This window comes from Acidaminococcales bacterium (genome assembly GCA_031290885.1).
Taxonomy (GTDB): Bacteria; Bacillota; Negativicutes; order Acidaminococcales; family JAISLQ01; genus JAISLQ01.
On sequence record JAISLQ010000059.1, the window covers coordinates 1 to 57,671 of the forward strand.

Below are 57,671 nucleotides of genomic sequence, written 5' to 3' on the forward strand. Positions count from 1 at the left end.
GTACAGGATCGCGTTGATAAAATCTCGGTTCTCGGCCCTGACATTCCCGCGCTGAATCGGAAAGTGGCCGGCTATCCGTTCAAACTGCGCTTCTGTTATATTCATGTGTTGTATTATACATGTTCATAGATTAGTGTCAACAGTCTCTAAAGAAATCTATGCTTTTTAGATTTTTCAGGCCAAAAAGCGGCGCAAGGTCGCTGATGTTGTCGCCGCGGATATAAAGCTCCTTTAGATTCGTAAGCCCCGACAGCGGCGCGAGGTCGCTGATGTTGTCGCCGCCAAAAGAAATCCTCTTCAGTTTTGTCATATGGCCCAATGCCACGATGTCGGCATCGGTCAGGCCGTACAAATCAAGCTCCGTCCGTCCGGCGCAAAACCGCTCGCCGCCTATGTTTACGAACTCCGGTTCCGTGCCGGGTGGTCGCATCGACCCAACATTTTCTTTCATGATCATTCACGCACTCCTCCATTCTATCGTCGCTCTATGGCTTTATGGATAAATTATACCACGCTTACATGTGCAATAATATGTACCGGCACGTCACGCAAATGAGCAACTAAAAATGCCGCCCCGCAACAATGATACGGGGCGGCAATACATATGCGGCATGTTGGAAGGGAAAGCCAAACTGCCAATTGCGGCAATGGCTGCCGCTGTCCGTTCCCGGCTATATTCTCACTCTTTTGCGTTGGGGGCTTTTTGAAGCGAGGAACAAAGGTCTATTGAACAATTCTTTTATTTCACAAGATAAACCCAACACCCGGACATCATTTGTTTTGTCCACAAAGACTTTATTCTTAATATTTTCGATAAAGTCTTTCAAATTCCAAACAACCAGCTTTTTTTCTATTTCGGGAGACAACTGATACTTTGGGGATTTGCGAGAACCCTTGTTCAAATACAGTGCTGCCACAACATTTGTCCCTTCTTTGCCCAGGCCATTAACGTAGTTATTGATTGGCATGGGTTGGTCGGCCGCGTTGTTTGACTTTTTTTCGATGAAAATCGCTTTTCCCCGTCCTTGCTTTTAAGCAGAACATCAATATGCTTTGTCTCGCGCTCTACAGCGCCGCCTTGAAAATCAGCATACTGGATGCTGCCAGCGCCTTTTTTTGCAAGTCAGCGTTTAACGCCTCAATAAACACTTTTTTTACGGGTTCGTCCTGCAAATAATAACCCAAAATATCCGAATGATAATTTTCCCGGTAATGAGTATCGCTTATAGCGCTGAAAACATTCCGTTGCTGGGTACGCTGCTTGCGACATGCCTCGACGTATGGATAAAGAGCGTCTAAAAAACCAAGTCAAGCATAATAATACATATCCATCCTATGATTGTTGTCCCATTGAAATAGATTTGTTCTTTCCCGATTTAGTTGAAATCCCCGTTGCCTGACGCTCGAGCGCGACCGCAATTCAGAATCGGAGCACTTAATGATACTGTTATTGACGAGCTGCGCGCAATAGCCGAAAAGGAAAATGGCGCAATCGCACTTTCACTGTATATGCTTGGGTTTGGCTCATACATCGGTTTTAGAAAGCAATAAAATCCCCCGCGTATGCGGGGGAATCCGAAAAGCTGTCATAGAGGCAGACAGCAAGCGGCTAAAATTTCCCGCATATGCAGGGGCGTCCTTGTTTTATGGCATTTTTGCGCCCTATGCTAAAGCATAAGGCGCAGGGCAAGGCGCGAAAAAGGAAAACTATAAGGGCAAAACAAAACCGCACTATTAAAAAAGTGCGGTTTTATCATTTTTTTGGTGGAGATAAGCGGGATCGAACCGCTGACCTCTTGAATGCCATTCAAGCGCTCTCCCAGCTGAGCTATACCCCCAAAGTCATCGTGAACCTTGACATTGTTAATTATAATGTATTTTTCTTGTTTTTGTCAACGCCCTTGTTTTTGCCGATTATAACTTGTAATATATAATTGCGGTTTGTATTGTCCCGAGATTAAAACACGGCGTAGATTTGCGAAATGATTTGCCGCCCCGCGCGGCGCAAAGCGCCGGCGTATCCTTATTGGGCGAGGCTTCAGGGCAAAGCAAGGCGGCAAATTGGCCGCAAAGTAAAGATAATATGATTTTAATTCGGGAGCAGCATTAAAAAAAGGAGAGATGTTATGTCTGGCGGGACTGTATTGGTGGACAGAGAGGAAGTTTTAGGCATTATAACCATAAACAGGCCGGAAGCTTTGAACGCGCTCAACGGTGAAGTCATAAGCGGCATCAAGCGCGCTGTTCTGGAAATAGAAAGCGACCCTGCGATAAAAGTGATTATTATTACCGGCGCCGGCGAAAAAGCGTTTGCAGCCGGCGCGGACATCGCGGAAATGGCAAAAAAAGGGGCGCAGGAAGCTAAGGAGTTTTCTTTGCGGGGACATGAATTGATGGATAAAATTGAAACAAGCGAAAAACCGGTGATTGCCGCCATAAACGGCTTTGCTTTGGGCGGCGGTTGTGAATTGGCCATGGCTTGCGATATGCGCGTGGCGTCAGATAAAGCCAAGTTTGGGCAACCGGAAGTCAATTTGGGGATTATTCCGGCATTTGGCGGCACGCAGCGCTTGCTGCGCTTAGTGGGGAAGGGCATGACAAAAATGCTCATCATGTCGGCGCGCATGATTGACGCGGCAACGGCTTTGCGCATAGGGCTTGTTGACATGGTAACGACGGAAAGCGAATTGATACCAAAGGTCAGGAAATTGGCTTTGGAGATAGCGGGCAAAAGCCAGAATGCCGTGAGGTTGGCCAAGCTGTCCATCAACGCGGGGCATGAAATGGGACTTAAGGCCGGCAACGATTTTGAGGCGGAGAATTTCAGCGAATGTTTCCGCAGCGCCGAGCAAAAAGAAGGCATGGCCGCTTTTTTGGAAAAGCGGCCGGCGAAGTTTTGATGCCGACGTTGTTCCCCGGCTAAAGTCCGGACAAGGTTTGCGTGTCGGCTTGCCGCCTTGCGAAGCGCAAAAACAGGCGGAAGGGTTGCGGTCAAGAGCATGGCAAATAAACCGCAAATATGCCGCAGTTTTGGCCGGGGAACAGTATAATGGGGATTTGTAAGCGCGCCTTTGTTCCAATATGAATATATTCGTGCTATAATAATTTAAGAAAATCGTTCAGATACTTCCCTCGCGCCACGAGCGGGCGGACGGCGGTGTTCCGCCGTTCTTTCAAAAGCCCTCCGGGTTCGCGTTGCGGCGACAACAAGCGTTTGCAGGCGGTGATTTTTGTGAAGCCCCCTTATTTTATGCTGAACGCCTGGGATATCTGGCAAAAATGCGGCAACCTTCATGATCGCCAAGCTTGGAAGAATTTTTGGGCCGATATAGCGCTTTACGTCAAAACCAATCCCGGACAGGCAATTTTTTTTGAAGAACTCTTCAAAGAGGCGGGACTGAAAAAACAGGCGGCCGACTGTTTGAAAATTCCGTTGCCGATAGCTGCAAAAAAACTGCTCAGAGCGTCCGGCGCTTTTGGCCGGGAGCGCTGGGCTGAAGTCATAAATGAATGGGCCAAAATAAAGGCCGACCTGAAAACAAGAACCCAAGCGGCAATTTTGCAAAGCAACCGCCTCATCAAAGACTTTCTCCTCGCGGCGCTGGAGAAGGCGGACAATCCCCGGCTGCTTGCCGATAGCGCGGCGGGCGGGAGCGGGCTGCCCAAACGCTACCCCAAAAGCGACGTCATCCTGATGCTTTGCTTTATAGTGGCGGAATCGCTTTCCGCCGAGATAATAAAAGAGGGGTTTGATGGCCACATGGACAAAAGCATTTTTCAACTTGCCGACGATACCATGCCGGATGAAGCAGGCGGCACGCCCGTGGAAAGCGGCCGCTTCACGGCTGAAATTTTGCCGGACGCAAAAAATCCGCCGTCTTTTGCAAAGCTTTGCGAGGAATTTTTGCGCAGCATAGACAGCCTTGACCCTTTGTCCTCCGATTGGTCTGAAACAGAAAGATATTTAAGCGAAGCGGCCTTGATCGCCAGCCAAAAAAGCGAGGAACAGGCGGCTATTTTGCGCCGGCGCGCGTTAATTGACGATTTTACCGGCAAGACAAGCCATATTTTAAATACCTTCTCCGAGCAGTTGCGCTATATAGGTTTTAACCTGCCGGCGGCGGAAACGGCGGGCAAGCTGCCGGACAGCGCCTTGGAAGCTTGCATAGATGCTTTGTCCGGCCTTACCGAAGCCCTCCATAGTTACAACGACCTTTCGTCCGGGCGAAAAGGCGGTTTCAGCGAAGACAAAAAACGCGTAGGCCTTTTGTTATCGACCATGACCGATATCGAAAATGGCATGGAAGTGATCAGGCAAATCTTAAAGGTGGAGCTGTCCGCCGAAAACCAGGAAGCCGCCGGCGAACAGGATGAATGCACAGAGGCGAGAAAAATGCTGACAGCGCCGGTTCCGGATGGCCAAGACGCTTGCGGCGCTATTTTGCGGCAGCCGGACGCGGCGCGGGAGGAACCGGCTTTGTTGGCGCAGTCGGATGACAAAGACGCGCAAATGGAACTTTTCTCGGAAAAGAACGCTTGATGCGGGACGTAATTATCCCCTGCGCCATTCGCAGCATACATGGTTTCTTGCATCCGGCGCGCGCGGCCGCAGGGCGGGACGCGTCATTGATTGTCAGCCACGGGTTCCGGGGGTCGCCGGACGGCGGCGGGCGGGCGCTGATACTGGCGCAAGCGGCGTCGGAACATCTTAACGTGCTTAGATTCCCTTTCACGCCGCTCAGCGGCCTTTCCCGGCAAATAGAGGAACTCCTGGCGGTCATTGCTTACGCGCGCGGCGCGCTCGGCCCTGATGTAATATTGCTCGGCCGCAGCATGGGCGGCGCCGCTTCTTTGCTTGCCGCCGCGAAAGCGCGCGATGTGCGCGGCCTGATCCTCTGGTCGGTTCCTTTTGACCTCGTCGGCGCGCTTGCTGCCGCACTGGGCAGAGAAAACATGGACAAACTGCGTTTGGGCCAACCGGCCGAACTGGACGACGAATGGGGGAAAGGCGTCCTGACGCCGGATTTTTATACGGATTTACTGTCTTACGACCTTTTCGGCGTATTCGCCGTTTTGCCGGACATGCCGCTTTTGTTCGTGCACGGCGAAAGGGATGAACTCGCGCCGGCCGAAGATGCGCGGGATGCGTTTGCGCTGGCGCGCGGCGGCAAGAGGTTTCACCTTGTCAAGGGCGGCGACCATAGATTCATCGAGGGCTTCCCTGACTGCTTGGACGCGGTCATGGCCTGGCTTAAAGATAATTACGGGAGGGACGGCATTTGCTAAAAAAAGCTTCCATCGCGATTTTTTTCCTGTCGGCTTTACTTTTCGGCACAGGCTGCGCGGCCGTAAAACCGGCGAACGAAGCGGCGGCAAGCCGCCCGGAACAGACCGGCGGCAACTTGGCGGTATTCGATACATCCAAAGGTGTTTTTAAAATTGAGCTTTTCACGCAGGAGGCACCGCTGACTGCCGGCAACTTCGCCGCTTTGGCCAAACGCGGGTTTTATGACGGGCTTATTTTTCATCGGGTCATAGACGGCTTCATGATCCAAGGCGGCGACCCCAACGGCAACGGGACGGGCGGCCCCGGCTATGCGATCAAAGACGAATTCTCGCCCCGCCTGAAACATGATAAACCGGGGACACTGTCCATGGCCAACGCCGGCCCTAATACCGGCGGTTCGCAGTTTTTCATCACCTTGGCCCCCGCCCCTTGGCTTGACGGCAAACACAGCGTTTTTGGGCAGGTAGTCGAGGGCATGGAAGTGGTGGCGGCGATTGGCAAGGTAAAAACAGGCTCGCAGGACAAACCGCTGGAGGCCGTAGTCATTAAAAAAGTTACGATCGAGGAAGGAACGAAGTAAGTTTTGAGCGATGCGGACAACGCACTCAAAGTGCTTTTGCGCGACCAGGCGGAAGCTCTCGGCATTTTTGGCCATAACGATGAATTTTTGCGGCTGATCGGGCAAGCCTTTTCCTGCCGGATACTCACCCGCGGCGAAGAAATACTCCTTGCCGGCGACGCCGGGGAAACCGCCAGCTTGAAAAGGTTGTTTGAGGAGCTTCTGTTTCTTTGCCGGCAGGGACATCCCCTGACGGCGCATGACGTGCGCTACGGCATCCGAATGGTCAAAGAAGGCTGCGCCGACAACCTGCACAAGATGTTTTCCGATACGGTAATCGTTACAAACAGAGGGCGGCACATCAAAGCGAAAACGCTCGGGCAGTGGATATATCTTGAGGCCATCAAGCGCAATTTTATAACGATCGGCATCGGCCCGGCCGGCACCGGCAAAACCTACCTGGCGGTCGCCATGGCGCTCGGAGCGCTGAAAAACAAAGACGCGGAACGGATCATCCTGACCAGGCCTGCGGTTGAGGCGGGAGAAAAACTCGGCTTTTTGCCGGGAGACATGCAGGAGAAAGTAGATCCCTATCTGCGCCCCCTGTACGATGCGCTTTATGAAATATCGGGCAGCGAATTGTTCCAAAAATACATGGGCAAGGGACTGATCGAAGTAGCTCCGCTCGCTTATATGCGCGGGCGGACCTTAAACGACTCCTTCATCATATTGGACGAAGCGCAGAACGCCACGCCCGAGCAGATGAAGATGTTCCTCACCCGCCTGGGGTTCGGTTCCAAGATGGTGGTCGCCGGCGATGCCACTCAGACGGATTTGCCGCAAGGCAAGCAGTCTGGGCTGGCGCACGCGGAAAAAGTATTGCAAGGGATAGACGGCATACAAATAGTGCGCTTTTCCAAAAAAGACGTGGTGCGGCACGAGATCGTCGGCATGATGATCAAAGCTTACGAAAATTTTGACCAGCGCTGCAAGAATAAATAAAATGCGTATTTTTTTGAGCAGCGACATGGACGCCTGCCCGCCTGGCGGCGCAAAGACGCGTTTGATCAAACGGGCGCTCGGCGCGGCCGCCGATTTGGAAAAGCTGAAAAAACGCGTCCAGGTGAGCGTAACTTTGGTGGACGATGCGAAAATGCGTTCAATCAACCGGGAATTTCGCGGCGCCGACAAGGTAACCGATGTCATTTCCTTTGCCCTGAACGAAGGGGAAGAAACATGCGCCGCAGGCGGGCCGGAAAAAGACTTGTTGGGGGAGATTGTCATCTGCCTGCCGCAGGCCGCCCGCCAGGCGGAAGAATATGGGCACAGCTTGGAGCGCGAATTGAGCTATCTGGCGGCGCACGGCTTTTTGCATCTTTTGGGCTACGATCATATAACCGCGCAAGACAGGAAAGCCATGCGCGCGCAAGAGGAGAACATTATGGCGAAAATCGGGCTTGTAAGGCCGTGAAAACAGACGGCAAGGATATGGCGGGGGCAACCTTTAAATCCGGCTTTGTCGCGGTAGTCGGCCGGCCGAACGTTGGCAAGTCCACCTTGGTCAACCGGTTGGTCGGCGGGAAGGTATCCATTGTTTCCGACAAGCCTCAGACTACGCGCAACCGCATCATGTGCGTCCTGACGCAGGAATCCGCGCAAATGGTTTTCCTCGACACGCCGGGCATTCACAAGCCGCGGGGCAAATTGGGCGCGTTCATGCTCAAGGCGGCCGAAAGCGCCTTGGCCGAAGTGAACGTTATAATTTTCGTTGTGGACGCGTCCCGGAAAAAGGGCGGCGGCGACGAATACATCATGGCAAAACTCGCCCAAGCGGACGCGCCGGTAATACTGGCGGCCAACAAAATTGACCTTTTGCCCGACAGTCGGGCCATCCTGCCGGCCATAAAAAGCTATGCGGACGATCTGCCGCTCAGCGCGGCCGTTCCGGTTTGCGCCCTGAAACAAACAGACTTTGCGCCGCTTTTGACGGAAATAGGCAAACACCTGACTTGCGGGCCGAAATATTTCCCCGACGGCATGGTTACCGACCAGCCGGAACAAATGCTTGCGGCGGAGATGATCAGGGAGAAAATTCTCCGGGCGACGGCAGGCGAGGTGCCACATTCCATCGCCGTGAAAACAGACGAGATGAAACTGCGCGAAAATCAGGACATGTACATCAGGGCGACCATTTACGTTGAGCGCGCCTCACAAAAAGGAATAATCATCGGCGCGGGCGGGCGGCTCATAAAAGAGATCGGCCAGGCGGCGCGCGCCGATATACAGGCGCTGTTGGGCAACAGGGTGTATCTTGACCTGTGGGTAAAAGTGAAAGAAGGTTGGCGCGACCGCGATGGCGCGCTGCGCGAATTCGGCTTCGGACGGACATGCTGACAAGGCCGGCCCGCCGTTTGTCCCCGGCGGGCGGCGTCCTCCTTTTGCTGGCGCGCGGGGGGCGCAACGGTTACATTGGTATCGTTACGGCGGCAAGCCGTGCGGGAAAAATCGTCGGCGATTTACGGGACGGATACAACCGGGAAGAAGGAACTATGCTGAAAAAACCTGACGGCAGCTTTGAGTTTGGCGGCACAATGCTGCCGGGCGCCGCAGAGAGAATGTTGGGCGCCGCCCTGCCCGGACAAGGGGCCGCCTTGGGCGGATGCATATTCGGCCTGCCGGGGCGGCATCCGCAAACCGGCGGACGAGCCGGCGGCGGCCATGGTTTTGCAGCCGCAAGGTCAAAAGGCTTCCGTGTCGGGCGGGCAAAACTGGCAAAGAAACGCGGCGCGGAAAACGGCAATGACGGACAATAACCTTTATCAGGACGATATTATCATTCTCAGGGCGAGGGACTGGCAAACTTATGACAAGATCGCGGACGCCTTTTCCCGCAGCCACGGCCGCATCTTATTTATCGCCTACGGCGCGCGGCATATAAAGAACCGCAACAGCGCCCTGATGCAAAGCCTTGCCCACGCCAGCGCGCAATTGGCGCCCGGGCAGAAATTCGACACATTGCGGCAATGCGAACTGCTCGAACCCTTGCTGGCTTCGCCGGAAATCGCGAAATTCGCCTATGCTTCTTTCGCCGCCGAGCTTACCATAGAGGCGACGCCGGAGCGCGAGCCGCAGGAAGAAATATACCATCTCTTGCGCGGCGCCCTGCAAGCCATGAACAAGCGCAATCCGCGCCTGGTCATACTGGCTTTTGTCATGAAACTCTTTTCCCTGTGCGGCATATCGCCCAGTTTCGACAACTGCGTGTGCTGCGGCAAAGCGATCGAGGGCAGCGCATGGGCCAGCGCCGTGCAAGGCGGCTGCGTCTGCGGCGATTGCCGGACGGGGGCGGAAGCCGATTTTTCGCAAAGCGCCCGCGCGCTGAGCGCCGCCCTGCGCAATGTCGACTTGGCCGCCGCCGGCGGCTTTACGGCCAAGGGGCACGATTTGCGCGCGCTGGAAGATTTTTTATATAAATTTGTTCTCGCGCAAATTGAAAAGCCGCTGAAAAGCCTGCAATTTTTAAGCAAGCTGTAGCGCCCGGTTTTTCGTGAAACTGGCTGCGGGCGACACGCCCAAAGCGTTATTGGCTGTTTCCTGAATACTTAAGGAGTGAAAGCATGGATTTACAAACAATGATCTTGCATTTGCAAAATTTCTGGTCGCGGCAAAATTGCGTGCTTGGCCAGCCCTATGATGTGGAAAAAGGCGCCGGCACCATGAACCCGGCTACCTTTTTGCGCGCCTTGGGGCCGGAACCCTGGAACACCGCTTATGTGGAACCGTCCCGCCGGCCGGCCGACGGACGTTACGGCGACAATCCCAACAGGCTTTTCCAGCACCATCAATATCAGGTAATCATGAAACCTTCCCCGCTTGACATCCAGCAATTGTACCTGTCCAGCTTGGAAGAGCTGGGGATCGCGGCCAAAGATCATGACATCAGGTTTGTTGAAGATAACTGGGAAGCGCCGACGCTGGGGGCTTGGGGGCTTGGCTGGGAAGTCTGGCTCGATGGCATGGAAATAACCCAGTTTACTTATTTTCAGCAGGTCGGCGGCCTTGACGTCAAGCCGGTTACGGTTGAAATTACCTACGGGCTGGAGCGGCTGGCCATGTACATACAGGGCAAAGACAACGTCTATGACTTGCAATGGGTTGGCGGCGTAACTTACGGCGATATTTTCCGGCAGAACGAATACGAGCAGTCGTTATATAATTTCGAGCGCTCGAACGCCGCGCTCTTATTTAAACTTTTTGACTGCTATGAGGAGGAAGCCGTCCGCATCATAGCGGAAGGGCTGGTTTTGCCCGGTTATGATTATGCGCTCAAATGTTCCCATGTTTTCAATCTGCTGGCCGCGCGGGGGGCGATCGGCATAAGCGAGCGCACGGCCTTCATCGGGCGGGTGCGCAATCTGGCGCGCGCGGCGGCGGCGGCTTATTTGCGGGAACGCGAGAGACTGGGGTTCCCGCTCTTAAAAGGAGGCCGCCAAAGTGAATAAAGATTTGCTTCTTGAAATCGGAACGGAAGAAATGCCGGCGAAATTTTTGCCGGAAACGGTCGTTCAACTGGAAAAGGCTGCCGCCGACGCATTGAACCGCCTCCTCATACCTTTTGAAAAAGTAAAAGCCTACGCTACTCCCCGGCGCATGGCCGTCATAGCTTATTCCCTGCCGCCGGAGCAGGCGCGGTCTTTCCTTGAACATAAAGGCCCGCCGCTCAAAATCGCCTGCAACGACGACGGCTCCTGGAGCAAGGCGGCGCTGGGCTTCGCGCGGGGACAGGCGGCGTCTCCGGATGCGCTTTTTGCCAAGGGAGGATACCTTTACGTAAGGAAAGATTGCGGCGGCGGGCCGGTGGAGAATCTTTTGCCGGAGGCGCTGTTAAGCATCATAAATTCACTCGCTTTTCCCAAAAGCATGCGCTGGTCCGATTTGGATTTTCGCTTCGTGCGGCCTATTCACTGGCTTTTGGCGCTGTTTGGCGGCAAGGAGCTTCCTTTGGAAATAGCGCGCGTAAAGTCGGGCGCGGCCAGCCGGGGGCACCGATTTTTAAGCGCGGGGCCGATAAAAATAGATTCCCCCGCGCGTTATCTGGAAACGCTTAAGGAAAATTTTGTGCTGGCCGACCAGGACGAACGGCGCGCCCTCATCAGGGGGCAAATAGAGCAAATAGCCGACCGGCTTGGGGGCAAAGCCGCCATCGACCCGGAACTGCTTGAAGAAGTGGTGTATCTGGTGGAATACCCGACCGCTCTTTTCGGCCGGATTGACAAAGAATTTCTCGCTCTGCCCCAGGAAGCGGTCATAACGCCCATGCGCGAACATCAGCGCTATTTCCCGCTGCTGGACGCCGGCGGGAAGCTGCTTCCTTATTTCATCACCGTAAGAAACGGCGACGGCAATAACCTTGACGGCATAGCGGCCGGCAACGAGCGTGTGCTCCGGGCGCGCCTCAGCGATGCGGCGTTCTTCTTTGGCGAAGATAAAAAACACACTTTGGCGTCGCGGACGGAAAAATTGAAAACAGTAGTTTTCCGGGAAGGGCTTGGCAGCATCTACGACAAAGCGCGCCGGATAGTCGAATTGTCGGCTTTTGTGGCGGACGCGGCGGCCTTGCGGCTGAACGGGGGCGAACAGGAAATGCTCGCCCGGACCGCCCTATTGTGCAAAGCCGATTTGACTTGCGGCATGGTATGCGAATTTACCGAACTGCAGGGAATAATGGGCCGCGAATACGCGCTGCTGGACGGCGAGCCGGCACCAGTTGCGGACGGCATTTGCGAACATTACTTGCCGCGCTTTGCCGGGGACGCGCTGCCCCGCTCCTTTACCGGCCGGCTCACGGGCATTGCCGACAAATTGGACAATATAACGGCCGCCTTCAGCTTTGGGCAGGCCCCGACCGGATCGCAGGATCCATACGCCTTGCGCCGCCAAGCGATCGGCATAATCAACATCATACGCGACGCCGGCTGGAACCTCTCCCTGTCCGCCGCCGTCCGCGAAAGCATGCGGCTGCTGGACGTATCGGCCACGGGGATTGCCGCGCCAATAACGGATTTTTTCAGCCTGCGCGCAAGAAACATGCTCGCCGAAGAAGGATTGCGCCATGACCTCGCCGATGCCGTGCTGTCGGCGGATGCCGACAACATAGCGCAGGTGTTTAAGCGCGCGGCGGCCCTTAGGGAATTTGCCGCCGGCAGCCTGATGCCCGATGCCGTGCGCGCCTTTACGCGGGTAGCCAACATTGCCAAACAGCCGCCGATGGGCGATTTTGACGAAAAATTGCTCGTTGAGCCGGCGGAAAAGGAGCTGTTTTCCGTTTTTTCCATATTGCAAGAGCAGGCGCGCGCGGCGGCCGCCAACGGGAAATACGTCCTTGCCTTGGAACTGGCGGCGCGTTTGGCGCCGGCGGTGGACAAATTCTTTGCCGAGGTCATGGTCATGTCGCCTGACGAAAAATTAAAGGGCAACCGTTTGCGGCTTTTGGCGGCCATTAAAAAATTCGCCGCCGGCGTGGCCGATTTCAGCCGAATAGCGGGCGCGTAATGCGGCCGGCGCGAAAATATCGCGTAGCGGCGCAAAACATAGTCGCGCCCTTAGCCGCAAAGACAGCATGCTTTTAATCTGAGCGCAGTATAAGCCATAGCTTTTAAAATGCCGCTTAAAGCGCCTTTTTCGCAAATAGAAATTTTGGGGGGTTTTCAAACTGTCCCTGCCCGGACATGGCCGCTTGTTGCGCCCGCTGTTTGCGTTCCCCCAAATAATGATTGTTTGCTTTACTTTTTTCCCAAAATAGTATATGCTAATTACGAGAACCAACGAGAACGGCATGCATTGCCAAGCGCGGCTTGATTTGACGCCAGATCCGGCCATGGCCGAATGTCAAGGCGCCGATTCAGTAATTAAACGGAAATATTCCCTAAGGAGGTTCCCCCTATGTCAAAAGAAAATAGTTTGCTGCTCTGGTTTGATGAGTTGCGACGCGACGACGTGCCGATAGTCGGAGGCAAGTCCTCTTCGCTGGGCGAAATGACTTCACAGACTAAAGTGCCCATTCCCTATGGTTTTGCGACCACCGCTTACTCTTACCGTTATTTCATAAAAAAAAGCGGTTTGGAGAAAAAAATCGCCGGTCTGCTGAAAACCTTGCCCGACGTTGAAGACAGCGCGCAGTTAAAAAAAGTCAGCCGCCAAATCCGTGAAGCGATCATGGCGGGCAAAATGCCGGAGGACTTGCAAAAGGCCATAGCCTCAGCTTACGCCAAGTTAGGGGAACGCGCCGGCGAACAGGAGCCTTTTGTCGCCGTGCGCTCCAGCGCCACGGCCGAAGACCTGCCGGATGCCAGTTTCGCCGGGCAGCAGGATACGTACCTGAACGTAAAGGGCGCGGCGGAAATAATTGCCAAGATCAAAGAATGCTACGCCTCCACTTTTACCGACAGGGCGCTTTATTATCGCACCAACAAGGGGTTTGACCATTTGGAAGTGGCGTTGAGCGCGGTCGTCCAGATGATGGTATACTCAAAAGCCTCAGGCGTCATGTTTACGGTGGACATAGTGTCAGGCAACGACAAAGACATTCTGATCGAAGCCGCCTGGGGGCTGGGCGAATATGTCGTGCAGGGGGTCGTTACGCCGGATCGCTATATTGTGGAAAAGGGCACCGGGCGGATCATCGACAGGGAAGTTTCCGAACAGTCGATCATGATGGTACGGGCGCCCGGCGGCGGGGTGCGGGAAGAAAAGGTCCCTACGGAACTGATAGGCAGCCAAGTGCTAAGCGACGAGCAGATACGGGAGCTGTCCTCTTACGCGCTGGACATCGAAAGGCATTACGGCTGTTATATGGACATAGAATGGGGAATTGACGAGCGGACGGGGAAAACTTGGATATTGCAGGCGCGCCCGGAAACAGTATGGTCAAAACACAAAAAAAGCGGCGCAAGCGCCGAAAGCGGCGAGCAAGCGCCGCCCGCCCGCAAGGTATTGGTCAAGGGGTTGCCCGCCAGCCCCGGCAAGGCGGCCGGCCATGCGAAGATCATCCTTGATCCTTCGCGGATCGGCGAATTTAAAGAAGGGGAGATTCTTGTCACGGAAATGACGGCGCCGGACTGGGTTCCGGCCATGAAAAAGGCCAGGGCCATTGTTACCGACTCGGGCGGGACAACTTGCCACGCTTCCATTGTCAGCCGCGAACTGGGCATACCCTGCATTGTGGGCACCAAGAGCCGGGGCGTGGCTGCGACCGCCGCCATTGGCAAAGGGGCGGAAATTACGGTGGATGCCAGTAACGGCGTTGTCTATGAGGGCAGGGTGGACGATCTGGCCAAAAAAGCGTCCGCCGACACGCCGGCCGCAGCGCCGGCCGCCGAAACCTTCCCGGTAACCGGCGTCAAAATCTATATGAACCTCGGCGATCCGGAACTGGCGGAAAAGCACTCTGAACTTCCCTGCGATGGGATCGGCCTGATGCGCGAGGAGTTTATCTGGACCACTTATATACATGAACACCCGCTTTATCTTATTGAAACCGGACGCGCCGACAAGGTAGTCGACAGTCTGGCCGAGGGCGTGCGCAAAGTTTGCCAGCCGTTTTCGCCGCGCCCGGTAATACTTCGTTTCAGCGATTTTAAATCCAGCGAATACCGCGACCTTACCGGCGGGGACAAATTCGAGCCGCACGAACCCAGCGCGCTGCTCGGCTGGCGGGGCGCGTCGCGCTACTATGATCCCAAGTACAGCGCGGCTTTCCAATTGGAACTTAAAGCGGTAAAAAAAGTGCGCGAGGAATACGGTTTAAAAAATCTGCATGTGATGATCCCATTTTGCCGCACGGTGGAAGAGGCGGAAAAGGTAACCGGCATTATGGCGCAGGAGGGCCTTGTGCGCGGCGCCGATTTCAAGGTGTGGCTGATGGCGGAAATACCGTCGAATATAATCTTGGCCGATCAATTCAACAAATACGTCGACGGCTATTCCATCGGCTCCAACGACCTGACCATGCTGATTCTCGGTTGCGACCGGGACAACGATACCGTGGCGCATATCTATGACGAGCGCAATCTCGCGGTCAAGCGCGCCTTGCGCCACCTCATAGAAACAGCGCACAAGGACGGCAAAACCGTTTCCATCTGTGGGCAGGCGCCAAGCGTTTATCCGGAATTTACTGAATTTCTCATTAAAAGCGGCGTAGATTCCATATCGGTAAACCCGGACGCCGTCAAATTCACCAAAAAAATGGCCGCGCAGGCCGAACAGAGGATAATTTTGGACGCGCTTACCAAACGCGGCAAAGCGGAAGATCCCGCTTACGAATGGTAACAAGCGCGGACGGAAAGAGAGGTGGGCAAAATACCTCTTACGGCACGACAAAAAAAAATAGCGCAGATAGTGGAAACGGCCGGCCCTATCACCGGCGATAAAATCGCCCGGCGGCTTGAAGTAACGAGGGCGGCTCTGCGCTCGGATCTGGCGATCTTGGTCATGAGCGGCATTTTAGAGGCGCGGACAAGAGTCGGATATTTTTATACAGGCAAAAAAAGCCTGACAGTATTCATCGAAGAAATAAAAGACATACGGGTGCGGGACGTGCAGGATTTGCCGGTGGTGATTGGCGACACGGCCAACGCTTATGGCGCGATGGCGGCCATGTTGGCCGAAAATGCCGGAGACGTTTTTGTTGTTACGGAAAAAGGCGACCTAGCGGGGGGGATTTCCCGCAAAGACCTTCTGGAAGCGGCGGCGGCCGGCGGCAAACTCGCTTCTTTGCCGGTCAGGATGGTTATGACGCCTTTGCCCGATCTGGCATTCGTTTTTGCCTGCGAGCCGATTGTGGCGGCCGCGCGCAAGATTGCCGAAAACGACATAGATTCTTTGCCGGTTGTCGAGGAAATTGACGCGGCGCAAAACAAATACAAAGTGATCGGCCGCCTGGGCAAAACCAACATAACCAAGTTGCTGCTTGAACTGGCGGAAGGAAAGGAAGTGCCTCATCATAACTGAGAACAATTTTGTAATTTACGCGGTGTCCGATTCCATAGGCGAAACGGCGGAGCGTTTGGTCAAGGCGGCGGTAAGCCAGTTTGACGCAAGCAATTTTCAGATAGTGCGCATAGCGCATCTTGAAACGGAGCAGCAGATCGATGAATTGGTGGCCGACGCGGCCAAAGGGCAACGCATGATCTGCTATACGGTGGTTTCCGAAGGGCTCCGGCGGACGCTGGAAGAAAAAATCAACGAAAACGGCATATTGGCGACGGACATTTTAAGCCCGGTCATAAACAATTTGGAAAAACTGTCCGGGCTCAAATCGAGAAACAAGCCGGGCCTCGTCCACGTGCTTGACTCGGATTATTTCAAGCGGGTGGAAGCGGTGGAATTCGCCGTGAAAAATGACGACGGCAAAAATCCTTGGGGGCTTTCAAAAGCGGACATCGTGCTGGTCGGAGTGTCGAGGACTTCCAAAACGCCGCTTAGCATGTACCTGGCGCACAAGCGCATTAAAGTCTCCAATGTGCCGCTTGTGCCGGAACTTATGCCCCCGGAAGAGTTGTTTAAATTGCCGCCCAACAGGATCATCGGCCTGATCATCAATCCCGGCAAATTAAACGAAATCCGCGCCGAACGCCTGAAAACGATGGGGCTGTCCAATGATGCCAGTTACGCCAATCTGGAAAGGATAAGCGAGGAAATCGAATACGCCAAGGGCATTATGCGCAAACTGCATTGCGTAATCATGGACGTGTCAAACAAAGCCATCGAAGAAACGGCCAATACCATAATTGAATATATAAACAAAAACAATCTGCGCAATTAGAGCTTTGGGCGCCGCCGGGGACATAGCGCGGGCAAAAGGCCGCGCCAGGATTGTTTGGGGCATCGCTTGGCAAGGCTGCTTTTGCGCACTCATATGCCTCTGGCGGCAATGCCGGACATTGTTTAAGAACAATTCGCTAAAACCAACTATCCATAGCCGACCGATGGCAAACGCCATGATTTTGGGCTGTTTAAGGAACCGGCAGCGCGCGTGCGCCCGGAAAAATCAGCGCAACCGATGACTTTGCGGCAAAACAGGCAAAACGAAAAACTTGCCAAAACAAACATTTGCCTTCTCGCAATCCGTCCTTTCGGCGGCAAGAGGGCGAGCTTCGCTTTTGCCGGACCGCAGTGGCCGCCGTCCGCCCGGCCTCGCGCGGCAAGGGGTTTGCGCCTTATAAAGAAATGTGCGGAACAGCTTAAAATTACTTTTAAGTGTATCAAGGGAGGCAGCCAATCATGTTAAAATTCAATTCAGCAAGCGTCCGCATCGCGGACAGTTCCCGCGCCGTAGATGAATGCATGGCGATCATGTTTAAAGGCGAAGAGCCGGAAGACGGCGGACTGTGGATAGTGAACGCCGTTATCGGACACAAACTGGATAAAATCGCGGCGGCGATAAAGGCGCATCTGCCGAAAACAGCGGTCGTCGGCAGTTCCTGTGGCGGCGTCATCGGGCGCGAAGGCGCCGGGGAAGCAATGACGCATATGGCGGTCATGTCCGTGAGCGGCCCCGCCGACGAGTATGCTTGGTTCGGGGTCGATGATTTTCATGCGTCCAACGCGCGGGAAAAAGGGCTGGAACTTGCCAGGGGGCTGCACGGGAAACTGCCGGGCGCGAGCGTCATTTATCTTCTCAGCCCCGGCTTGGATTCTTGCAACGATGAGTTGGTGGCGTCCCTGGAAGAAGTGTTTGGCGCGCAGGCGCTCATCTTCGGCGGCGCCTCGTCCGATAACTACAAGGCTTTGACGATGTCGCAGTATATAGGCGACAGGGCGAGTGCCTACGGCGCTTGGGCGGTGGGCTTCGCGGACAAAACCTTGAAGGCCTCGGCAAAGGCGACGCACGGGTTCAAGGCTTTTGGCGAGCCTATGGCCATTACCAAAGCCGACCATAACCAAATCGTGGAGCTGGACGGGCAGCCGGCGTGGACTACATACAGCCAGCGCGTCGGCGCGGCATCCAAGGATGACATGCGCAATTCCTTGGTGACCGGCGGCATCGCTTTCGACCTTTCGCCCGAGCTGGCCGAATGCTACGGCAACAAACACATCCTGCGCCTGGGCCTGCCCAGGGAGGACACAGGGCGGTTGTGGCTGTCGGTATCCGCCCGCGAAGGCGATCATGTTTACATGACGGTCAGGGATGAAGAATTGATTTTTTCCGAGCAGAAAAAGACGCTCGAACTTTTGCGCGAAGAGATTGCGGCGCGCTCCAAAGACGAGAAGATAAGCCCGGTGGCCGTGTTCCAGACGGACTGCCTTTTGCGTGGGCGCACTTTGTTCGACAAAGTCATCAAAGACGAGATTATCGCCATGATGCAGAACGCTTTCAGCAATGACGGCGAAACGCCGCCTTGGCTTGGCATGTACGGATTCGGCGAGTTTTGCCCGTTGGGAGGTAAAAACCTTTTTCACACCTACACAACTTCGCTTTTGGTCCTCTACAGATGAACGAGAACATAGCCGCCAGCGCAACGCAGGCGAATGAGCTGCGCCAGCTCAGGCAGCTTGTGGAAGAATTGCATTTGAAAACAGCCCATAATGAAATCGAAAAGCAAAACATGCGCTTCATGCGGCGCGAACTCAACAATCAAATTGAACTGTTCGGACAGATACACCGTTTTACCCAGCGCGCGTTTGCCGCCGTATCGAAAACTGACCTTGCCAACATTTTGGCGGAAGGCGTCGTGGATGTGTTTCAGCTGGAAACGGCGGCTGTTTTGCGCTTGGACATTGCCGGGAACTATTTTACGCTTTTCGGCTCGTGCAACTTCAACGCGCCTTGCGCGGAAATTCCCGTTGCCAGGGAGTGGCTGGCCAAACCGGAACTTTTGGATTTTAAGCGGCAAGCCGTCGAGAAAGAGTCTCCCCCGGACGATAAATCGCCGTTTCGGCAGCTTGATCTGTCTTACGCGATTTATATGCCGTTTTTTGACAATGAGCGCAAGATGGAAGGCATTGTCTTGGGCGGGATCACGAGCGAGGGCGCCTTGGTTTATGACCGGATGCCGAAGGCCTTCTTCTCCTCTTTTTTAGTGTATTGCCAGACCATGAACGGCATTTACAACAACCTGGCCGCCATTGAGCGCGCTAAGGCCGCCGACAAGGCAAAGAGCCGCTTCCTTTCCAATCTGAGCCATGAAATACGGACGCCGATGAACGCGATTATCGGGATGGTGCAGATCGCGAACCACAACCCGGAACCAAGCGAATTGAAAAAATGCATCGCGCAAATCAACATTTCTTCCCAGCATCTGCTGGGGCTGGTGAACGACGTCCTGGACATGTCCAAAATCGAAGAAGGGAAACTGGCGCTGGAGAAAGCGCCTTTCGACCTGAACGGGATTTTGGAAAACATCGTCGGCAGTTTGCGCCCGACCGCGACAAACAAAGGCCTGTCCCTGTCGCTTAAGCTTGACACGGGCGGCGAGCGGCGGCTAAGGGTCCGCGGCGATTCCATGCGGTTGTCCCAGGTTTTGATAAACTTTATTTCCAACGCGGTCAAATTTACACAAAGCGGCGGCGCCGTAACGCTGGAAGCAAAAGTGCTGTCACGGGACAATGAAAAGGCGCTGATTTACTTTGCCGTGTCAGATACCGGCATAGGAATGACGGCGGAAGCGCTCGCGCGTATTTTCACCCCGTTTGAACAGGCGGACGCCAGCACTTCGCGCAAGTACGGAGGGACGGGGCTGGGCCTTTCCATCTGCCAGAACATCGTGAAGCTGATGGGGAGCGGCGTCACCGTAGAAAGCGAGGTGGGCAAAGGTTCCCGATTTTCTTTCAAGGCATGGCTCGAACTGGACGAATCTTTGCCGGCTGCGCCTGACGGCGGCGCGAGCAAAGGCGAATCTGCGGGCAGGGACTTCTCTGGCAGCCATATCATGATCGTGGACGACGTCGATATAAACCGTGAGATCATCTTGGCGTTTCTTGACGGCACGGGCGCGGAGTGCGAGTGCGCAGACAACGGCCGCGAGGCGGTAGACCTTTTCGCAAAGTCCGCAAACGGCTATTACGACTTGATCCTGATGGATATGCAAATGCCGGTATTGGACGGCTGCGACGCGACGCGCGAAATCCGCGCGCTGCGCCGCCCCGATGCCCGGACCGTCCAGATCGTTGCCATGTCGGCAAACGTATTCAAGGAAGACCTTGACGCGGTCATTGCCGCCGGCATGAACGGACACATCGGCAAACCCGTGGACTATGCCGTGGCGATGGACGTTATAGCCGGAGCGCTCCGGGGCGGCGCCAAGCAATGCCGTTCAGATTAAAACCATGCTGGCTTTGCGGCCAATTTACAGCCCCGCGTTGCCCTGAAGCTTCGCCGGACCTAAGCGGGGCCATGCGTTTTGCGCCGCGCCGGCCGGCAAATTGCCTCGCAAAGCTTAAAGGGCGTTTTAATTCGATAACATTATGAAGGCGCGTGGGCGGCTGGCCCGCCATGCGGCGCTTCCCCCGAAAACAAAGGCAGCAAGGCGTATTCCCGCCAAGAAGGACACGCCTTGCTTATATTTTCCCGGCCTGCCCGCCGAAAGAGTCAGCTTGCCCGCTTCGCGCCGCCTTCGGCCATTATCCTGTCGGTTATCAGCGCAAACAGCCTCTCCGCCGGCAAACTTGCCGCCGCCATGACGATGAGGATGGTAAGCGTCCGGCCTTGCGGCACTTTGATGAGCAAAAATTCGTGAAAAAGAAGCATCCCGCCGAAGAAACCGATGGTCGTGGCCGCGCACAATACAGCCCGAAACCTGTCGAAAGGCCGGCTGGCCTTAAATACGGCTTGTACGCCGATAAACCCGATTATCCCGTACAATATGGTTATCGACTCAATGCGCGCCAAACCGAACCGGGCCGCGGCAAAATGCGTCGCAAGCACGGCCAGTATGACGGCCAGGGCATTGGGGAAAGCCCGCCGCAATACGGTGCGCAAAAAGGTGCCGGTAATTTTTTTGTTGTCTTTTTGAAAGGACATGGAAAAGGAAGGGAAACCCTCTATGGTCAGATCCATGAGCGTGCCCTGCAACGGTATGAGCGGGAAGGGTATGTTGAAAACGACGCAGAGCGCGCTTAAAAGCACCGAGTAAATGGTCTTGACAAAAAATATGCCGGCCGCCCGCGTAATGTTGTTGACGACCCGGCGCCCTTCCGCCAGCACATAAAGCAGGGAGGAAAAATCGGAATTGAGCAGCACCAGCTTCGACACCTGCCGGGCGGCGTCGCTGCCCCCGGCGAGCGCCACGCTGCAATCGGCCTCGCGCAGGGCGAGCACGTCGTTCACCCCGTCGCCGGCCATGGCGACGATATGCCCCGCCTCTTTCAGCGCCCTGACGATAAGTTTTTTCTGCAGCGGGGACACCCGCCCGAAAACGCTGTATTCGGCCGCCGCCCGCTTGACGTCGCTTTCCTCTGCGTAGCCTGACATATCGACGAAATTGGCGTAGGTTTCCAAACCGGCGTTTTTGGCTATGGCGGAAACCGTCAACGGGTTGTCGCCGGAAATAATTTTTATTTCCACGCCCTGCTCTTTAAAATAGGCCAATGTTTCCGGCGCGTTGCGGCGCACCGGGTCGCTCAGGACAATATAGGCGAGCGGGACGAGCCCGGGCAGTTCATTGCCTATGGGCGGCCGCTCGCCGTAGCCGGCCATCAGCACCCGCCCGCCCGCCGCTTCCGCCCGCGCCGCCGCTTCCGGCAGGGGCGCTTCGGACAGGCGCTCGGGCGCCCCTAAGACCAGCGTGCCGCCGCCGGCGAAAGTTACGGCGCTCCACTTTCTTTGCGAGGAAAACGGTATTTTGCGTGCGGCGGGCAAATCGCCGTTAACGGCGAAATATTCTTTCAGCGCTAGGTAAGTGGCGTTGTTGTCGTCGGAATTGCCGAGAAAAGAGCCGATAAGCCGTTCAAAAGGGAGCGGGGTTCCTGCCCCTTCCAAAACGTGCACGGCCTGCACGGACATTTTTCCTTCGGTGATAGTGCCTGTCTTGTCAAGGCACAATATGTCGACATGCGCCAGGGACTCCAGGGCGAAAAGTTCCTGCACGAGTATTTTCCTTTTGGCGAGGGCTATGACGCCCGAGGCCAGCGCCACGCTAATCAGCAGCACAAGGCCCTTGGGCAGCATGCCCAAAAGGGCGGCCGCCGAAGACACGACCGCAAACTGCAAGTCATCGCGCCGCCAGAAGAACGCCTCCAGAAAAAGGCAAGCGCCCAAAGGGACGATCAAAAAGCTGGTAAAATTGGTAACTTTGCGCATGGAACGCAAAAGTTCGGAATTCACCTCTTTGTGTTTTTTGGCTTCATGCGCTATGGCGGCCGCGTAGTTGTCTATCCCCACATGCTCTACCCGGGCGTAACATTTGCCGCTGACGACAAAACTGCCGGAAAGCAGGTGGTCGCCGGGTTTTTTGGCAACAAGGTCGGATTCTCCGGTCAGCAGCGATTCATTTACTTCCGCCTCTCCGTAAAGCACCACCGAATCGACGCTGATTTGCCGGCCGCCGTCGAATATCACGACATCGTCAAGCACCAATTCCTCCACCGGCGCTTCCAAAATTGCGCCGCCGCGCACCACCGTCGTTTTCGGCATGTTCATGAGCGAAAGTTTTTCCACCAGGTTTTTGGCGTGAATTTCCTGCGCTACGCCTATGGCGATATTGACGACGATGATGGATATAAAGGCGATATTGGCGTAGGCGCCGACCAGCAGAAGAAAAAGAGCTATCAGGAAATTGTAAAAATTAAAAAGCGTGGCCAAGTTGTCCTTGACGATCTGGCCATTGGTCCTGGTGATTTTTTCCGGCGCGGTATTTTGCCGCCCCAGGCTTTTTTGCCGCGCGACCTCTTCCAACGTCAGTCCGGCGGCGTGTTCCGGGAAAAACCTTCCTTCCGTGGGCATGCGACCTCCTATTAAACGGCGCGGTAGCGATAAATAAGTTGAACAATAACAATGATACCATAAATATGGACTGAAAAAAATACGGGGGATGCCAAGAGCCGGCAAAAAGCCTGTTTTAAAATAAAAAGCAAAGCCTTGCGGCCGTTTCAGCCGTCCCCGGCGCGAAAATTGCCGCGCCCAAGCAGCAGCAGGCCGCCTTGGGCGGCAAAACCGGTAAAAAGGCCGGCAGGCAGGGAAAAAATGACAAGCGGCGGCAGATAATATAACAGCGCCTGACTGTTTAAGAGCAAACAGGCGGCCAGCAATTGGCCGACATTGTGCGCCGCGGCGCCGGCCAGGCTGACCCCGGTGAGCGAAACGCGCGGGATTTTCCGCATCAGGGCCATAACCGAAAGGCTGGCCGCGCCGCCGGCCAAACTCAGAAAAAAAGCGGCCGACAGCAAAGTGCCGGTCAGAAAAGAAGCTATGAAAACCCGCAAAAAAATAACCGCGACGGTCAGCCGCAACGGCAGGAGATAAAGGCACATAAGCGCCGAAATATTGGCCAGCCCTATTTTAGCGCCCGGCACGGGCAAAAGGGGCGGCAGGGCGCTTTCGGCGACATTGAGGGCCACCCCTATCGCCGCGAGGGTGGAGGCGAGAACAAGCCGGCGCGCTTCATCGCGATATGGCATCAAGTTCATCCCCAATTCCCGGCTGCTCTATTGCGGCGTAAATTTGCCCGGGAAGGCAGACGATCATTTGCCGCGGTTTATTTATATAGGACATGTGCATACATATTTTATCGCGGCAGGACGCATCGATCGCCCTTATCCCCTTTTCCGGGTCAAATTCAAAGGTTATCGGGCCGGCGGCGCCGGCGAAAGACTTCGTGAAAACACCCTGGCGTTTGAGCCGCGCAAGGTCAACGGAAAACAGCTCCGCATCCTGGGTGGCTACGACCGCCCGCCCGCCGCCCGTTTCCCGGCCGGCAAGGGCGGGGGCTAAAGAAAATAGGGACAAAAGGACGATCGAACCCGCTATGTAAAAGTCATTTTTGCAAATAAAGCCATTCGCTTTTTTCATTTTTCTCAAATTTGTCCTTTAATCCGGCGGAAATATAAACAGTCCGGCCGCTGTCCACGATCACCGCTTCCAATTCGGGTATGTTCTCCATGATGGCCATGCTTTCGGCCGCCGGCAGAAGGAAAAAAAGCGTGGAATAATAGTCGGCCAAAAAAGCGTTTTTCGTAACGGCGGTGGCGCTGATGTTCCTTGTGCCCGGCCAGCCTGTCTCCGGCAGCAATATATGATGGTAGCGGTTGCCGGACATTTCAAAATAACGCTGGTAGTCGCCTGAAGTCGCCACGCTCTCGCCGGGCGACAGCCTGAGCACGCCCAAATTCTCATTTAAAGCGCGCGGATCCTGTATGCCGACAAGCCAAGGGGCTTTATCCGGTTTTTCGCCCACGACCTTGATATTGCCGCCGCCATTGACCAAAGCGCAAATGACATCCGGATCGCCGGCCAAAAACCTGCCGGCTTCCTCTACCGCCCAACCTTTGGCCAGCGCGCCGAGGTCTATGGACATACCTTTTTCCTCAAGGTAAACCGTCTCCCCCGCCGCCCTGGCCGTTAATTTTTCTTTGCCCGTGAGCCGCATGGCTTTTCGCAGCTCGCCTGCCCCCGGCAGCCTTTTTTCATCGCGGCATTTGTTCCAAAGGTCGGTCAGCGGCCCTAAAGTTATATCAAATTCGGGATATTGTTGGCCCAACACGAAATCTATAATGAAAAACACATCGGTGGATACGGCAACCGGCGCCGCGCCGGCGCTTTCGTTTATCCGCGCCACTTCCGACAGGCCGCTCTTGCCGTAGCGATCCGTTCGGTCCGCGACGCTTTGCATCAGGGCGAAAGCTTTGTTTACGGCTTCGCCGGTTTTTTGCCGGTCGTGTCCCATGGCATCTATTTGCACGGCGGTATCCATCATGAACTTGGCGGCGCTGCTTTTCTCCGGAACTTTTTTGCAGGCGGCGGACAAAACAAAAAGCGGCAGAAGAAAAAGCGCGAGCGATTTAAGGCGAAAAAGCGGCGATGACGGCAAACTGCCGACAAAAATCGTTCTCAAAACCCTTCTGATTTGCGCGTAAAACAAAGGCAACACATCCGAATTGCTTTTCAAAATAAATGAAGTCTCTAAATAACCGCTTGCAAGACACTGCGCCGAACATTTTCCCCTCATGAAACTTGCCCATAAACAAGATAACACAAGACAACACAAGATATCAAGACCAAACAGCCATATTTTACAGTGCGCCGCTTAGTCTTGGAGAAGGATGGCCCAATATCAGGCAAATGCTGATTAATTGCCGGCTTTCCCACAAAATTGCATGGCATAAACGAACCTTTTGATGCGCGCGCGGCCGGCGGCCCATATAGGCCGAAGGGGGCGCGCCCTTTTGGCGCCGAACGGTCATTGCCGTGAAGCGGCCAAAGCCTGTTCCAGATCGCCGATGAGGTCGTCTGCGTCCTCTAACCCGACGGACAGGCGGATCAAGTCGTCGCCCGCCCCGGCCGCCGCCCGTTGCTGCGGCGTAAGCTGTGAATGGGTCGTGCTGGCCGGATGAATGACCAGTGATTTCGCGTCCCCCACATTGGCGAGCAGGGAGAATATTTTCAGCGCGTTGATGAACCGCGCGCCGGCGGCAAGGCCGCCTTTGATCCCAAAGGTGAGGATGGCGCCGGCGCCCCTGGGCAGGTATTTTTGCGCCAGGCCATAGTCTGGATGGCTTTTCAAGCCAGGATAGCTTACCCAGCCCACCGCAGGGTGCGCCGCCAAAAACTGCGCCACTTTCAGCGCATTGTCGCTATGCCGCCGCATCCTTAGCGGCAAGGTTTCCAGCCCCTGCAAAAAAAGAAAACTGTTAAAAGGGCTCAAAGCCGCGCCCAAGTCGCGCAAAACCTGGACGCGTAGGCGGGTGATGAAGGCGGCGGCCCCGATGTCGCGGCTGTAACTTAGGTCATGGTAGCTGGCGTCCGGTTCGCTCAAATTGGGGAACTTGCCCGTGCCCCAGTCAAACTTTCCCGCATCGATAACGACGCCGCCCATGGACGTCCCGTGGCCGCCGATAAATTTGGTCGCCGAGTGAACGACGACGTCCGCGCCTGAAAAAATCGGACGCTGCAAGTACGGGGTGGAAAAGGTGGCGTCAACTAAGAGCGGCAGCCCGGCCTCGTGCGCGATGCGCGCGATCGCCTCGACGTCCAGCACGTTGAGGCGGGGGTTGCCGATGGTTTCCGCGTACAAGGCCTTGGTCTTTGGCGTGATCGCCCGGGAAAAATCGTCCGGGCCGCCTGCGGCGAAAACGACCTTGACGCCGAGTTTGGGCAAGGTGTAGGCAAACATGTTGTAGGTGCCGCCATAGAGCGCGGAGGAGCTTACTATCTCGTCGCCGTTTTGCGCAACATTGAAAATGGCGGCGCTGATGGCGGCGTGCCCGGAAGCGAAAGCCACGGCGCCGACGCCGCCTTCCAAAAGAGCCATGCGTTTTTCAAAGACATCGGTGGTTGGGTTCGTGATCCGGGTGTAGATGTTGCCGGCCTCTTTCAGCGCGAACAGGTTGGCGCCATGTTCGGCGTCGCGGAAATTGTAAGAAGTCGTTTGATAGACAGGCACGGCGCGCGCGCCGGTCGCCGGGTCGGGCTGCTGCCCGCCGTGTACGGCAAGCGTGTCAAAATGCAGATTGTCGGGCAAGGGCAAGATAAAAACCTCCTTTAAATACGGGGGAGTGCGGCCGCTTTCGGCTTCAAGCACGAGCCTCCTGTGTTTTAAAAACGCGCGGTTGCGCGACTTTCAAATTTAAGATGGTAAAAATTGACCATTTTCAGCAAATCGCAAAACAGCATGTTCAGTTTGGTCGATATTTTCCAATGCTTGTCCTTTTTGACGTTCTTAAAATAAGGCTCGACTGCTTTTCAACGCAACAAAGGCGACCATAAATCGAATATTTGGGGATTGTTTATATAAAAACACATGATCGCGTCTTTGCCGCCGGATTTTCTTGCGATGAAACGCCCAATAGCATCGTCAATTTTCCGGCCACGGACAATATAAGCCAAACCGCCGTATTCGCCGAACGCTTTTTTCAATTTCCCGGAAGTTATGGCCCAAAGAACAGAGGACGACGATAGCCTCTTTATCGTCGGGGATTTTCGGACAAAGCCCGCTGAAAACGGTCTGCCCCAAAGGGGAAACAGCGCGGCCCTTTGCATGCCCGAAAGATCCGATATTTCTTTTAAAGCCGCGTTCTGCTCCATTAATCGCGCTCCGCCGCCATGTCGCTCCCGCAATTACAGGCGCAGGGCGCCAGGCGGGGCGGGCAGGTCTTCGGCGCCGGCGTATGCAAACATGGCTTTGTCGATGTCTTTCACGATTTTTTCGTCAATGCAGCCTTTTTGCGCTAATTCATAAAGTATGGGCATGGTTTCTTTGTGGCTGCGGCTGGAGTGGTAAGGGCGCGCTTCGCTCACCGCCTGGTAGATGTCCAGGCAGGCGATGAGCCGCGCGTTAAAGTCCATGTTTTCCGCCCGCAAACCGAAAGGGTAGCCTGTGCCGTCCAATTTTTCATGGTGCTTATAGGCCCAGTCGCGTATGTCCTCGAACCCGGCAATGTTTTTGAGCAGTTCGTAGGTCATGCGCGCGTGGTCTTTTATCGTGGCGAATTCTTCCGCCGTCAGTGCGCCTTGTTTTTCCAGTATCCGCGCCGGGGTGGACAGCTTGCCGATGTCGTGCAGAGCGGCCGCAAGATATAGCTGCGCGCGCAAGGAGTGGCTGTGCCCGTAGTATTCGCCCATCAGCCACGCCCTGTTCGCAATCTGTATGGAATGGCGTTTGGTGAACTCCGATTTATAGTCGATAAACCGCGCGGCCAACCCGGCCAGCCGAAAAACCGCCTCGTCTTCCACGTCCGCGCTCCAAGTCGGTATGATTTTTTCCACCGTGTCGGCGATCCGGCCGTCGCGCAGCAAAAGGAGCATTTCCTCGTCAAGCACCGTCAGCATGGCTTCGGCGGCGCGCCGGGTGAAATGTTTGCCGGCGCTTGCGGCTATCCGCCGGCGGATAGCCGCAAGGCCCTCCAAGGGTATGGTTTGCAGGTGGCTGCTGACATCGAGCATGTCGGAGATGGCGATCAGTTCCGCGCCCAGCGGCAATTCTCCCTCTTTCTTGCCGAAGGCGCCGCTGCCGTCGGCAAGTTCATGGTGATACAGCACAAAGCCGCTGATATCGGTTTTAAAAGGCAGCATTTCCACATCGCGCTGCCCATATTGGCAGTGCAGGCGCATGGCCGGGCTGTTGCCCATCCGTTCGGCGAGGATGTATTCGGTGAGCGCACAGTCGTGAAACAACGCGCAGGTAGCCAGAGCGGACAATTCGCTTTCGCCCATCTGGAAATGCCGCCCCATAGCGGCGCACAAAACGGCGATGCGCTTGCCGTGGTGGGTGCTTGCGCCCAAAAGGTCGCCTTCCACTATGTCAAGCGCCGCGGCGACAGCCCTTACTAATTGATCCATTCTTATCCGCATTTTTCGTCTCCGATTTTTGAAATTTATGGTGTTTGCCGTATTCAGCAGGTTGCGCCGGCAGAAGGATTTTTTTGTTTGCCGCCGAAAATATTAATTTGGGAATGCGCATCTTGTTTTGTTTTGCGCTCACAGCCGCCCGGGGAAAGCGGGACGGCTGCCGGTTATTTTAAGGAGGAGATAAGAAATGAGTACGGCGGTTATTTACACCCGGGGCGGCGATCAGGGCATGACCAGCCTTTTGGACGGCACGCGCGTCAAAAAATATGATTTGCGGGTGGAAAGCTACGGCACTGTTGACGAACTTAATTCCCAGATCGGCTTTGCCCGGAATTTTCTTGAAAACGACGTTATGAGCGGACGCCTGCGGGATGCGCAGCGCGACCTTTTCGGCGTGGCCGGCGAACTGGCCGACCCTTCCGGCAAATATACCGCCGGGTTTACGGACGCAACGGTGAAAAAATTGGAGGATTGGATAGACGAGGCCATCAAACTTTACGATCCCGCGCCCAAATTCATCGTGCCCGGCAGCAACAATGCCTCCGGCGCGCTGCATATAGCGCGTACTGTGTGCCGGAGGGCGGAGCGTTTTATCGTCGCTTTAAACGATCGGTCGCCGGTCAACCCCGTGCTCATCCGATACATAAACAGACTTTCGGATCTGCTTTATACTTATGCCCGCTACGCGGAAGAATGTCAGGATACTGTCTGAAAAGTTCTGGCTGCCCTTTTTGCAACGCGCGCAACGAACTGGCCGGCCGCGCCCTCTATGAGGAAGGCATGAAACCAATGTCGCCGTCTTTGAAAAATGCCGCCCCTTGCGAAAGCCGGGGCGCGGCGCATTTTAAGCCTGCCGGCACGTCACTGCGGCGGGCGGCGCGGTAGCTGGCCGGGCGGCGTTGCCGCCGGTTTCGGCGCGCGCCGCTTGCCGTGGGGCAGCGCAAGATAGCCTCTGCATAACCGAAGTTTGCCGCAACAGGGGTTGGGGCGAAAGGCTTTTGCGCAAAATCATCCGGGAATCGGAAAAGCACGGGATTTGGCCGCTGCCGGCGGTTGCCAGCGCCGATAACGCGGCTGGCGTTGCCTTGCGCGAAAAATGCGCGCCCCGCCTAATCGGGCGCCGAGAAAGGATCGCCCAAGACAACGGCGGCCGGTGGCGCGGGGCCATTATGCCGGAACTGCGCAGCAGCCGCCTTTGAACGCGGGGATTTTTCCGTAAAGGATCCGGCCAAAACCCGCGAAAGCCATTCGCGCCTGCCTGGTCAGGACTTTTTCAAACTTATCCGGCTGCCGGGTGGAACCGACTGCGTGAGAAAGACGTTGCTGCCTATGACGCTGCCTTTGCCGATGACCGTTTCGCCGCCCATGATGGACGCGCCGGAATAGACGACAACATAGTCCTCCAGCGTCGGGTGGCGCTTGACGCCGCGCAGGGACTGCCCCTGCTGGGGCGACAGCGCGCCCAGCGTAACGCTCTGATATATGCGCACATAGTTGCCGATGCTGGTTGTTTCGCCTATGACTATGCCTGTGCCGTGGTCGATGAAGAAAGGGGCGCCGATGTTGGCGGCCGGATGTATGTCGATGCCGGTCTTGTTGTGGGCGTATTCGGTCATGATCCGCGGGATGAGCGGCACCAAGAGGGAATGCAGTTCATGCGCCAGACGGTATATGCTGATGGCGAAGATGCCGGGGAAAGAAAACACCACTTCGTCGGTAGAGGTGACGGAAGGATCCCCATCGTAAGTCGCCTGCACGTCTTTGGCAAGGCAATTCCTTATTTCGGGCAGCTTGTCAAAAAACCGGCAAATCAACTCGTCCGCTTTTTCCGGCAATTCGTCCGGGGACGCCGCCGGCTGGCCGGTCTGGCTTTTCAGCGCGTGGCAGATCTGCCGGTGCAGTTTCATATAGATGTTGTCCAAAAGGTCGCCGATATGGTAATTTATGGACTGGGACGCAAGATCCAGCCGGCCGAAATAGCCGGGGAACAGCAAGGCCCGGAGCAAGTGGATGATTTCAACTATGGCGTCGCGGTCGGGCATGAACCCCAAGTCAAGCGAGATAATATGGGAATTTTCTTTATAATTGCTGGCAATGCTCGCGACATAGCCGTCAATTTTTTTATAAAAATTTTGTCTCATTGTCATTGACACCTCTGTGCTTTTACGCCGCCTTGTTTTTCTTCGGGCAGATGCCCGGCTACGGGCGCGAGGCGGCGGCAAAAAGAATTTGTTCTATCTTTTTAATGGTCAGGTCGTAATCCATCGGTTTGGGCAGATGATCGTCCATGCCGGCCGCAAGGCATTTTTCGACGTCTTCTTTGAAAACGTTGGCAGTCATGGCGATTATGGGGACGCGTTCGCCGCCCTTTTCCAGCGACCGTATGCGGCGCGCGGCGCTAAAGCCGTCCATCAGCGGCATGTGGATATCCATCAGGATAAGGTCATACCCCCCCGCGCCGGCGGACAGGTATTTTTCCACCGCCTCCACGCCGTTTTGCGCCCAATCCAATTCCGCGTTCGTTTCTTCAAGGTAAGAATAAACTATCTCCTTGTTTATTTCAACATCTTCCACCAATAAAATCTTTTTGCCCGCAAAGTCCTTGCCTTCGGTTGCGACGCCGCCCGTATCCTTTGGGGGGACGCCGACGATCTCGTTTATGGCGTTGATGACGGTGGAAGGGAAAAGCGGCTTGGGCAGCAATCTGCTGATGCCGGCCTCGGCCGCCCGGCTTTTGACTTCGTTCATTTTGGCCGGGGATATAAGGATGACGGCAAAATGATCGCCAAACTCCGCGCGGATTTTATTGTAAAGCGATATGCCGTCCGTATTCGGCAGCCGCCAGTCAATGAACAACATGTTGAAAGGCCGCCCGGAAATTTTCGCGCGCCGCAATATGACCAGCGCGTCCTCGCTGCTTTGCGCCGTGGCGAAATATATGTTGGCCGCGGAAAAAAGCGTTTGGAAAAAACGCAGTATTTCAGCCGAATCGTCTATGATGAGTATCCGGATGCTGTCGATGGAAATGCTGCGGTCAAGCTGGTTGCCAACGCGCTTGTTGCTGTTTTTCAAATTCACCGCGAACTTAAAAACGCTGCCTTGCCCGTACTTGCTTTCAACAGTTATATCGCCGCCCATCAGGTTGACGATTTTTCTGCTTATGGCCAGTCCCAGGCCGGTGCCGCCGTATTTTCTGGCAATCCCGCCGTCCGCCTGCTCAAAGGGGACAAACAAACGGCCGAGCTGTTCTTCGGTCATGCCGATGCCGGAGTCGGCCACCTCGAAAAGGACGAGCGTGGAGTCCGGCCCTTTTTCCGCCTGCGTAACCGTCAGGCTAACCTTGCCGTCCGGCGGGGTGAACTTCACGGCGTTGCTCAAAAGATTGGTTATGACCTGCGACAGGCGCAGGCCGTCGCCTTTAAAACTCGTGCTCATGCGCGGGTCGACATTCACGATGAATTCCTGGTTTTTCTCGTCCGCGCGCACGGTAATGACATTGCAAATATCTATGAGCAACTTTTCCAGGCGCAATTCGCCTTCAACCAGTTCAAATTTTTCCGCCTCGATTTTGGACATGTCCAAAATGTCGTTGATCAAGGCGAGCAGGTGGGTGGAAGCCGAGTCTATTTTGTCGAGGAATTCGGCTACTTCGGCATAGTCCTTGGCTTTGCGCGCCATATAGGACATGCCGATGATCGCGTTTAAGGGCGTTCTTATTTCATGGCTCATCCTGGCCAAGAAATTGCTTTTCGCCAAGCTGGCTCTGCGCGCCACTTCAATGGCGGCCGCGAGGTCGGCGGCTTGCCGGCTGTTTTCTTCTATCTGGTTTTGCAAGCGGCAGTTCAGCTTCTGCGCCCGTTTTAATTCTTCGCGCAAATAGAAAACGCAGTTTTTTTCGTCATTTTCCCCGCGCAGCAAGGCGGCGGCAAACGCCGCGCAGCTTCCGTACCCGCAGGCGCCGCAGTCAATCCGCCGGGATGCTTCGTCGGCCTTGTGCAGCTTTGCGTAGATGTCTTCCAAGGAGCCGGCGGGCAAAAAAATGACGGGCGCCGCTTCTTTGCGCGCGCGGCCGCGGGCGAAGTCTTCCAAGCGCAGGTTGATTCCCGGCCGCCGCTTTGCGGCAGCGGCCGATTCTGGGCACGGCGCCGCGCTTTTCCAGCTATCTTCTTTGCCGGCGCCCACGCTGAAAGAACAATTGTCGCCGCAGTTCAAAAGTATGGAGAGCGGGGGCAAATCGGCGCCGGCCTCTTTTTGCTCAAGATATCTGCTTAAATAACCGTAAACAGCTTGCCCGCCGATCGCCCGCCCGCCCGGTTCGCCGCCCGCATCCGGTATGCGCGCGCCCGGGGCGGCGTCAAAATCCCGCTCCGGGCAATTGCCGACATTGACGTTTTTTTGCGCCAAGTAATCTTTTAAATGGGCATAAGTTACGCTGTATTGGACGAGGCCGGCATCGCCGCCTGTCCAGGCGCGCGCCGCTATGCAGGGCGTCAGAAGGGCCAGGCGGCCTGCCAGGTTTAAATACCGGCGCAGGTAAACGGCCATGCACAGCATGGGGCTTTCCGTCGGAGCGAGGTTGTCTTTTAACGCGGGCAGGTATTTTTCGATATAATCCACAACCGGCGGGCAGGGAGTGTAAAGCAACGGGCGCTTTTCGGCTTTGGCGGCGGCGCGCCTTCCCCAGGCGGCGATTTCGCCGCCGAAGGAAGTGTCGTAAATGTGTTTTGCGCCGATGCTTTTCAAATAGCCCAATAAATTTTTATAGCCGGGAAAACAAGCGCGAAGCGATGCATCGGCTAAAACAGCTATATCGGCCCCTTGTTCCAAAGCGGCGAAAAATTCTGCCGTATCGTCATTGTAAAAGCGGCTTTCATGGCGGCAAACGGTTATACAGCCGCCACAGGAAATACATCGCTCCCGGTTTAAGTGCATCCTGCCCCGCGCGCCGTCGAAAATCGCTTTGTTCGCGCCGTCCGCCGGGCAAGCGGCAACGCATCTATTGCAACCGACGCATTTTTCTTGCTTGAGCGCGATAATTTCAGTAGGCATAACGAAGCTCCTTCGGCCTGGATAAATTTCATCTTGCTGACCTTAGTATATTATAGCACAAAAACGGCAACCCAACAGTTTTATTCCCGCAAAACGCGCTGCGCAGGTCTTGGCGGGCAGAGGTCGCCCGCGGCGCTTTCTGCTTTGCCGGCGGCTTTGCTATTGTACATATTTATGATAAATGCTATAATAACTTCGTAAAATAAATTAACAATTGCTGACGGCGCGCGGCTGGATAAAGCGTTGCCCTTTAAGTTAAGGGCGGGTTTATGTGTGCCGGTTTCCCCAAATGGAGCGACGGCAACCGGCCGCACAAATGAAAGGAGAATGAACTAAATGTCTGAAACGGGCGATACGGCAAAAACACTTGAGGATTATATCAATATGGCGGAAGGCGTCAAACGCGTCGCGAACAATAAAGGGCTGTATTTGCGGCTTTTGAAAAATTTTATCGCCAAGCCCCATATTCAGGAGCTTCTTGGAGCCATCGAGCAGGGCGATTTTAAAACCGCCGCCCTGGAGGCTCATACAATTAAAGGCGTTGCCGCCAACCTGTCTTTCCCGGAGTTGTACGCGGTCATGCAAAATTTGGAAAGCGAACTAAAAGAAGGCAAAACAGCAGGGTTCGACTTGGCGCTGGCGCAGTCGTGCGTAGAAACTACCATCAAATACGCCGACCAATTAATAGCAGGATAATAAGGCAATGCCCAGGTTTTCGCCGAAACGGGAAATGCAGGGCAACGGACGCAGGGCGAGGGATATGGCCGAAAACAAGGCGCGCCCGCAGCCGCCGGATTGTACGCGCAAGCGGGGCCGAGGGTTTTTGGCCGCTTGTTTTGCCGCCGGTTTATTGTTTTTCGTTTTGGCCGGACAGGGCTGCGCCGCTTTGGACGCCAAAAAGGGAGCGGCGGCGGGCGATCCGGTGAAAGCGCCGGCAGGCGAAGGCGCCGATGTTTACTTTACCGGCGATATCAGCGGCAAAGGCCTTATGGCGGTTTATAAAAAACTGAACGCCAATATCGCGGGCAAAGTCGTGATCAAGCTGCACATGGGCGAGCGCGGCAATACGAATTATCTGTCGCCCGGCCTCTTGCGCGACCTTAGCGGCGCCGTCCGGGGCACGCTGGCCGACAGCAATGTGCTGTATGGCGGCGCGCGCGCTGCGACTGCGGGACATTTGGCCTTAGCGAAAGAGCATGGTTTCACTTTCGCGCCGGTAGACATCCTGGACGCAGACGGCGACAGCGTTATACCGGTTGCAGGCGGAAACCGGCTCAAAGAGGCCATTGTTGGCTCGCACATTTTGGATTATGACTGGCTGATCTCGGTCGCCCATTTCAAAGGGCACGGCATGGCCGGATTCGGCGGCACATTTAAGAACATTGCCGTAGGCGTGGCATCGCCGCGGGGCAAAAGGGCGATCCACTCCTCGGGCGAGGGGACGTTTTCCTCAACCGGCGAACCTTTCCTCGAAAAAGTGATTGAATACGCCAAGGCGGTGATTGACACCAAAAAAGGCAAGGCGCTTTACATAAACGTGCTGAACAATCTATCGGTGGACTGTGACTGCGACGCGCGGGCGGCGCATCCTTTGATGCCTGACATCGGCATTCTCGCGTCCCTTGATCCGGTAGCGCTGGAAAAAGCCAGCCTCGATCTTATTTACGCGCGCCCGGACGCGGAGAAAAAGCATTTGGTAGAGCGCATAGAGTCCAAAAACGGCGCCTACCAAATAAAGTACGCGGAAAAAATCGGCCTGGGCAGCGCGAAATACAAACTGATCAAAATAGACTGAAACTGGCCGCCCATGTCGGGCGGCAACGAAAGAGGCGGGAAAATGACGGCTTATCAGTGCCCTTTTTGCGGCCTGTCGCTGGCCATGAGCCAAGACACGTACGTTAATTATTTTCTCAATTTCCATGATGTGACAAAATTTAAAAACAACGCGGCAGTTTGGAAACGGGACAACCTTACCTCTATCAAAGTTGCCTTCATCAAATGCCCGAACTGCAAAAAAGTCAGCATTTACGCCTTCGGGCACAGCAAAGATCTTGACGGCCTTTTTGTAAACATACACCCGCGCGCCAATTACGCCAAATATCCCGGATACATACCCGAACAAATCACCTCCGACTACCAAGAGGCTTGTTCGGTGCTGGAATTCAGCGAAAGGGCGGCGGCCGCTTTAGCCAGGCGATGCCTGCGCGCCATAATAAGGGATTACTGGGAAATAAACAAAGACACTTTGTATGAAGAGATCCGCGCCTTGCGCGAATTTGTCGATGCGGAGCTCTGGCAGGCCATCGACAGCATTTCCCAACTTGGCGGCATCGGCGAGCGCATGAAACAGGCGGACGGCCTGCTGCTGGACGTTGACCCGCAGGAAGCGCAGAGGCTGATAAAGCTCGTGGAACTTTTGCTCAAAGAATGGTACGTCGCCCGGCATAACCGCGAAGCTATCTTTGAAGAAATAGTCAACATAGACCTTGAATGATCCAAATACGGCGGTTGTCGTGATTATGCACATCTCGAAATTCGCGGCGCAGGGGAACCGCGGGGACAGTACGCCGCACTCTATCGGCAGCTACGCCATCGCGGGGATTTTTCGCACCCTGTGGACGCTTGGGCGGTTGAAAGACGAACAAGGCAAACCTACTAACCAACGCGCGCCGTGCGCCAGCAAAAATAACCATGCGGAATCCGGCCCGCCCGCGCTCTTGTTTGAACTTCACGGCGGTTTTCATTGGGACGGCGTGAACGCGGACATCTTCGCCGAGGATTTGTATTGTTCTTTTCGACCTTTTCATTGGTTTCTGCAAGAATGTGATAAAACAACGAAGCCACCTCCTGTGATTTGTTATGGTAAACGATAATAATTGTTACGCATATCTAAATATTGCTCTTGCGCCTATTGCAATCATCACAGAGCATTTGACAGTTATCGGCGGTCGTCTTGCCGCCCTTGCTCCATGGTGTTATATGGTCGGCTTGCATTGTTTCAATGGGAAAGGGCTTTTTGCATGCCGGACATATGCCCTTTTGCCGCTCGTATGCCGTCCGCGCCATTTTCGGCGAGAAGGCGCGTATGCTCAAAAGGCGTTCCGCCTTCCTGTCCTCGCCGGATAGCAGATACTCGTAAATGCCGCTGAACTTGGTTATGTCGTCGTCCTGCATAAGCTCGGATATACGCGCTTCAAGCTGTTTTGGGTCGTACTTGCCCGCGCCGTGCCTGTTATAGAGAATACCCCATTCAAGCCCTTTCATTTCCTTGCGGTAGTTTGGGAACGTCGCTTTAACCCAATTTATGACGGTCTGGAAGTATAGCCATAACTCGTTGCAATTCGTGTCGTGTTGATGAGCCGCCATATAATCTTCTATTTCGTCGCCGCCTTTCGCCGCAATCCAGCGTACGGCAGTTTCCAAATACTCTTGCCGTATCGGTGAGCCGCGCATGTAGTCGCTTGCGATGGCATATGCCGGACAAGCGTTTTTGCTGAAATACTTCTTGCTCTCGGTCAGCCATTCACCCGTATAGATGGCGTTGCGGCGTTCCTGCGCGGAAAGCTGTTCGCCTACCATATTGACGATTTCAAACCAGTCCAGTTTTTCCTTGTCCGTTCCTTCGCAGATGTAAACCATAAGGGGATAGGCTAAAATTTGCCCTTGCTCTGTCTTGGTCAGGTTGTCAAAGCCCATATGGTCAATGGAATAGTCACCGTTGATGTACTGGCAAATGCTGATTGTGCGCTGCTGCCCATCCAGCACTTCAAAATTGCCGTCGTCGGACAGCACCCAATACATAACATTGAGCGGAAAATCTTTTCGTACCGTGCGGATAACCTCGTCGCGTTGTTTATCCTTATAGATAAACTCGCGCTGAAAGGCAGGTCGAACATTTAGACGGCTGTTGTACCCCACGACGCCGTTTTCCGCGCTGTCCTTGTACCCTGCGACAACCTCGCGGATTGGGATTTCATGCAGTTTGATTTTCATTGTGTAGACAAACTCCTTCTTCGTATTGTTATACGAGCATATGTTGTTCTCCCGTTGATTTTGCCGTCGTTGCTCTTAATCATTCCGGGTATTGATGTTGCGAATGAGCAGTCTCGCATACTTGCGTTCTCCGTTTGCTGCCGGGTGTCTATGCCCGTCGAATGAGTATGCGGAAGTACGGCTGTACGGCTGTACGGCTGTACGGCTGTGCCGTCCTCTGCTTTAACATTTTGTGAATAATCTGTGAACGAGTAGGTCAAGTCTTTGCCGTCATTGCCTTTTCGGAACGCGACAATCTCAAATTGTTCTGGATTATATTTATCCAGAAACGTAATCGGCACACCCATTACGCCGTAATAGTCGCATGGTATATCGGCGGTTTTATCCACATTTATTGCGTCGTAATTGTCGTATTTAGGGTAAACGTCGGGCGAATACGTTCTAAACAAAGCCATGTCCTCATGGCGTTTTTCTATGTCAAGATTGGTAAACCAGCAAATGTTACCCATGCGGCGCCATTTTTGCCCGTTTTCATCTATCTTGAAATCAGTCGCCTTTGCCTCGTAGTTGTCGGGAACGGCAAACCAATAATGACCGCTATTATAACCCAACCACAATCTGTTGGTAGCTATTAATGGAAATATTTCCTTGTAAGTAACTGCGTTCATGTTGCCTATGATGGCAAACGACTTTTCACATTCCATAAGTTGCGCTATATACTCACGAAAAAGTGAAAAGGGCGGGTTGGTGACGACTATATCCGCTTGCTTCAAAAGTTCAATGCATTCCGCGCTCCGAAAATCGCCGTCGCCTTGTAAAAGGGTTAGCACGTTCTTTTTGTTTCTCAACAGATATTCTACGTCGGCAAGCCCCACGCGCCCGTCGCCGGTTTCGTCTGTAACTTCGGCAATTTCGATTTTATATGGCTTTTTTTTGCCCGGTTCTGCTCCTGCGGCCATTTCCGCCCCGAATAGCGTCAACTGGGTATAAACAATCGGGGACGTTGCATAACACGTTGCTATGAGTTTTTTTAACCCCATCGAATTGAAGTTGATGGCGAAGTATTTGAAAAAGTTGCTTTCATAGGGGTCGTCGCAATTACATAATACGACTTTTCCTCTGAAATGCCCCTTGTAGTGTTTTAGTTCGCTCTCGATAAGCGAAAGTTGGGTATAAAATTCATCTTGCTTGTTTCTTGACGAATCATGCAGATTGCTGTTGCCCGCCTTTGCTGCCATTGGTTACTTGCCCCCGTGCATATTGGATTCTTTAGATTCACGCGCCGCCTTTGTCCTGCCATCAAGCGGCTTTTGTGTGCCCTTGGGAATCACCCACATATCTGCCAACTTAGTTGCGCCGTTCACCTGCCCGTTATCGCATAGCGCTTGGACACGTCGCACTGTTATGCCCCATTCATCGGCAGCCTGTTTTGTGGTTATCCAATCCATCGTTTCACCTCGCGCCCCGACCATCCGACAACTCAATTCATTATACAGCGTCACAACGAATAAAGAAAGGGCTTTTTTCTCCACGCCAAACTATGTCCTTGACAAACGCTCCCGAACGAACATGCAATGACCGGCGCCTGCCACGTCAGGGATTTTCCCGGACAAAGAGGGCGGGGCCCCCGCGATTTCGCGGGGGCCCCGCCCTCTTTGTCCGGGAACGGCCCGGGGGCATGGCCGAACCTGCCGCCCCAAAACCGCCGCTGGCACAGGAGCGTCTCTTTCTCCCCGTGCATAATTGTAGCACGGGCGGGATGCTTGTCGGTTTTCACGGCAGGTTCGGCAGGCAACACAATATAAAGAATGTTTCTTGGCATAAATAGAAAAAACCAGCCGACAAGCTGTTTGCGTATTTCGTGCGCGCCGGACAGTCGCTCAAATGGAGGTGGGGTTTTTCCGAGCCGCGTTCAGTCGTCCCGCCTAAGTTTTTCCAGCCTGGTTACGACCTCCGAAGCAAGGCGCTCGGACACTTCCCGGCGACCGGCCAAAAGCCCGCCGCCGCCCGCTTCGGCGATCGCGCGGCCTGTTTTCAGGCAATCGCCAATAAATTCGCCGACGGCCAGGCGGTAAGCGCCCATGCCCAACACGGCCATTTGTTCGCTTTGGTCGCCGGTAACGACAAAGACGTCGTTCTTTTCCCGCAAAAGGCGGTAAGCAGCCTTTTCTATATATGAATCGGCAGTTTCGCCTTCGGCGGTGAACACCACGTCAACCCCTGGCCGGTGTTCCACCACGGCATCACCTTTCGCCGCGTAGGCATCGAACACGACGGCCGGAAGGCAGCCCTTAAAAGAGGCGTAATCAGCTATAGTGTCCGCCAGCCGGTCGCGGGCGTGCGACAGATCCGCCACCCGCAGCTTGTCAAAGGCCGGCCAGTTATGAAGCACATTGTAACCGTCCACAAGCAGCCAGGCGCCTTTGTTCATAAGTGTTTCCCCGCGCCGCGCTTTCTCAACACTTCGTAAATAAGCAGGGCGGCCGCGACTGACGCGTTCAGCGTCAAGGCTTTTCCCGGCATGGGGATGCGGACGACGATGTCGCAGGTTTCCCTGACCAGCCTCGCCATGCCTTTATCTTCGCCGCCGATGACCAGCGCCAGCGGCCAATCAAGTTCCGCCTCCCGGTAATCGGCGCCCGCGCCCGCGTCAGCCCCGACTATCCACAAACCCCGCTTTTTCAGTTCTTTCAGCGTCCCGGTTATGTTGCCGATCCGCACGATCGGAATATGTTCGGCTCCGCCCGCCGCCGCGCGCATGACCGCCGGCGTTATCTGGCAGCCGCGCTTTTCGGGGATGAGCGCCCCGTGGGCGCCGGCGGCGGCGGCGGTACGGATGATCGCGCCGGTATTGTGCGGGTCTTGAATCCCGGCCAGCAACACCAGAAAAGGCGGTTCATTTTTGGCGGCGGCCGCCGCCAGCGCGTCTTCTATTTCCCGGTAATGAATTTGCGCGGCAAAAGCGGCCACCCCTTGGTGCGGCGTCCCTTTGGCTATCGCATCCAGGCGGGCTTTCGGGGCCGTGTTTACCGGCACGCCCTTTTCCCCGGCCAGGTAAAGCAGTTCTTTTATGCTGCCCTGCCGCGGCCCTTCCTGCACGATTACGCGGTCGATCTCCCGGCCGGCTTTCAGCGCTTCCAGCACGCTTTTGCGCCCGAGCAAAAGGTCATCGGCCATCGCGCGCCCCGTCCTCTTTTAAAAGCGCGGCCAGGCGCCCGCAGGTTTTTTCCCCTTCGCGGCAGACGCGCTCGGCAACGCAGGATGGCCCGGCTTTTTCAAAAAGCGCCGGCGCGACCGCGCGGGCTTTTCCCAACATGCCCTCCGCCAGCCGCCTGATTTCCCATTGCGCCCGCAAGCAGCAGCGCAATTGAAAAAAGTTAAGCAAAGAGCGCGCGTTCATCGTTATGATGATCCGCGTGCCCGCCGCGTTGGGAAGGACGTAACGCGCGTCTTCTTTGTCTATTCCAAGGGCGGTAAGCTCGTTATAGGTCTTTTGGATTTCGTCCATCAGCAGATGAAATTTTTGTTTGGCCGCCGGGTTGTTTTCTACCGACAAAGGAGTTATCGCGGCAAAGTCGCCTTCAAACACGTACCGCTGCGATTGCTGCGAATAGGACGCTATCCGGTGGCGCACCAGTTGATGGGTCAAAACGCGCGAGATGCCTTCCGCCGCGAAAGTAAAGGAAGCGTGCTCAAATGTGGACAAATGCCCCATTGCCGCCAGCCGGCGGACAAAGCCGCGCGCGGACGCTTCATCAAGCCGTGCAGCCAACTCGCCGAGTCCGGACGGCGAATAGCAGAGCCGCCCCGCCAGGGCGACCGCCCGCTCCGGTTCCGGCGTGTAATATAAAAGTTCGACATTCATCAATCAATTGCCCTTTTTCGTAAGTTTTCGACCAAGAAACAGAAAGCCTTGTCCATCAGTAAACAAAGCCGCCCACTATCCCCGCGCCAATGCAGCCAGCCCAGCAAGCACTCGAAGCCCGTGCTTTGCCGGTATTCGCGTACCGTGGCGTTTTTGGGCGCGGAAGATTTGGCGTTGCTCCCGCGGCGGACAACCGCCGCTTCCTCCGGCACCAAAAGCGGCCAAATTTCATCCAGCGCACTTGCCTGCGCCGCCGCGCAAACAATCTGCGCGCCCACATCGTTGAGTACGCGCACTTTGCCGCGCTCGGCTGCCGCCAGCCGCTCGCGGACGTAGAGGGAAAACACCGCGTCGCCTATGTAGGCCAGAACCAAGGGCGCGGGCTGCGGCGTTCTTTCCCGACTGTCCGCCAAGATGGCTAAAGAGAGAAGTTTTTCTTTTAAAAAGCGGTATTGCTCAAACCTCATTTAAATTTCCATTGTACTCCCCGCGGCGTGTCTTCAAGCATGACGCCGATCTGCGACAGATCGTTCCTGATGCTGTCCGCCGTTTTGTAATCTTTGCCTTCCCTGGCCGCCTGGCGCAGTTTTATCAGCACGGCCATGACGTCAGCCGTTTTGCCGTCCGCTTCCGGCTTGCCGCCCGTTTCCAAAACGCCGAGGATCGCGCACGTCATGCCGAACACGTCGTCCGCCGTTTGAATGGCTTTGCCGTCAGGCGGTTCCCCGCCTTCGACCTTTTGCGCGTAAATATTTATTTCTTTGGCTAAAGCAAACAGGTAACTGACGGCCAGCGCCGTATTAAAGTCATCGTCCATGGCGGCGATGAAGTCAGCTTTCAGCCTGAGCGCCGACGCCATAAGTTCGGCGCCGGCCGCATTCGGCCCGCGGCCGGGCAGGGACTTTAGCCGAGCGAGACATTCTTTCGCCGTGCCCAGACGCTCCAGAGCGCGCTTTGCGTCATCCATCAGTTCGCCGCTGAAGTCAAGCGGGCTGCGGTAATGGGTGGCCAAGAGGAAAAACCGCAAGACTTGCGGATCGTATTTTTCCAATATGTCTTTCACTAGGAAAAAATTGCCCAATGATTTGGACATTTTTTCTTTGTTTAAGGTGATAAACCCGTTGTGCAGCCAGTAACGGACAAAAGGCCGGCAGCCCGTGGCCGCTTCCGCCTGGGCGATTTCGTTTTCATGATGCGGGAAGATAAGATCGCTCCCGCCGCCGTGCAAATCAAACCCTGCCCCAAGATAGCGCAAAGACATGGCCGAACACTCAATATGCCAGCCCGGCCGCCCCCGTCCCCAGGGGCTTTCCCAGGAAGGCTCTCCCGGGCGGGCCGCTTTCCAAAGGGCAAAGTCCATCGGGTGCTCTTTGTTTTCGTCCACATCCACCCGCGCTCCGGCCTGCATATCGGCAAGGTTGCGTTTGGACAGTTTCCCGTAATCATGAAAATTTTCCACCCGGTAATAAACATTGCCGTCCGAGGCGTAGGCGTAACCTTTTTCGACCAGGGACGCCGCCATGGCGACGACCTCGCTTATATGCTCCGACACTCTGGGGTAAATATGGGCCCTTTTTATGCCGAGCCGATCCATGGCCGCAAAATAGCTTTCGATATATTTGTCGGCGACCTCGCGCCAGGAAAGGGTTTCCGCCTGGGCGTTTTTAATTATCTTGTCGTCAATGTCGGTAAAGTTCTGCACATGCAGCACATCATAGCCCGAATATTCCAAATAACGGCGGAACACGTCCCATGTAACAAAGGGGCGGGCGTTGCCGATATGCGGGTGGTTGTAGGGGGTAACGCCGCAAACATATATTTTCGCCCGGCCGGGTTCCAAGGGAATAAAATCTTCTTTGCCGCCGGTCAGGGTATTGTAAACTTTAAGGCTCATCCTGTCCCCCCGCCCTTTCCGCCGATATTTTCGCAAGGCTGCAGTCTACCCTCTTTATTAGCGCCGGTGCCCCTAAAAGCGGGATGATTTGCGTAAGTTCCGGGCCGTGCATCTTGCCGGTAAGGGCTACCCGCACCGGCATATATACCTTTTTGCCGGGAAGCCCGCTTTTTTTGGCCAATTCTTTTAAAAGAGCCTTTACGCTTGGAAGGGACAAATCTTTTGCCGCGCCCACCAGCGATTTGAAGTCTGCCAGCACTTTCCCGGCGCTCGCCTCCTTGAGCGCCGCTTTTGCTTCTTCGTTTTCAAAGTCAAATTCATCTTCAAAATATAGCTTTATATGCTCCGGGATCTGTGCCGCGCAAGAAACATGTTCCCGCGCCGTTGCCACGACCTTGAGCAGCCAGCTTTTCTCCCGCGACCCTTCGGCTGGCAACAGGCCGCTGTCCAAAAGTTGAGGCAATGCCAAAGCGTAAAATTCCTCGTCCGACAATTTCCTGATATGCTGGGCGTTTATCCAGTTGAGTTTTTCCAAGTCAAAAATCGCGGGGCTTTTCGCGCAGTGGGACAGGGAAAAATCCTCCACCAGTTCCGCCGCCGTGAATATTTCCCGCTCATCGGCCGGCGCCCAGCCGAGCAGGGCCAAAAAGTTCAAAAGGCCTTCCCGCAGGTAACCCTGCCGCCGGTACATTTCCACCGAAGTTGCGCCGTGGCGTTTGCTCATTTTGCTGCGGTCCTTGCCGAGAATAAGGGAAATATGGCCGAATTTCGGCGGCGCAAAACCCAGCCCCCGGTAAACAAGCATCTGCCGCGGCGTGTTTGGCAGATGCTCCTCGCCCCTTATGACATGGGTAATCGCCATCAAAGCGTCGTCTATGGCCACCGCGTAATTATAAGTCGGAAGGCCGTCCGATTTGACAATGATGAAATCGCCTATGCCGTTCGAGTCAAAAACTACCTCGCCGCGCACAAGGTCGTCAACCACTATCGCTTGATCCGGCGGCACGAGAAACCTGACCGCCGGTTTCCTGCCTTCTTTTTCGTATTGTTCCCGCCGCGCGGCGTCAAGCTGACGGCATTTGCCGGAATATTTCGGCGCCTGCCCCCGGGCCAGCGCCGCTTGCCGCTCTTGTTCCAGTTCCTCGCCGCTGCAAAAGCAATGGTAGGCCTGGCCTCTTTCCATGAGCTTTCGCGTATATTCCTTGTATATGGCCGTCCGCTCGGTCTGGCGATAAGGAGCGTACTCTCCTCCCGCGTCTACGCCCTCGTCCCAGGCAAGCCCCAGCCAGCGCAAGGCGTCCTTGATGCTTTCCTCCGACTCGGAGCTGGAGCGTTCCAGATCCGTATCCTCAATCCGCAGGATAAATTTGCCGCCGGCCTTTTTGGCCAGCAGCCAATTAAACAGCGCCGAACGAGCGCCGCCGATATGCAAAGGCCCGGTGGGGCTGGGCGCGAAGCGTACTCTCACTTGGTTGCTTTCCATAATGATTTCACGCACTCCTCATAGAAACTTTACGATACTTGCCACAGCCTCGGCGGCTATCCCTTCGCCGCGACCGACAAAGCCAAGCAGTTCGGTCGTCGTAGCTTTTACGTTGACGGCCTGGGCGCTGACGCGGCATATTTGCGCAATGTTCTCCCGCATTTTTTCTATATAAGGCGCCATTTTAGGCGCCTGCGCCACGACTACGGCATCTATATTGTTCACCCGCCAGCCGACCGCATGCAAAAGCTCTATTACTTCGGCCAAAAGCGCAAGGCTGGAGGCGTCTTTGTAACGCTCATCGGTGTCGGGGAAATGCCGCCCGATGTCGCCCAGCCCGGCCGCCCCCAAAAGGGCATCGGCTATGGCGTGGGTAAGCGCGTCAGCATCGGAATGTCCCAAAAGCCCACGCTCATGCTCAATGGCAACGCCGCCTATGATCAGGCGCCGGCCGGGCGACAGGGCATGCACGTCAAATCCGTTCCCAATGCGAAAATCCATTCATTCCCCGCCAAGCAGCTTCTCAGCCAAAAAAATATCCATGGCGGTGGTTATTTTTATATTGCATGGATCACCCTCCGCCACCGCTACCCGGTATCCGACGTTTTCCACCAGCGATGCGTCATCCGTGCCGAAAAAACCTTCGTTTTCCGCTTTCGCGTAAGCATCGGCAATTATTTTGCGGGAAAATATCTGCGGCGTCTGGGCAAACATTACATGCGCGCGATCTGCGGTGCTCTCAATCAAATTGTTGCGCACAAACTTGACCGTGTCATGGATGCCGGCGGCCGCAATCGCCGCGCCGGTTTTGTGCGCGGCCGCCAATACCCGTTCAAAAACCGGGGCGGCAATCAAAGGGCGCGCGCCATCGTGTATCGCGACAAATTCGCAATCCGCCGGCACTTGTTTAAGCGCGTTGCCCACAGAGCGCTGGCGCGTTTCCCCTCCCGGCACTGCCGCGCAGACAAGGCGCGGAAAGAATTTTCTGTATTCTGCAAGCAATTCCCGAACGTGCGCCAATTCTTCCGGCGCGGCCGCAACAGTTACGGCCTCGCAAGCCGAACAGGCGTTGAGCGCTTTCAAAGTGCAAACCAAAACAGGCAGATCGCCGATCTTAATATACATTTTGTTCACGCCGGCGCCCAAGCGCAGCCCGCGGCCAGCCGCCGGCAAGATTGTATGAAGTTTTCCCATCGTTTTCTCCTTTGCGAATCACTTTAGTTTCGCAAAAACCATTTTCCCGGCCGCCGTCTGCAAAACGGACGTAACGATGACTTCCATCATCTCGCCTATGCGCTGGCGCGCGCCTTCGACGATGATTATCGTCCCATCGTCAAGATAGGCCACGCCCTGGTTAAATTCCTTGCCTTCCCTGATGATGTTTACCGTCATTTCCTCGCCCGGCAGGACGGCGGTCTTTACCGAATTGGCCAGCTCATTTATGTTGAGCACGCGCACCCCTTGCAACTCCGCCACTTTGTTCAGGTTATAATCGTTGGTAACGACGCTCGCGCCCAATTCCTGCCCCAGCCTGACCAATTTGGAGTCAACTTCCGTCAGGTCGTCGTAATCATAATCGACAATTTCCACCGCGCAATAACCATCGTCGCGCATCTCCTGCAAAACGCCCAAGCCGCGCCGGCCGCGGCCGCGCTTCATGGCATCGGCGGAGTCGGCTATGCGCTGCAATTCCTCAAGCACGAACTGGGGTACAAGCAACGTCCCTTCTAAAAAGCGCGTCTTGCAGATATCCGCAATCCGTCCGTCGATAATAACGCTTGTATCGAGTATTTTACTGGAAACGGCGGGACTTGTGGCCGCTATTTTTGGCTTTTTCACGCTTTTTTCGCGAAAAAGCGGTTTGCCGATTTTAATGATGTCCTGCTTTTTGGCAAGCGCGAGTTTCACGCCGGCAATGCCTAATACCACGCTCAACACGATTGGCAGATAATGGCCGATAAACGGCAGGTGGGAAGCGGCGCTCCCCAAGAGATTCGCCATGATGAGGGCTATTATGAGCCCGGCGGCGCCAATGGCAATCTCGCTTGTCGGCAATTCCGCCAACATATTGAGGACAAGCGCCGAGCAGATGTAGATGTATTTTATAATTAAAGGCGCTAAAAAATAACCCAAAATGCCGCAAGCGGCAAACCCAAACAAGTACGACAAGATGGATGTAAGCGGGACGCTGAACAAGCCAATGTCCAAAACGACCGGCTCGACCAGTATGGAAACAAACGTCATTATATAAAGCCCAAGCAAGAGGCCGCTGAAGGAAAAAACCACGACAATAACTATGCGCCAAATTTTCTCCAGCATTTTTTCACCCCCTTGCACAAACATAATATCATCCGCGTCCGGCGCGCCGCCGCGCCCGGCAGGGCTCGGGCTTTGGCGCGTTATTTATGGCGATTGTTCGTATGCCGGGCGGCCTTTGTTTTTATAAAGTGCCACATACCTTAATAATACACAAAAATATATGCAATAACAATGCCTACGCGCCGCCTTATGAAAAATAACTGCAAGGCCGCGAGATGCCCCCAGAGGTTTTCCAAAGAACGGCGAACTGGCACCGGCGCGGGAAAGTAGGCGTTTCGCCGCCAAAGTCCGGGCGGTTTGCCGCGAAACGCCGGAAAAGCCGACATCGCCCAAGAAACATTGCGGAAACCAAAAAGCCGCTGGCCGAAAAACAGCAACAGCGCCTACAATTATAGTAATTCAGTCTAACAATTATGCAGTTAGGGATAACGCAAAAAATATTGCGATATGGCGGGCACCAAGTCGTCCGTTACCCGCAAAATGTCAGCTGTCTCCCGCTTTATGTTTGCCCGGGTCTTTTCTATGGGGTTCAAGTCAAGCGAATTTGCCGGCAAAAACAGGACGCGCGCCCCGTGTCTCCTCGCCAAGCCCTTGGGCTTCTTCTTTCGGTGGAAGGCCGCCCTGTCCAAGATTATGGCCGACTTGCGCGGCACGGATTTCACAAGGTCCTTCTTGAACCAATCTGCAAACCTCTCCCCGTTCATTGTGCCAACATAACAGCGACACGAAACCACTTTTGTGCCCTCTGTAGTTTTGTATTGCCCTGCCACCACGCTTGTCCGTTGAAACTTGCGCCCCCGGCAGGGCATCGTCGTCCTTAACGCCGCGCATGCCCATGTTCGCGGACAAGGCGCTTGTTTATGCTGCTTTCGCCCACGTACGCGCGCGCGCCTTCCGAAATTTTTGCCGGCGCCCCCGGAAAGTTTCCCCTCTCCGCCCCTATCTGTTCAGAATACGTGAACGTCTTTTTTTCGAGAAATCTTGAGTTTCCTGAGCCTGTAGCCAATGGATTGGAGCGCATAGTGGAATTTGCCGGCCAACTCGCGCAGATAGACGTCGGGCTTCTCCTCAATCGCCCTCGGCAGTTGTTCCGGTTCAATCTTGCCACGCCGTGTCTTTGCCGATCTTGCGCGAAAGCCGCCCTCTTCTTGCCACTTGCTCCGGTCGCAATGGGTCGCCGCCGTAATCCCGAAGACTTCTTGCTGATCGGCGAAGGGGTGTCCCGCTTTCTCGAATGCAATCGCTCTTTCCCTGTATTTTTTATCGCATGATTTGACTTATTTCTTTATATATTGGTCTAAATGGCTACATCCCGCAGTCTTGGGCAATGTGAAAATATGTACGGTACTCGCGCAGATATTCCGGCGAGATACGAAGTTTGTATTCTATTGGCAACTTGCTTTTGTGGCCGCTTTTGCACAGCTTTTCCGCTTCTGGAATATATAGGATCTCCATCATTTTCGCAAAGGTTGTACGCTTTATCCCTTTTAATATAATGAGCATATCACATTTTTGGTTGCGCAGAAAGTCTACTGTCTGCATAGCTCTGATGGACTACTTTTTCGATTTTAATTTTGAACTGGTTGTTGCGTGAGTAGCTGCGCTTGCCGCGCCAAATTATTATGGTTGCGGCGTTTTTTGCCTCACCATCCTTTCGGTTTCGTGGATTTGGAAGCGGGAGCTATATTTATAGCCGGCAAATTCGGCGGCGCGGCATGTTTCGCCCGGGCACGGGGCGTTTTTCGCGGCAAGACCGGCACAAGAAGGCCGCCAATAAAAAAAGCCCTTTTGCAAGGGCAAAATGAGGGGTGTGTTAATTGAACTAAATTATAACATTATTGTTTGTTAAATTCAAGCAACATCTTTAACAAAAACGAAATATCCCCCTGTCCTCAAATAAAATCTTTGCCAACATATACGATCGCTTCCACCGACGATTCGCTGTTGCGGCTAAGTTTTAGCGAGTAGCGGAAAGGCAGGCCGGCCAGTTTGCTTAAGACCCAGCCGTCATAAGTGTTCGAGATGATGGAACTGCTGTTTTGTATGTTGCCGTCAGATATTTCAGTTACAGTTACGCCGTTGCCCTGGAGCAGGGACTGCATTTTTGCGGCGCCGCCGGGGTCGCCGCTGCAATTGACTACCGCCGCGCGCAATTGCCGCGGCAGCCTTTCCGCCGGCGCGCTTGTTTTAGGCTTGCCGCCGGCTGCCGGGGGAGCGGATCGGTCGCCGCCCGGCGTTGGCTTCTTGCCCTCGTTTTCGCCTAGTTTTTCTTTTTTCGCGGGCGGTTCTTTGCCGCCTGGTTTTTCTTTTTCCGGCGCTGGTTCTTTGCCATCGGCCTTTTCCGCAACCGCTTCGCCATCGGCCTGCTCTTTCGCGGCCTCGCTTTCCGGCAGGTCATCGCCGTAATATACGACATTCTCCGGCAACGAATCCTTATAGAGAGCGGCAAGCTGGCGCGCGGAATTCATAAAGTCGCTTTCGGCGTCCATTCCAAGCATTTTCGTCACTTCCGTGCGAATAGCCATGACGTCAGGCAACAGATAACTTATGCCGTCAATGTGTACCGGCTCGCCCGGCGCGGCAAAGGCGTTAAGGCCGGTGCGGCTGCTTTTTTGCAGCGTCCGGCCGATTTGCAGCATATCGGCAAAGCCCATATTGGTACTGACGGAACTTAAAGCGATCGCCGCCAAGTCGGGCAGCCGGATCCACATAGCCGGATCGGACATTTTCGCGTAAAAGGCGGCGATAAAATCTTGCTGTCTTCTTACCCTGCCAACGTCCCCTTCCTCGTCACGGTAACGGACAAATTGCATGGCCTTTTTGCCGTCAAGCACCTGTTCGCCCGGTTCCAGGTCGATAACAAGCCCGAACGGCCCGTCCCAGGGATCTTCGTAATACATCCTTTCGCGCACGTTGAGCGGGACGCCGCCAACGGCGTCCACAATCCGCTCAAAGCCGGAAAAATCCACCTGCACGTAATATTTTATGCTTATTCCCAGGAACCCTTCCAGCGCCGCGACGACATTTTCCGTTCCGCCGTAGTTGTAGGCATGATTTATCTTGTCCCAGCGCCCGCCGTTTATATACACCCTCATGTCGCGCGGCACGGAAACTAAGTTGATCTTCTCCGCCTTAGGATCGTACATGGCGACAATGATCGCGTCCGCCCGGCCTGCATCGTCATTGCGCTTGTCCACGCCCAAAATGACGACGTTCGTCTGGCCGGCCGCGACAAATTTATCTTCTTTTTCCGGTTTTTTTATATCCGGCCGCACCGTGCGCGGCGAGCGGTAAAAAACCTGAAAAGCGCCGTAAGCCGCAATGGAAGCGGTAACAACAATCGTAAAAAAAATCACCGCGAATTTTTTAATCAAATACATCACTCGCAAACACAACAAAGTAAACAAGCATTCGCCCTATCTATAACGGCAGCCGGCCCATTGCCGAGCAACCGGCAGCGGTTCGGGCATCCCCGCCGCTTTGGGCAAAACGGCGGGACAAGCAGCCTATATATATTTTAGTATAGCAACAAGCGGCTTTGATCGTCAAGTTTGCGCCGCGACATTCCCGCAAAAAAATGTGGCGGGGCTGTTGCGGGATTTGGCGTAGGCGCGCAGGCTCTGCGGCGGCAATATTTACAGCGGACAAAATCACGGCGCCTTTGCGGTTAATTTGGCTTGCCCCGAATTTTGCTTTCATTGACACGGCGTTGCGTTTTGCGGTATAATAAACAGGCATATCAATGATTTACTCTCCTTGTTAACGTCAATCAGGGGAGGAGGGATGATAAATGGCTGAAGTAAAAGTTGGGAAAAACGAAACCTTGGACAGCGCATTGCGCCGTTTCAAACGCGCTACCCAGAAAGCGGGCGTCCTCTCCGAGGTTCGCAAGCGTGAGCATTATGAAAAACCCAGCGTAAAACGCAAAAAGAAATCTGAAGCGGCGAGAAAACGCAAGATCAAGTAAATGAGGTAATTTATATGTCGCTTAAGACGCGACTGGGCGAAGATATGAAAGATGCCATGCGGGAACGGGAAAGCGGCAAGTTCCGCCTCTCGGTCATCCGCATGGTCAGGGCTGCCATAAAATACGCGGAAATAGAAGCGCGGCGCGAACTTGGCGAAGAAGAGGTTGTGTCCGTTTTGGCCAAAGAAGTCAAAATGCGCCGGGACTCTTTTGCGGAATTCACCAAAGGCAACCGTCCTGACCTGGCGCAACAGGCGCAGCGGGAAATAGATATTTTGCTGGCGTATATGCCTAAACAGCTCACCGTGGACGAAGTGCGTTCGCTTGTGGCGGAAGCCGTGCGGGAAACCGGCGCGGCTTCGCCGAAAGACATGGGCAAAGTCATGGCTTTTTTGGCTCCGAGGATAAAAGGCCGGGCGGACGGCAAACAGGTCAGTGGGCTTGTGCAGGAAACGCTCGGCGGCAAATGATCGTCTTTGGCCAATAACGGGGCATGGAAGACTGGGCTTTCGTGCAAGGCTGCCGCGCCCTTAGCGCCGCAAGCGGCTATAAGGAGTGGCCGCGAGAAAAAACGCTGTTTTGTTTATTTAAGGCTGCGCGGCTGTCTGAATTTGCAGCTAAGGAAAGAGGCGGGAGTTTGGCAAAAACGCTGTGCGCCATTTTGGCCGCGTTGTTTTTGGTTTTCAATGGCCAGGCGGCGTGGGCGGCGACCGACAAAAACGTGGTAGTAGTCGAGCTTTCGGGCGAGATTGACAGCGGCCAGGCGGCGCTTGTCCAAAGAGGGCTTGAACTGGCGAAAGAAAAGGGCGCCGCTTTTTTTATATTGCAAATGGATACTTTTGGAGGGCTGGTAGAATCCGCGACCAATATCCGTGACAAGGTTATAGAAAGTCCCATCCCGACCGTCTGTTATGTCAAAAACCGCGCCTGGTCGGCGGGGGCCTTGATCGCGCTCGCGCACGGGCGGATAGTTATGGCGCCGGGCGGCAGCATCGGGGCGGCCGAGCCCATACCGACGACAGAAAAGACCATCGCCGCCGTTAAAGCCGAATTTGCCGCCACCGCAAAGCAAACCGGCCGCGACCCGCAAATGGCGCAAGCTATGGTGGACAAAACCCTCGGATACAAGGAATACGCGAAAAAAGGCCAGATATTGGCCCTTACCGATTATCAGGCGGTAAAAGAAGGGCTGGCCGATTTCGTCGCGCCGGATCGGGCACAGCTTTTGCGCTCCTTGGATCTTGAAAATTGCGCGGTAGAAGTTGTCAGCAAAAGCTGGCGGGAAACATTTGTCAGTATAATTGAAACGCCCGCAGTAAAATCGGCTCTCCTTTCCATTATAATTTTTGCGATCATCGCCGAAATAAAAACCGCCGGATTGGGCATAGGCGCGGCTGTAGCCGCTTTGGGGGCGCTTCTTTTGTTCGGCGGCGGGCTGGTCGTCGGCATCTTGGGCTGGATCGAGCTTCTGCTTTTTTTGTTGGGGGTCGTGCTTTTGGTCATTGAAGCGTTCATCCCTGGGTTCGGCTTGTTCGGCATCAGCGGCATCATAGCAATTGTGGGCAGCTTTTTTCTTGTGCTTGGCGGCGACCAGAACGCCGTCGCCTGGCTGTCTGCCAGCATAGCCGCAGCGATCGTCTTGTTTTTGCTCTTGCTCCGGCGGCTGCCTTCCAGCACGCTCTGGAACAAGGTCATACTGAAAAATACTTCCAGCAAGGAAGCCGGGTTCAGCGCCGGGCCAAATTATGAAAACTACTTGGGGCAAGAAGGCGTCAGCGTTACGCAATTGCGCCCCGGCGGTACGGCGGCGATTGGCGACAAAAAGTTTGACGTGCTGACGCAAGGCGAATTTATCGATGCCGGGGAACTTATCGTAGTAACAAGGACGGAAGGCAGCAAATTGTTCGTCAAAAAGGCCTGACGGTTTTTTGGGGCGGAACGGGCGAGAAATTGCCGCCGGCATTGCTGCGGCGCAAACCAGGCGCGTCGTTGTCCTGTTTGTAAATTTGATTATATGGGGAGATTTTGTTTATGCAATTAATCTTAGGCAGCGGCGTAATCGTTATATTGGCCATAGTCGCGTTATCTTTGTTTTTACATTTCGTCCCGCTGGGACTATGGATATCAGCCATTTCCGCCGGCGCGCACGTGGGCATAGTCAATCTTGTCGGTATGCGTTTGCGCAGGGTAAGCCCAACGCAAATCGTCCTGCCGCTTATTAAGGCGAACAAGGCCGGGCTGGATGTGAACACGGATCAATTGGAAGCGCATTATCTGGCCGGCGGCAATGTCGACAAAGTCATAGACGCCTTGATCGCGGCGCACCGGGCCCAAATAAACCTGACCTTGCAAAGGGCGTTCGCCATAGACCTGGCCGGCCGCAATGTACTTGAAGCCGTGCAGATGAGCGTCAACCCCAAAGTCATCGAAACGCCCGCCATTTCCGCCGTCGCCAAAAACGGCATAGAACTTAAAGTAAAAGCGCGGGTTACCGTTCGGGCCAATATCGACCGGTTGGTGGGCGGCGCGGGCGAAGCGACCATCATAGCCCGCGTGGGCGAAGGCATAGTGACAAGCGTCGGATCCAAGGATTCGCACATGGAAGTGCTGGAAAATCCTGACCACATATCCCGCACCGTGCTGGAGAAAGGGCTTGACGCGAGCACCGCTTTTGAGATACTTTCCATCGACATAGCCGACGTTGACGTCGGGCGCAATATCGGCGCCCATCTTTTGACCGAGCAGGCCGAAGCCGACAAACGGATAGCCCAGGCCAAGGCGGAGGAAAGGCGCGCCATGGCTGTAGCGAAAGAGCAGGAAATGAAGGCCTATACGCAGGAAATGCAGGCCAGGGTCGTCGAAGCGCAGGCGCAAGTGCCGCAGGCGCTGGCGGCTGCGCTTCGCGACGGCAAATTGGGCGTGATGGACTACTATAACATGAACAACATAATCGCCGATACCCAGATGCGCAACAATATCGCCGGCGCATCCTCCGAGAGCGGCGAACTGCCGCCGGCCGGTAAGTAAAACATGAAACTGCTTTTCGCGCTGATCGTGATCTTTCAAGTCGCAATGTGGTTTTACCGGCTGTTCAAACACCCAAAAACCGATAGGGAAGACAGTCGGCGTCCGCCTGTTCCGCCGCCGGAAGATACGGCGGAAAGCGAACGGGACGTTGCCGAGGAAGAGAAAAAATTCAAAAAATGGCTGGAGGACGTTTTTGGAGCGGAGGGCGCGGGCGGGCAGGAAAACGGCGGCGCCGGAAATTCGGGCGGGCGGGAAAAATATGAAGATGATTACAAAAGCGACGGCGAAAGCGGGGACGATTACGAAAACGAATACGAAGCGGAAGGCACAAAAGCTCAAGACGGCCTGGACGAAGGCGAAGCTGTCCGCACATGCGGCGGCGTAGAAACCAAAACATACGTGCCGGAAACCCGGTCGGGAACTGCGGCGTCCGCTGCCGTCCCTTTCCCGTCCGCGTCTGTTCCAGTTGCCGGCAATAGCCGCGTTGCGGCTTTTACCGGCACCGACATGGCACATGGCTTGCTTATGGCGGAGATTTTCGCCCGGCCAAAAGCGTTGCGCCCCAAACGGCGGATGTTTTCCGGCCGCCATTATTTGTAGTTGCCTGTTTTTATTTCCTGGGCAATATTTTTCGGAAAACCATGAACAAAATTGAATTATGGCAAAAGGAAATACGGCGAGCGGAAGAATTGGCGCGGCAAGATTCGCCTGTTCATTCTTTGCATCCCCTTGCCAAACTCATAACGACAATCTTTTTTCTGTTCATAGTGATTTCTTTCCCTCCGGCGGAAGTATATAGAATGCTTCCGCTTTTTATCTATCCAATATTCCTCGCGGCAGCAGGCAATATACCTTGGAGCTTTCTTTTTTTGCGGGTGTTGCTGGCTTCGCCCTTTGTCCTTTTTCTCGTTTTGTCCAGCCTGTTTTTCGTGCCCGCCGCCGATGTCCGCATAGCAGGGGCTACTTGGCCGCTTGGCCTTGTATTCGCGCTGAACATTGTTCTGAAATTTATCTTGACAATTATCGCCGGCTCCCTTTTGCTGGCAACGACCGGCATGGCGCAACTGGCGCGCGCGCTGCATTGCCTGCCTGTGCCGCGACTGTTTGTTCAACAGCTGCTTATCCTGTACAGGTACATACATGTTTTGCTGATTGAAACTTGGCATACTACGCGCGCCTGCAGCCTGCGCAGTTGCGGCCGCGGCATAAGGGGAAAAGTTTGGGGGCCGCTGCTCGGGCAATTGCTCCTTCGCACGCTGAACCGCTGCGAAAATATACATCAGGCCATGCTGGGGCGCGGTTTTGCCGGGTCGCTGCCTGTTGTAGGGCAAAAGGGCATCCGTGCGCAGGATGTTCTTTACGCGGTTTTTTTCTGCGGCCTATTTTTAGCCGCTCGCTTTTATCGTTGAAGCAATAATTTATTTTGCGCTTTGCGACAGGCGGAAAGCGCCGCCGCGAAAAGAGAGGATCTATGTCCGAGGAATTGATAAGGTTCATAAATGTAAAATTCAGTTATCCATGCGGCAGACAAGCGCTATCCGGTATTTACTGCTCCATAAAAAAAGGCGAGGGCATAGGTTTGGTCGGCGCCAATGGCGCCGGGAAAACGTCTTTTCTGTCGCTGCTGGCCGGCCTATATTTGCCGCAGGCGGGACGTTTGTCTGTCTGTGGGCTGGAAGCGTCGCCTGAGAACCTGAAACAAATAAGGCAAAAGGTAGGATTTGTTTTTCAAAATCCGGACAACCAACTTTTTATGCTTACAGTATTTGACGACGTCGCCTTCGGCCCTTTAAACAAAGGGCTCAGCGACAGCGCGGCCGCCCATGCCGCCAACGCCGCCCTGAAGGCGGTAGGCGCGGCAAAAATCGGCGCGCGCGCGCCCTATCAGTTGTCGGGCGGGGAGAAGCGCCTGGCGGCGCTGGCCAGCGTCCTTTCCATGCAGCCGGAAATCCTGGCGCTTGACGAACCTGACGCCGGGCTTGATTCTTATTCGCGGCGGCGGCTGATCAATACCCTTAACAATATAACCGCAACTAAAATTATCGCCACCCATGATTTGAACTTAGTAATGGACACATGCGGCAAAATTATCCTATTAAGCGACGGGGCAATATTGGCGCAGGGCGCGCCGCAGGATATCTTCCGCGACGCCGGGCTGCTGGCGGCGGCGCGCATAGAGCCGCCCGCCGGCCTGTAACGGGTCGGCTTGGGCTGTCCGCAAACAATGGATGGTGTCCGCGCGGCCAGTTGCGGCGATGCTTTCGGGCAAAGCGGGGCGTTAAATTGGCCGCAGAAAGATAGTATGCTTTTAACCCGCGAACAGTATGAGATGGCAATTTGCGCCAATGTTCCGCCATATTGAAAATTGCTGTAAAAAGATAAAAAACTATGTTATTATATATAATAACAGTAATTCTTTGCCCATCATAAGTGTGCGCAATTCCAGTAAGGTCCAAATAACGATAGCAAGCCAAAATGAAACGCGTCTTGGGGATGATCGTTATAGATACGCCAGAAAAATTGCTAAAAGAACCATGCGCGGAACAAGATGCCAATGAGCGCCCCGCCACCGATACGGCCGGGAACTCACAGGCAAATATCGAAAAAAAGCCCGCTATCATAATTTCTACGCCGGCGGAACAGGCAAGCGCAAACGCGGACAAGGTAGCGGAAAAACCTGCCCATGTGCTTTTGACGCCTAAAGACTGGTTTAAGCCCGGGCAAAAAATCAAGGCCCGGGTGGAGTCCGGCAATAAAGACCGAATATACGAAACGCAGGTGCGCGGCGCCCTGCCCGACCGGCTGTGCGTAGATATTCCCGTTTACAACAACGCCTTTGTCGTGCCGGGGATGGGCAGCAGCATAAACGCCAGTTTTATTTTTAATAGCAATGTTTATTTTTTTGAAACGGTCGTTTTGGGAATCACCAAGCTGGAAGGCTATCCTGTGTGGGTATTGGATATGCCGTCCGATTTCAAGCGCGTACAGCGCCGCAATTCGCTGCGCATGGACGTGCTTTTGCCGATAGGCGTCAGGGTGGAAACCAAAAACGGCATTTTCCTGCCGACGGTCAGGACAAACTGCCTCGACATAAGTTGCGGCGGGGTTAGGTATGTGCTGGATTTTCCGCTTGAGCCGGGCAAATTGGTCAAAATTGAAGCCAACGATTTCCCCGGCATCGGCAAATTTCAGGCGTTTTGCAAAGCTGTGCGCTCAGTCAAGTCGGAATACTCCGAAGATAATTATTGGATAGGCTCGCAGTTCGTCGATCTGCCGCACAATACCGAGAACAAAATCGCCCGTTACATTCATCAGATACAAAGAAGGATTGTTATAAACAGCAGTTCCGAATGAAAAGAGGCGGGCGAATGCGCGCTGAGCAAAGAAGCGGCCTTTTGAGCGCCATTCTTGCTTTTACCATCTGGGGGCTGTTCCCCGTTTATTGGAAACTTTTGGGCGCCGTGCCCGCCGACGAAATTTTAGCGCACCGGATTTTGTGGTCGTTTGTGTTCATGCGGCTGCTTGTCGCGGCGTTGGGGATGTCCGCCGGCTTTCGCGCGGATTTGCGGGAACTTCGCGGGCAAAGGGAGAAATTTCTTTTAGTGGCCGCCGCCGCCGTCCTTATCAGCGCCAATTGGTTTATTTTCATCTGGGCGGTCAATAAAGGCCGAGTGCTAGAAACCAGCCTCGGTTATTACATAAACCCGTTGGTCAACGTGCTTTTGGGCGT

56 protein-coding genes and 1 tRNA gene (1 of these 57 running past the window's edge) are annotated in these 57,671 nt (G+C 54.7%); 30 read left to right on the forward strand and 27 right to left on the reverse strand.

The genetic code is table 11. The annotated features are described in order from the left end of the window. Nucleotides 1–136 precede the first annotated feature (136 nt). From LBO03_07050 to LBO03_07060, 3 genes are all read right to left on the reverse strand, one after another. Entirely contained in the window at nucleotides 137–457 is a 321-nt protein-coding gene (locus tag LBO03_07050; GenBank protein MDR3349344.1) for a hypothetical protein, read from the reverse strand. Between the two features lie 214 nt (nucleotides 458–671). Beyond that, entirely contained in the window at nucleotides 672–968 is a 297-nt protein-coding gene (locus LBO03_07055; protein MDR3349345.1) for a hypothetical protein, read from the reverse strand. Between the two features lie 794 nt (nucleotides 969–1,762). Continuing rightward, nucleotides 1,763–1,838, reverse strand: a tRNA-Ala gene (locus tag LBO03_07060). A 288-nt stretch (nucleotides 1,839–2,126) separates the two neighbouring features. Between LBO03_07060 and LBO03_07065 the strand changes: the two genes are divergently transcribed. The 16 genes from LBO03_07065 to LBO03_07140 all read left to right on the forward strand — a co-directional run bounded on the left by LBO03_07065 (nucleotide 2,127) and on the right by LBO03_07140 (nucleotide 20,167). Next, a complete protein-coding gene (locus LBO03_07065; GenBank protein ID MDR3349346.1) occupies nucleotides 2,127–2,900 on the forward strand; it encodes an enoyl-CoA hydratase/isomerase family protein in 774 nt (257 codons plus the stop codon). Nucleotides 2,901–3,232: 332 nt separating this feature from the next. Further along, nucleotides 3,233–4,540 (forward strand): hypothetical protein, encoded by a 1,308-nt coding sequence (locus tag LBO03_07070; protein MDR3349347.1) that lies wholly within the window; start codon nucleotides 3,233–3,235, stop codon nucleotides 4,538–4,540. Further along, nucleotides 4,540–5,286 carry an alpha/beta hydrolase gene (locus LBO03_07075; protein MDR3349348.1) on the forward strand — a complete coding sequence of 249 codons (747 nt, stop codon included), beginning with the start codon at nucleotides 4,540–4,542 and terminating at the stop codon, nucleotides 5,284–5,286. The genes LBO03_07070 and LBO03_07075 overlap by 1 nt, the downstream gene beginning before the upstream one ends. 116 nt (nucleotides 5,287–5,402) lie before the next feature. Beyond that, nucleotides 5,403–5,867, forward strand: a complete 465-nt coding sequence (locus LBO03_07080) for a peptidylprolyl isomerase (GenBank protein ID MDR3349349.1) — start codon at nucleotides 5,403–5,405, stop codon at nucleotides 5,865–5,867. A gap of 3 nt (nucleotides 5,868–5,870) precedes the next feature. Further along, complete coding sequence (locus LBO03_07085; protein MDR3349350.1) at nucleotides 5,871–6,848, forward strand: PhoH family protein; 978 nt, start codon at nucleotides 5,871–5,873, stop codon at nucleotides 6,846–6,848. 1 nt (nucleotide 6,849) lies between these two features. Next, on the forward strand, nucleotides 6,850–7,317 hold the full coding sequence (gene ybeY / locus LBO03_07090; protein MDR3349351.1) for an rRNA maturation RNase YbeY: 468 nt from the start codon (nucleotides 6,850–6,852) through the stop codon (nucleotides 7,315–7,317). Then, complete coding sequence (gene era / locus LBO03_07095; GenBank protein MDR3349352.1) at nucleotides 7,314–8,240, forward strand: GTPase Era; 927 nt, start codon at nucleotides 7,314–7,316, stop codon at nucleotides 8,238–8,240. Before ybeY ends, era begins: the two co-directional genes overlap by 4 nt. Continuing rightward, entirely contained in the window at nucleotides 8,234–8,659 is a 426-nt protein-coding gene (locus LBO03_07100) for a hypothetical protein (GenBank protein ID MDR3349353.1), read from the forward strand. The genes era and LBO03_07100 overlap by 7 nt, the downstream gene beginning before the upstream one ends. Further along, nucleotides 8,646–9,380, forward strand: a complete 735-nt coding sequence (gene recO, locus LBO03_07105; protein MDR3349354.1) for a DNA repair protein RecO — start codon at nucleotides 8,646–8,648, stop codon at nucleotides 9,378–9,380. The genes LBO03_07100 and recO overlap by 14 nt, the downstream gene beginning before the upstream one ends. 83 nt (nucleotides 9,381–9,463) lie before the next feature. Beyond that, a complete protein-coding gene (gene glyQ / locus LBO03_07110; protein ID MDR3349355.1) occupies nucleotides 9,464–10,348 on the forward strand; it encodes a glycine--tRNA ligase subunit alpha in 885 nt (294 codons plus the stop codon). Next, on the forward strand, nucleotides 10,341–12,398 hold the full coding sequence (gene glyS / locus LBO03_07115; GenBank protein MDR3349356.1) for a glycine--tRNA ligase subunit beta: 2,058 nt from the start codon (nucleotides 10,341–10,343) through the stop codon (nucleotides 12,396–12,398). Before glyQ ends, glyS begins: the two co-directional genes overlap by 8 nt. 390 nt (nucleotides 12,399–12,788) lie before the next feature. Beyond that, complete coding sequence (ppsA, locus tag LBO03_07120) at nucleotides 12,789–15,173, forward strand: phosphoenolpyruvate synthase (protein ID MDR3349357.1); 2,385 nt, start codon at nucleotides 12,789–12,791, stop codon at nucleotides 15,171–15,173. Nucleotides 15,174–15,194: 21 nt separating this feature from the next. After that, on the forward strand, nucleotides 15,195–15,854 hold the full coding sequence (locus LBO03_07125; GenBank protein ID MDR3349358.1) for an HTH domain-containing protein: 660 nt from the start codon (nucleotides 15,195–15,197) through the stop codon (nucleotides 15,852–15,854). Further along, the gene (locus LBO03_07130; protein MDR3349359.1) at nucleotides 15,814–16,668 is read left to right on the forward strand and encodes a kinase/pyrophosphorylase; all 855 of its coding nucleotides are present in this window, start codon (nucleotides 15,814–15,816) and stop codon (nucleotides 16,666–16,668) included. Before LBO03_07125 ends, LBO03_07130 begins: the two co-directional genes overlap by 41 nt. A 458-nt stretch (nucleotides 16,669–17,126) precedes the next feature. After that, a complete protein-coding gene (locus tag LBO03_07135; GenBank protein MDR3349360.1) occupies nucleotides 17,127–18,341 on the forward strand; it encodes an FIST C-terminal domain-containing protein in 1,215 nt (404 codons plus the stop codon). Continuing rightward, entirely contained in the window at nucleotides 18,338–20,167 is a 1,830-nt protein-coding gene (locus LBO03_07140; protein ID MDR3349361.1) for a response regulator, read from the forward strand. The genes LBO03_07135 and LBO03_07140 overlap by 4 nt, the downstream gene beginning before the upstream one ends. 266 nt (nucleotides 20,168–20,433) lie before the next feature. Here the strand turns inward: LBO03_07140 and LBO03_07145 are convergent, their stop codons facing one another. From LBO03_07145 to LBO03_07175, 7 genes are all read right to left on the reverse strand, one after another. After that, the gene (locus LBO03_07145) at nucleotides 20,434–22,785 is read right to left on the reverse strand and encodes an HAD-IC family P-type ATPase (GenBank protein MDR3349362.1); all 2,352 of its coding nucleotides are present in this window, start codon (nucleotides 22,783–22,785) and stop codon (nucleotides 20,434–20,436) included. A 146-nt stretch (nucleotides 22,786–22,931) separates the two neighbouring features. Then, nucleotides 22,932–23,459, reverse strand: coding sequence for a Gx transporter family protein (locus tag LBO03_07150; protein ID MDR3349363.1), 528 nt, complete (start codon nucleotides 23,457–23,459; stop codon nucleotides 22,932–22,934). Beyond that, nucleotides 23,443–23,850, reverse strand: coding sequence for a NusG domain II-containing protein (locus LBO03_07155; GenBank protein ID MDR3349364.1), 408 nt, complete (start codon nucleotides 23,848–23,850; stop codon nucleotides 23,443–23,445). Before LBO03_07155 ends, LBO03_07150 begins: the two co-directional genes overlap by 17 nt. Next, nucleotides 23,816–24,946, reverse strand: coding sequence for an FAD:protein FMN transferase (locus LBO03_07160; protein ID MDR3349365.1), 1,131 nt, complete (start codon nucleotides 24,944–24,946; stop codon nucleotides 23,816–23,818). The genes LBO03_07155 and LBO03_07160 overlap by 35 nt, the downstream gene beginning before the upstream one ends. 291 nt (nucleotides 24,947–25,237) lie before the next feature. Next, nucleotides 25,238–26,524: an O-acetylhomoserine aminocarboxypropyltransferase/cysteine synthase gene (locus LBO03_07165; protein ID MDR3349366.1), complete on the reverse strand. Its 1,287-nt coding sequence runs from the start codon at nucleotides 26,522–26,524 to the stop codon at nucleotides 25,238–25,240. Between the two features lie 215 nt (nucleotides 26,525–26,739). Beyond that, complete coding sequence (locus LBO03_07170) at nucleotides 26,740–27,081, reverse strand: hypothetical protein (GenBank protein ID MDR3349367.1); 342 nt, start codon at nucleotides 27,079–27,081, stop codon at nucleotides 26,740–26,742. A 33-nt stretch (nucleotides 27,082–27,114) separates the two neighbouring features. Next, nucleotides 27,115–28,347: an HD domain-containing protein gene (locus LBO03_07175; GenBank protein MDR3349368.1), complete on the reverse strand. Its 1,233-nt coding sequence runs from the start codon at nucleotides 28,345–28,347 to the stop codon at nucleotides 27,115–27,117. Nucleotides 28,348–28,531: 184 nt separating this feature from the next. Between LBO03_07175 and LBO03_07180 the strand changes: the two genes are divergently transcribed. Beyond that, nucleotides 28,532–29,056, forward strand: coding sequence for a cob(I)yrinic acid a,c-diamide adenosyltransferase (locus LBO03_07180; protein ID MDR3349369.1), 525 nt, complete (start codon nucleotides 28,532–28,534; stop codon nucleotides 29,054–29,056). Between the two features lie 550 nt (nucleotides 29,057–29,606). Here the strand turns inward: LBO03_07180 and LBO03_07185 are convergent. Both LBO03_07185 and LBO03_07190 read right to left on the reverse strand, forming a co-directional pair. Next, nucleotides 29,607–30,491 carry a hypothetical protein gene (locus LBO03_07185; protein ID MDR3349370.1) on the reverse strand — a complete coding sequence of 295 codons (885 nt, stop codon included), beginning with the start codon at nucleotides 30,489–30,491 and terminating at the stop codon, nucleotides 29,607–29,609. 52 nt (nucleotides 30,492–30,543) lie between these two features. Next, nucleotides 30,544–33,393, reverse strand: coding sequence for a response regulator (locus tag LBO03_07190; GenBank protein MDR3349371.1), 2,850 nt, complete (start codon nucleotides 33,391–33,393; stop codon nucleotides 30,544–30,546). Between the two features lie 336 nt (nucleotides 33,394–33,729). On the opposite strand from LBO03_07190, the gene LBO03_07195 reads away from it, so the two are divergent. The 4 genes from LBO03_07195 to LBO03_07210 are packed head-to-tail and all read left to right on the forward strand — an operon-like array spanning nucleotide 33,730 to nucleotide 36,266. Continuing rightward, nucleotides 33,730–34,089 (forward strand): Hpt domain-containing protein, encoded by a 360-nt coding sequence (locus LBO03_07195; GenBank protein ID MDR3349372.1) that lies wholly within the window; start codon nucleotides 33,730–33,732, stop codon nucleotides 34,087–34,089. 7 nt (nucleotides 34,090–34,096) lie between these two features. Continuing rightward, nucleotides 34,097–35,188 (forward strand): DUF362 domain-containing protein, encoded by a 1,092-nt coding sequence (locus LBO03_07200; protein MDR3349373.1) that lies wholly within the window; start codon nucleotides 34,097–34,099, stop codon nucleotides 35,186–35,188. Between the two features lie 42 nt (nucleotides 35,189–35,230). Beyond that, nucleotides 35,231–35,887 (forward strand): DUF4145 domain-containing protein, encoded by a 657-nt coding sequence (locus LBO03_07205; protein ID MDR3349374.1) that lies wholly within the window; start codon nucleotides 35,231–35,233, stop codon nucleotides 35,885–35,887. A 19-nt stretch (nucleotides 35,888–35,906) separates the two neighbouring features. Continuing rightward, a complete protein-coding gene (locus LBO03_07210; protein MDR3349375.1) occupies nucleotides 35,907–36,266 on the forward strand; it encodes a hypothetical protein in 360 nt (119 codons plus the stop codon). A gap of 16 nt (nucleotides 36,267–36,282) precedes the next feature. Here the strand turns inward: LBO03_07210 and LBO03_07215 are convergent, their stop codons facing one another. The 15 genes from LBO03_07215 to LBO03_07285 form a co-directional block, all read right to left on the reverse strand. Then, a complete protein-coding gene (locus LBO03_07215; GenBank protein MDR3349376.1) occupies nucleotides 36,283–37,386 on the reverse strand; it encodes a DUF262 domain-containing protein in 1,104 nt (367 codons plus the stop codon). Further along, complete coding sequence (locus LBO03_07220; protein ID MDR3349377.1) at nucleotides 37,383–38,624, reverse strand: adenine-specific methyltransferase EcoRI family protein; 1,242 nt, start codon at nucleotides 38,622–38,624, stop codon at nucleotides 37,383–37,385. The genes LBO03_07215 and LBO03_07220 overlap by 4 nt, the downstream gene beginning before the upstream one ends. Before the next feature lie 3 nt (nucleotides 38,625–38,627). Further along, nucleotides 38,628–38,918, reverse strand: a complete 291-nt coding sequence (locus tag LBO03_07225) for a helix-turn-helix domain-containing protein (protein MDR3349378.1) — start codon at nucleotides 38,916–38,918, stop codon at nucleotides 38,628–38,630. Between the two features lie 380 nt (nucleotides 38,919–39,298). Further along, a complete protein-coding gene (locus tag LBO03_07230; protein ID MDR3349379.1) occupies nucleotides 39,299–39,817 on the reverse strand; it encodes an NYN domain-containing protein in 519 nt (172 codons plus the stop codon). Next, on the reverse strand, nucleotides 39,814–40,563 hold the full coding sequence (rlmB, locus tag LBO03_07235; GenBank protein MDR3349380.1) for a 23S rRNA (guanosine(2251)-2'-O)-methyltransferase RlmB: 750 nt from the start codon (nucleotides 40,561–40,563) through the stop codon (nucleotides 39,814–39,816). Before rlmB ends, LBO03_07230 begins: the two co-directional genes overlap by 4 nt. Further along, on the reverse strand, nucleotides 40,553–41,251 hold the full coding sequence (thyX, locus tag LBO03_07240; protein ID MDR3349381.1) for an FAD-dependent thymidylate synthase: 699 nt from the start codon (nucleotides 41,249–41,251) through the stop codon (nucleotides 40,553–40,555). Before thyX ends, rlmB begins: the two co-directional genes overlap by 11 nt. Then, nucleotides 41,251–41,718: a ribonuclease III gene (locus LBO03_07245; GenBank protein MDR3349382.1), complete on the reverse strand. Its 468-nt coding sequence runs from the start codon at nucleotides 41,716–41,718 to the stop codon at nucleotides 41,251–41,253. The genes thyX and LBO03_07245 overlap by 1 nt, the downstream gene beginning before the upstream one ends. Then, entirely contained in the window at nucleotides 41,715–43,145 is a 1,431-nt protein-coding gene (cysS, locus tag LBO03_07250; GenBank protein ID MDR3349383.1) for a cysteine--tRNA ligase, read from the reverse strand. The genes LBO03_07245 and cysS overlap by 4 nt, the downstream gene beginning before the upstream one ends. After that, nucleotides 43,135–44,628 (reverse strand): glutamate--tRNA ligase, encoded by a 1,494-nt coding sequence (gltX, locus tag LBO03_07255; GenBank protein ID MDR3349384.1) that lies wholly within the window; start codon nucleotides 44,626–44,628, stop codon nucleotides 43,135–43,137. Before gltX ends, cysS begins: the two co-directional genes overlap by 11 nt. Nucleotides 44,629–44,646: 18 nt before the next feature. Beyond that, on the reverse strand, nucleotides 44,647–45,129 hold the full coding sequence (ispF, locus tag LBO03_07260) for a 2-C-methyl-D-erythritol 2,4-cyclodiphosphate synthase (protein MDR3349385.1): 483 nt from the start codon (nucleotides 45,127–45,129) through the stop codon (nucleotides 44,647–44,649). Continuing rightward, complete coding sequence (gene ispD / locus LBO03_07265; GenBank protein ID MDR3349386.1) at nucleotides 45,130–45,822, reverse strand: 2-C-methyl-D-erythritol 4-phosphate cytidylyltransferase; 693 nt, start codon at nucleotides 45,820–45,822, stop codon at nucleotides 45,130–45,132. A gap of 18 nt (nucleotides 45,823–45,840) precedes the next feature. Beyond that, the gene (locus tag LBO03_07270) at nucleotides 45,841–46,947 is read right to left on the reverse strand and encodes a TRAM domain-containing protein (GenBank protein MDR3349387.1); all 1,107 of its coding nucleotides are present in this window, start codon (nucleotides 46,945–46,947) and stop codon (nucleotides 45,841–45,843) included. 419 nt (nucleotides 46,948–47,366) lie between these two features. Continuing rightward, on the reverse strand, nucleotides 47,367–47,756 hold the full coding sequence (locus LBO03_07275) for a transposase (GenBank protein ID MDR3349388.1): 390 nt from the start codon (nucleotides 47,754–47,756) through the stop codon (nucleotides 47,367–47,369). A 138-nt stretch (nucleotides 47,757–47,894) separates the two neighbouring features. After that, nucleotides 47,895–48,188 carry a transposase gene (locus tag LBO03_07280; protein MDR3349389.1) on the reverse strand — a complete coding sequence of 98 codons (294 nt, stop codon included), beginning with the start codon at nucleotides 48,186–48,188 and terminating at the stop codon, nucleotides 47,895–47,897. 651 nt (nucleotides 48,189–48,839) lie between these two features. Continuing rightward, nucleotides 48,840–50,321 carry an LCP family protein gene (locus LBO03_07285; protein ID MDR3349390.1) on the reverse strand — a complete coding sequence of 494 codons (1,482 nt, stop codon included), beginning with the start codon at nucleotides 50,319–50,321 and terminating at the stop codon, nucleotides 48,840–48,842. 416 nt (nucleotides 50,322–50,737) lie between these two features. On the opposite strand from LBO03_07285, the gene rpsU reads away from it, so the two are divergent. The 9 genes from rpsU to rarD all read left to right on the forward strand — a co-directional run. Beyond that, on the forward strand, nucleotides 50,738–50,914 hold the full coding sequence (gene rpsU, locus LBO03_07290) for a 30S ribosomal protein S21 (protein MDR3349391.1): 177 nt from the start codon (nucleotides 50,738–50,740) through the stop codon (nucleotides 50,912–50,914). 14 nt (nucleotides 50,915–50,928) lie between these two features. Next, nucleotides 50,929–51,384 carry a GatB/YqeY domain-containing protein gene (locus LBO03_07295; protein MDR3349392.1) on the forward strand — a complete coding sequence of 152 codons (456 nt, stop codon included), beginning with the start codon at nucleotides 50,929–50,931 and terminating at the stop codon, nucleotides 51,382–51,384. Nucleotides 51,385–51,551: 167 nt separating this feature from the next. Continuing rightward, the gene (locus LBO03_07300) at nucleotides 51,552–52,835 is read left to right on the forward strand and encodes a hypothetical protein (protein ID MDR3349393.1); all 1,284 of its coding nucleotides are present in this window, start codon (nucleotides 51,552–51,554) and stop codon (nucleotides 52,833–52,835) included. Between the two features lie 110 nt (nucleotides 52,836–52,945). Then, complete coding sequence (floA, locus tag LBO03_07305) at nucleotides 52,946–53,941, forward strand: flotillin-like protein FloA (protein ID MDR3349394.1); 996 nt, start codon at nucleotides 52,946–52,948, stop codon at nucleotides 53,939–53,941. Nucleotides 53,942–53,944: 3 nt separating this feature from the next. Next, a complete protein-coding gene (locus tag LBO03_07310) occupies nucleotides 53,945–54,541 on the forward strand; it encodes a hypothetical protein (GenBank protein MDR3349395.1) in 597 nt (198 codons plus the stop codon). 41 nt (nucleotides 54,542–54,582) lie between these two features. Beyond that, entirely contained in the window at nucleotides 54,583–55,350 is a 768-nt protein-coding gene (cbiQ, locus tag LBO03_07315; protein ID MDR3349396.1) for a cobalt ECF transporter T component CbiQ, read from the forward strand. 62 nt (nucleotides 55,351–55,412) lie between these two features. Beyond that, a complete protein-coding gene (locus tag LBO03_07320; GenBank protein MDR3349397.1) occupies nucleotides 55,413–56,138 on the forward strand; it encodes an energy-coupling factor ABC transporter ATP-binding protein in 726 nt (241 codons plus the stop codon). Nucleotides 56,139–56,416: 278 nt separating this feature from the next. After that, nucleotides 56,417–57,295: a PilZ domain-containing protein gene (locus LBO03_07325; GenBank protein ID MDR3349398.1), complete on the forward strand. Its 879-nt coding sequence runs from the start codon at nucleotides 56,417–56,419 to the stop codon at nucleotides 57,293–57,295. Between the two features lie 14 nt (nucleotides 57,296–57,309). Then, nucleotides 57,310–57,671, forward strand: the 5' end (the start) of a protein-coding gene (gene rarD, locus LBO03_07330; GenBank protein ID MDR3349399.1) for an EamA family transporter RarD. Its footprint extends 568 nt past the window's final position; only the first 362 of its 930 coding nucleotides appear in the window; the start codon lies at nucleotides 57,310–57,312; its stop codon lies off the right edge, out of view.

Coding starts and splice junctions, on each gene's coding strand:
- LBO03_07050 (MDR3349344.1), bottom strand. CDS start 457: ATGATCATGAAAGAAAATGTTGGGTCGATGCGACCACCCGGCACGGAA.
- LBO03_07055 (MDR3349345.1), bottom strand. CDS start 968: ATGCCAATCAATAACTACGTTAATGGCCTGGGCAAAGAAGGGACAAAT.
- LBO03_07065 (MDR3349346.1), top strand. CDS start 2,127: ATGTCTGGCGGGACTGTATTGGTGGACAGAGAGGAAGTTTTAGGCATT.
- LBO03_07075 (MDR3349348.1), top strand. CDS start 4,540: ATGCGGGACGTAATTATCCCCTGCGCCATTCGCAGCATACATGGTTTC.
- ybeY (MDR3349351.1), top strand. CDS start 6,850: ATGCGTATTTTTTTGAGCAGCGACATGGACGCCTGCCCGCCTGGCGGC.
- LBO03_07100 (MDR3349353.1), top strand. CDS start 8,234: ATGCTGACAAGGCCGGCCCGCCGTTTGTCCCCGGCGGGCGGCGTCCTC.
- recO (MDR3349354.1), top strand. CDS start 8,646: ATGACGGACAATAACCTTTATCAGGACGATATTATCATTCTCAGGGCG.
- glyQ (MDR3349355.1), top strand. CDS start 9,464: ATGGATTTACAAACAATGATCTTGCATTTGCAAAATTTCTGGTCGCGG.
- ppsA (MDR3349357.1), top strand. CDS start 12,789: ATGTCAAAAGAAAATAGTTTGCTGCTCTGGTTTGATGAGTTGCGACGC.
- LBO03_07135 (MDR3349360.1), top strand. CDS start 17,127: ATGTTAAAATTCAATTCAGCAAGCGTCCGCATCGCGGACAGTTCCCGC.
- LBO03_07140 (MDR3349361.1), top strand. CDS start 18,338: ATGAACGAGAACATAGCCGCCAGCGCAACGCAGGCGAATGAGCTGCGC.
- LBO03_07145 (MDR3349362.1), bottom strand. CDS start 22,785: ATGCCCACGGAAGGAAGGTTTTTCCCGGAACACGCCGCCGGACTGACG.
- LBO03_07150 (MDR3349363.1), bottom strand. CDS start 23,459: ATGCCATATCGCGATGAAGCGCGCCGGCTTGTTCTCGCCTCCACCCTC.
- LBO03_07155 (MDR3349364.1), bottom strand. CDS start 23,850: ATGAAAAAAGCGAATGGCTTTATTTGCAAAAATGACTTTTACATAGCG.
- LBO03_07170 (MDR3349367.1), bottom strand. CDS start 27,081: ATGGAGCAGAACGCGGCTTTAAAAGAAATATCGGATCTTTCGGGCATG.
- LBO03_07175 (MDR3349368.1), bottom strand. CDS start 28,347: ATGCGGATAAGAATGGATCAATTAGTAAGGGCTGTCGCCGCGGCGCTT.
- LBO03_07180 (MDR3349369.1), top strand. CDS start 28,532: ATGAGTACGGCGGTTATTTACACCCGGGGCGGCGATCAGGGCATGACC.
- LBO03_07185 (MDR3349370.1), bottom strand. CDS start 30,491: ATGACAATGAGACAAAATTTTTATAAAAAAATTGACGGCTATGTCGCG.
- LBO03_07190 (MDR3349371.1), bottom strand. CDS start 33,393: ATGCCTACTGAAATTATCGCGCTCAAGCAAGAAAAATGCGTCGGTTGC.
- LBO03_07195 (MDR3349372.1), top strand. CDS start 33,730: ATGTCTGAAACGGGCGATACGGCAAAAACACTTGAGGATTATATCAAT.
- LBO03_07200 (MDR3349373.1), top strand. CDS start 34,097: ATGCCCAGGTTTTCGCCGAAACGGGAAATGCAGGGCAACGGACGCAGG.
- LBO03_07205 (MDR3349374.1), top strand. CDS start 35,231: ATGACGGCTTATCAGTGCCCTTTTTGCGGCCTGTCGCTGGCCATGAGC.
- LBO03_07215 (MDR3349376.1), bottom strand. CDS start 37,386: ATGAAAATCAAACTGCATGAAATCCCAATCCGCGAGGTTGTCGCAGGG.
- LBO03_07220 (MDR3349377.1), bottom strand. CDS start 38,624: ATGGCAGCAAAGGCGGGCAACAGCAATCTGCATGATTCGTCAAGAAAC.
- LBO03_07230 (MDR3349379.1), bottom strand. CDS start 39,817: ATGAACAAAGGCGCCTGGCTGCTTGTGGACGGTTACAATGTGCTTCAT.
- rlmB (MDR3349380.1), bottom strand. CDS start 40,563: ATGGCCGATGACCTTTTGCTCGGGCGCAAAAGCGTGCTGGAAGCGCTG.
- thyX (MDR3349381.1), bottom strand. CDS start 41,251: ATGAATGTCGAACTTTTATATTACACGCCGGAACCGGAGCGGGCGGTC.
- LBO03_07245 (MDR3349382.1), bottom strand. CDS start 41,718: ATGAGGTTTGAGCAATACCGCTTTTTAAAAGAAAAACTTCTCTCTTTA.
- cysS (MDR3349383.1), bottom strand. CDS start 43,145: ATGAGCCTTAAAGTTTACAATACCCTGACCGGCGGCAAAGAAGATTTT.
- gltX (MDR3349384.1), bottom strand. CDS start 44,628: ATGGAAAGCAACCAAGTGAGAGTACGCTTCGCGCCCAGCCCCACCGGG.
- ispF (MDR3349385.1), bottom strand. CDS start 45,129: ATGGATTTTCGCATTGGGAACGGATTTGACGTGCATGCCCTGTCGCCC.
- ispD (MDR3349386.1), bottom strand. CDS start 45,822: ATGGGAAAACTTCATACAATCTTGCCGGCGGCTGGCCGCGGGCTGCGC.
- LBO03_07270 (MDR3349387.1), bottom strand. CDS start 46,947: ATGCTGGAGAAAATTTGGCGCATAGTTATTGTCGTGGTTTTTTCCTTC.
- LBO03_07275 (MDR3349388.1), bottom strand. CDS start 47,756: ATGCCCTGCCGGGGGCGCAAGTTTCAACGGACAAGCGTGGTGGCAGGG.
- rpsU (MDR3349391.1), top strand. CDS start 50,738: ATGGCTGAAGTAAAAGTTGGGAAAAACGAAACCTTGGACAGCGCATTG.
- LBO03_07295 (MDR3349392.1), top strand. CDS start 50,929: ATGTCGCTTAAGACGCGACTGGGCGAAGATATGAAAGATGCCATGCGG.
- floA (MDR3349394.1), top strand. CDS start 52,946: ATGCAATTAATCTTAGGCAGCGGCGTAATCGTTATATTGGCCATAGTC.
- LBO03_07310 (MDR3349395.1), top strand. CDS start 53,945: ATGAAACTGCTTTTCGCGCTGATCGTGATCTTTCAAGTCGCAATGTGG.
- cbiQ (MDR3349396.1), top strand. CDS start 54,583: ATGAACAAAATTGAATTATGGCAAAAGGAAATACGGCGAGCGGAAGAA.
- LBO03_07320 (MDR3349397.1), top strand. CDS start 55,413: ATGTCCGAGGAATTGATAAGGTTCATAAATGTAAAATTCAGTTATCCA.
- LBO03_07325 (MDR3349398.1), top strand. CDS start 56,417: ATGAAACGCGTCTTGGGGATGATCGTTATAGATACGCCAGAAAAATTG.